Annotated in this window: 53 protein-coding genes (2 of these 53 only partly in view); 28 read left to right on the top strand and 25 right to left on the bottom strand. The window is 66.3% G+C overall.

What is annotated here, in order from left to right:
• The 5 genes from mreC to PQU96_RS04075 form a co-directional block, all read left to right on the top strand.
• Positions 1–677, top strand: partial view of a rod shape-determining protein MreC gene (gene mreC, locus PQU96_RS04095; protein ID WP_272770978.1) — the 3' portion only. Its footprint begins 217 nt before the window's first position; only the last 677 of its 894 coding nucleotides appear in the window; its start codon lies off the left edge, out of view; its stop codon occupies positions 675–677.
• A gap of 67 nt (positions 678–744) precedes the next feature.
• The gene (mreD, locus tag PQU96_RS04090; protein ID WP_272770977.1) at positions 745–1,248 is read left to right on the top strand and encodes a rod shape-determining protein MreD; all 504 of its coding nucleotides are present in this window, start codon (positions 745–747) and stop codon (positions 1,246–1,248) included.
• A gap of 5 nt (positions 1,249–1,253) precedes the next feature.
• Complete coding sequence (gene mrdA, locus PQU96_RS04085) at positions 1,254–3,206, top strand: penicillin-binding protein 2 (RefSeq protein ID WP_272770976.1); 1,953 nt, start codon at positions 1,254–1,256, stop codon at positions 3,204–3,206.
• The gene (gene rodA / locus PQU96_RS04080) at positions 3,187–4,284 is read left to right on the top strand and encodes a rod shape-determining protein RodA (protein WP_272770975.1); all 1,098 of its coding nucleotides are present in this window, start codon (positions 3,187–3,189) and stop codon (positions 4,282–4,284) included. The genes mrdA and rodA overlap by 20 nt, the downstream gene beginning before the upstream one ends.
• Before the next feature lie 88 nt (positions 4,285–4,372).
• Complete coding sequence (locus PQU96_RS04075) at positions 4,373–4,819, top strand: putative zinc-binding protein (RefSeq protein WP_272770974.1); 447 nt, start codon at positions 4,373–4,375, stop codon at positions 4,817–4,819.
• On the opposite strand, the gene PQU96_RS04070 is transcribed toward PQU96_RS04075, so the two are convergent.
• From PQU96_RS04070 to PQU96_RS04055, 4 genes are all read right to left on the bottom strand, one after another.
• A complete protein-coding gene (locus PQU96_RS04070; protein ID WP_272770973.1) occupies positions 4,776–5,096 on the bottom strand; it encodes an AzlD domain-containing protein in 321 nt (106 codons plus the stop codon). The genes PQU96_RS04075 and PQU96_RS04070 overlap by 44 nt on opposite strands.
• On the bottom strand, positions 5,093–5,815 hold the full coding sequence (locus PQU96_RS04065; RefSeq protein ID WP_272770972.1) for an AzlC family ABC transporter permease: 723 nt from the start codon (positions 5,813–5,815) through the stop codon (positions 5,093–5,095). Before PQU96_RS04065 ends, PQU96_RS04070 begins: the two co-directional genes overlap by 4 nt.
• A gap of 74 nt (positions 5,816–5,889) precedes the next feature.
• Positions 5,890–6,714 (bottom strand): AraC family transcriptional regulator, encoded by an 825-nt coding sequence (locus PQU96_RS04060; protein ID WP_272770971.1) that lies wholly within the window; start codon positions 6,712–6,714, stop codon positions 5,890–5,892.
• Between the two features lie 91 nt (positions 6,715–6,805).
• Complete coding sequence (locus PQU96_RS04055; RefSeq protein WP_272770970.1) at positions 6,806–7,450, bottom strand: MarC family NAAT transporter; 645 nt, start codon at positions 7,448–7,450, stop codon at positions 6,806–6,808.
• A gap of 219 nt (positions 7,451–7,669) precedes the next feature.
• Between PQU96_RS04055 and PQU96_RS04050 the strand changes: the two genes are divergently transcribed.
• Positions 7,670–8,140, top strand: a complete 471-nt coding sequence (locus PQU96_RS04050) for a copper chaperone PCu(A)C (RefSeq protein ID WP_272770969.1) — start codon at positions 7,670–7,672, stop codon at positions 8,138–8,140.
• Positions 8,141–8,332: 192 nt separating this feature from the next.
• Positions 8,333–9,943 carry a methyl-accepting chemotaxis protein gene (locus PQU96_RS04045; protein ID WP_272770968.1) on the top strand — a complete coding sequence of 537 codons (1,611 nt, stop codon included), beginning with the start codon at positions 8,333–8,335 and terminating at the stop codon, positions 9,941–9,943.
• 64 nt (positions 9,944–10,007) lie between these two features.
• On the opposite strand, the gene PQU96_RS04040 is transcribed toward PQU96_RS04045, so the two are convergent.
• Positions 10,008–11,162, bottom strand: coding sequence for a glycerophosphodiester phosphodiesterase (locus PQU96_RS04040; protein ID WP_272770967.1), 1,155 nt, complete (start codon positions 11,160–11,162; stop codon positions 10,008–10,010).
• Between the two features lie 140 nt (positions 11,163–11,302).
• Here PQU96_RS04040 and PQU96_RS04035 point away from each other — a divergent pair, with 140 nt between their 5' ends.
• From PQU96_RS04035 to dinB, 3 genes are all read left to right on the top strand, one after another.
• Positions 11,303–14,038 carry an EAL domain-containing protein gene (locus tag PQU96_RS04035; protein WP_272770966.1) on the top strand — a complete coding sequence of 912 codons (2,736 nt, stop codon included), beginning with the start codon at positions 11,303–11,305 and terminating at the stop codon, positions 14,036–14,038.
• Between the two features lie 325 nt (positions 14,039–14,363).
• Complete coding sequence (locus tag PQU96_RS04030) at positions 14,364–14,663, top strand: Rdx family protein (RefSeq protein ID WP_272770965.1); 300 nt, start codon at positions 14,364–14,366, stop codon at positions 14,661–14,663.
• A gap of 18 nt (positions 14,664–14,681) precedes the next feature.
• Positions 14,682–15,752: a DNA polymerase IV gene (dinB, locus tag PQU96_RS04025; protein ID WP_272770964.1), complete on the top strand. Its 1,071-nt coding sequence runs from the start codon at positions 14,682–14,684 to the stop codon at positions 15,750–15,752.
• 57 nt (positions 15,753–15,809) lie between these two features.
• Here dinB and PQU96_RS04020 read toward each other — a convergent pair whose 3' ends face one another.
• From PQU96_RS04020 to bioB, 7 genes are all read right to left on the bottom strand, one after another.
• Positions 15,810–16,457 carry a glutathione S-transferase family protein gene (locus tag PQU96_RS04020; protein WP_272770963.1) on the bottom strand — a complete coding sequence of 216 codons (648 nt, stop codon included), beginning with the start codon at positions 16,455–16,457 and terminating at the stop codon, positions 15,810–15,812.
• Positions 16,458–16,499: 42 nt separating this feature from the next.
• Positions 16,500–17,390 carry a patatin-like phospholipase family protein gene (locus PQU96_RS04015; protein WP_272770962.1) on the bottom strand — a complete coding sequence of 297 codons (891 nt, stop codon included), beginning with the start codon at positions 17,388–17,390 and terminating at the stop codon, positions 16,500–16,502.
• Between the two features lie 11 nt (positions 17,391–17,401).
• Positions 17,402–18,307, bottom strand: a complete 906-nt coding sequence (gene bioC / locus PQU96_RS04010) for a malonyl-ACP O-methyltransferase BioC (protein ID WP_272770961.1) — start codon at positions 18,305–18,307, stop codon at positions 17,402–17,404.
• The gene (gene bioH, locus PQU96_RS04005) at positions 18,304–19,068 is read right to left on the bottom strand and encodes a pimeloyl-ACP methyl ester esterase BioH (protein ID WP_272770960.1); all 765 of its coding nucleotides are present in this window, start codon (positions 19,066–19,068) and stop codon (positions 18,304–18,306) included. The genes bioC and bioH overlap by 4 nt, the downstream gene beginning before the upstream one ends.
• A gap of 67 nt (positions 19,069–19,135) precedes the next feature.
• The gene (locus PQU96_RS04000; protein WP_272770959.1) at positions 19,136–22,012 is read right to left on the bottom strand and encodes a bifunctional diguanylate cyclase/phosphodiesterase; all 2,877 of its coding nucleotides are present in this window, start codon (positions 22,010–22,012) and stop codon (positions 19,136–19,138) included.
• Positions 22,013–22,104: 92 nt separating this feature from the next.
• Positions 22,105–23,256, bottom strand: a complete 1,152-nt coding sequence (bioF, locus tag PQU96_RS03995; protein ID WP_272770958.1) for an 8-amino-7-oxononanoate synthase — start codon at positions 23,254–23,256, stop codon at positions 22,105–22,107.
• Between the two features lie 114 nt (positions 23,257–23,370).
• Entirely contained in the window at positions 23,371–24,339 is a 969-nt protein-coding gene (gene bioB / locus PQU96_RS03990) for a biotin synthase BioB (RefSeq protein ID WP_373316269.1), read from the bottom strand.
• A gap of 75 nt (positions 24,340–24,414) precedes the next feature.
• Here bioB and PQU96_RS03985 point away from each other — a divergent pair, with 75 nt between their 5' ends.
• The 3 genes from PQU96_RS03985 to PQU96_RS03975 are packed head-to-tail and all read left to right on the top strand — an operon-like array spanning position 24,415 to position 26,529.
• Positions 24,415–25,134, top strand: a complete 720-nt coding sequence (locus PQU96_RS03985) for a ComF family protein (RefSeq protein ID WP_272770956.1) — start codon at positions 24,415–24,417, stop codon at positions 25,132–25,134.
• Positions 25,135–25,172: 38 nt separating this feature from the next.
• On the top strand, positions 25,173–25,637 hold the full coding sequence (gene trmL / locus PQU96_RS03980; protein ID WP_047965962.1) for a tRNA (uridine(34)/cytosine(34)/5-carboxymethylaminomethyluridine(34)-2'-O)-methyltransferase TrmL: 465 nt from the start codon (positions 25,173–25,175) through the stop codon (positions 25,635–25,637).
• Between the two features lie 40 nt (positions 25,638–25,677).
• The gene (locus PQU96_RS03975; RefSeq protein WP_272770955.1) at positions 25,678–26,529 is read left to right on the top strand and encodes a septal ring lytic transglycosylase RlpA family protein; all 852 of its coding nucleotides are present in this window, start codon (positions 25,678–25,680) and stop codon (positions 26,527–26,529) included.
• Positions 26,530–26,582: 53 nt separating this feature from the next.
• Here the strand turns inward: PQU96_RS03975 and pdxR are convergent, their stop codons facing one another.
• Entirely contained in the window at positions 26,583–28,106 is a 1,524-nt protein-coding gene (pdxR, locus tag PQU96_RS03970) for a MocR-like pyridoxine biosynthesis transcription factor PdxR (RefSeq protein WP_272770954.1), read from the bottom strand.
• Positions 28,107–28,306: 200 nt separating this feature from the next.
• Here pdxR and gabP point away from each other — a divergent pair, with 200 nt between their 5' ends.
• Positions 28,307–29,710, top strand: a complete 1,404-nt coding sequence (gene gabP / locus PQU96_RS03965; protein ID WP_272770953.1) for a GABA permease — start codon at positions 28,307–28,309, stop codon at positions 29,708–29,710.
• Between the two features lie 174 nt (positions 29,711–29,884).
• Here gabP and yihA read toward each other — a convergent pair whose 3' ends face one another.
• A complete protein-coding gene (gene yihA, locus PQU96_RS03960) occupies positions 29,885–30,532 on the bottom strand; it encodes a ribosome biogenesis GTP-binding protein YihA/YsxC (protein ID WP_272770952.1) in 648 nt (215 codons plus the stop codon).
• Between the two features lie 91 nt (positions 30,533–30,623).
• On the opposite strand from yihA, the gene PQU96_RS03955 reads away from it, so the two are divergent.
• The 3 genes from PQU96_RS03955 to ccsB all read left to right on the top strand — a co-directional run bounded on the left by PQU96_RS03955 (position 30,624) and on the right by ccsB (position 34,468).
• Positions 30,624–31,241 (top strand): c-type cytochrome, encoded by a 618-nt coding sequence (locus PQU96_RS03955; protein ID WP_272770951.1) that lies wholly within the window; start codon positions 30,624–30,626, stop codon positions 31,239–31,241.
• A 72-nt stretch (positions 31,242–31,313) separates the two neighbouring features.
• Positions 31,314–33,335, top strand: a complete 2,022-nt coding sequence (locus tag PQU96_RS03950) for a cytochrome c biogenesis protein ResB (protein WP_272770950.1) — start codon at positions 31,314–31,316, stop codon at positions 33,333–33,335.
• The gene (gene ccsB, locus PQU96_RS03945) at positions 33,332–34,468 is read left to right on the top strand and encodes a c-type cytochrome biogenesis protein CcsB (protein ID WP_373316264.1); all 1,137 of its coding nucleotides are present in this window, start codon (positions 33,332–33,334) and stop codon (positions 34,466–34,468) included. The genes PQU96_RS03950 and ccsB overlap by 4 nt, the downstream gene beginning before the upstream one ends.
• A 77-nt stretch (positions 34,469–34,545) precedes the next feature.
• Here ccsB and PQU96_RS03940 read toward each other — a convergent pair whose 3' ends face one another.
• A complete protein-coding gene (locus PQU96_RS03940; RefSeq protein ID WP_272770949.1) occupies positions 34,546–34,926 on the bottom strand; it encodes a VOC family protein in 381 nt (126 codons plus the stop codon).
• 158 nt (positions 34,927–35,084) lie between these two features.
• On the opposite strand from PQU96_RS03940, the gene PQU96_RS03935 reads away from it, so the two are divergent.
• From PQU96_RS03935 to dsdA, 3 genes are all read left to right on the top strand, one after another.
• Entirely contained in the window at positions 35,085–36,266 is a 1,182-nt protein-coding gene (locus PQU96_RS03935; RefSeq protein ID WP_272770948.1) for an aminotransferase class I/II-fold pyridoxal phosphate-dependent enzyme, read from the top strand.
• Between the two features lie 52 nt (positions 36,267–36,318).
• Positions 36,319–36,606, top strand: coding sequence for a GIY-YIG nuclease family protein (locus PQU96_RS03930; protein ID WP_272770947.1), 288 nt, complete (start codon positions 36,319–36,321; stop codon positions 36,604–36,606).
• Between the two features lie 64 nt (positions 36,607–36,670).
• A complete protein-coding gene (gene dsdA / locus PQU96_RS03925; protein WP_272770946.1) occupies positions 36,671–37,897 on the top strand; it encodes a D-serine ammonia-lyase in 1,227 nt (408 codons plus the stop codon).
• A 111-nt stretch (positions 37,898–38,008) separates the two neighbouring features.
• Here the strand turns inward: dsdA and PQU96_RS03920 are convergent, their stop codons facing one another.
• The 7 genes from PQU96_RS03920 to PQU96_RS03890 all read right to left on the bottom strand — a co-directional run bounded on the left by PQU96_RS03920 (position 38,009) and on the right by PQU96_RS03890 (position 44,108).
• On the bottom strand, positions 38,009–38,515 hold the full coding sequence (locus PQU96_RS03920) for a hypothetical protein (RefSeq protein ID WP_272770945.1): 507 nt from the start codon (positions 38,513–38,515) through the stop codon (positions 38,009–38,011).
• Between the two features lie 246 nt (positions 38,516–38,761).
• The gene (locus tag PQU96_RS03915) at positions 38,762–39,646 is read right to left on the bottom strand and encodes a LysR family transcriptional regulator (protein ID WP_272770944.1); all 885 of its coding nucleotides are present in this window, start codon (positions 39,644–39,646) and stop codon (positions 38,762–38,764) included.
• Positions 39,647–39,669: 23 nt separating this feature from the next.
• Positions 39,670–40,491 (bottom strand): class I SAM-dependent methyltransferase, encoded by an 822-nt coding sequence (locus PQU96_RS03910; protein ID WP_272770943.1) that lies wholly within the window; start codon positions 40,489–40,491, stop codon positions 39,670–39,672.
• 73 nt (positions 40,492–40,564) lie between these two features.
• Entirely contained in the window at positions 40,565–41,191 is a 627-nt protein-coding gene (locus tag PQU96_RS03905) for a lytic transglycosylase domain-containing protein (protein WP_272770942.1), read from the bottom strand.
• 8 nt (positions 41,192–41,199) lie between these two features.
• Positions 41,200–42,906: a proline--tRNA ligase gene (locus tag PQU96_RS03900; RefSeq protein WP_272770941.1), complete on the bottom strand. Its 1,707-nt coding sequence runs from the start codon at positions 42,904–42,906 to the stop codon at positions 41,200–41,202.
• Positions 42,907–43,032: 126 nt separating this feature from the next.
• Entirely contained in the window at positions 43,033–43,557 is a 525-nt protein-coding gene (locus tag PQU96_RS03895) for a chromate transporter (protein ID WP_272770940.1), read from the bottom strand.
• The gene (locus tag PQU96_RS03890; protein WP_272770939.1) at positions 43,554–44,108 is read right to left on the bottom strand and encodes a chromate transporter; all 555 of its coding nucleotides are present in this window, start codon (positions 44,106–44,108) and stop codon (positions 43,554–43,556) included. Before PQU96_RS03890 ends, PQU96_RS03895 begins: the two co-directional genes overlap by 4 nt.
• Positions 44,109–44,186: 78 nt before the next feature.
• Here PQU96_RS03890 and gcvA point away from each other — a divergent pair, with 78 nt between their 5' ends.
• The 4 genes from gcvA to PQU96_RS03870 all read left to right on the top strand — a co-directional run bounded on the left by gcvA (position 44,187) and on the right by PQU96_RS03870 (position 49,613).
• Entirely contained in the window at positions 44,187–45,068 is an 882-nt protein-coding gene (gcvA, locus tag PQU96_RS03885) for a transcriptional regulator GcvA (RefSeq protein WP_272770938.1), read from the top strand.
• Between the two features lie 178 nt (positions 45,069–45,246).
• Positions 45,247–47,112, top strand: a complete 1,866-nt coding sequence (gene kup, locus PQU96_RS03880; protein WP_272770937.1) for a low affinity potassium transporter Kup — start codon at positions 45,247–45,249, stop codon at positions 47,110–47,112.
• Between the two features lie 203 nt (positions 47,113–47,315).
• Positions 47,316–48,524, top strand: a complete 1,209-nt coding sequence (locus PQU96_RS03875) for a hypothetical protein (protein ID WP_272770936.1) — start codon at positions 47,316–47,318, stop codon at positions 48,522–48,524.
• A 174-nt stretch (positions 48,525–48,698) separates the two neighbouring features.
• The gene (locus tag PQU96_RS03870; protein WP_272770935.1) at positions 48,699–49,613 is read left to right on the top strand and encodes a GGDEF domain-containing protein; all 915 of its coding nucleotides are present in this window, start codon (positions 48,699–48,701) and stop codon (positions 49,611–49,613) included.
• A gap of 22 nt (positions 49,614–49,635) precedes the next feature.
• Here PQU96_RS03870 and ampD read toward each other — a convergent pair whose 3' ends face one another.
• Positions 49,636–50,187 (bottom strand): 1,6-anhydro-N-acetylmuramyl-L-alanine amidase AmpD, encoded by a 552-nt coding sequence (ampD, locus tag PQU96_RS03865; protein WP_272771113.1) that lies wholly within the window; start codon positions 50,185–50,187, stop codon positions 49,636–49,638.
• Positions 50,188–50,800: 613 nt separating this feature from the next.
• Here ampD and PQU96_RS03860 point away from each other — a divergent pair.
• From PQU96_RS03860 to PQU96_RS03850, 3 genes are all read left to right on the top strand, one after another.
• The gene (locus PQU96_RS03860) at positions 50,801–51,334 is read left to right on the top strand and encodes a hemerythrin domain-containing protein (RefSeq protein ID WP_272770934.1); all 534 of its coding nucleotides are present in this window, start codon (positions 50,801–50,803) and stop codon (positions 51,332–51,334) included.
• 108 nt (positions 51,335–51,442) lie between these two features.
• Positions 51,443–52,825 (top strand): argininosuccinate lyase, encoded by a 1,383-nt coding sequence (gene argH, locus PQU96_RS03855; protein WP_272770933.1) that lies wholly within the window; start codon positions 51,443–51,445, stop codon positions 52,823–52,825.
• 261 nt (positions 52,826–53,086) lie between these two features.
• The gene (locus PQU96_RS03850) at positions 53,087–53,917 is read left to right on the top strand and encodes an AraC family transcriptional regulator (protein ID WP_272770932.1); all 831 of its coding nucleotides are present in this window, start codon (positions 53,087–53,089) and stop codon (positions 53,915–53,917) included.
• Here the strand turns inward: PQU96_RS03850 and PQU96_RS03845 are convergent, their stop codons facing one another.
• A complete protein-coding gene (locus tag PQU96_RS03845; RefSeq protein ID WP_272770931.1) occupies positions 53,918–54,496 on the bottom strand; it encodes a LysE family translocator in 579 nt (192 codons plus the stop codon).
• Positions 54,497–54,761: 265 nt separating this feature from the next.
• Entirely contained in the window at positions 54,762–55,544 is a 783-nt protein-coding gene (locus PQU96_RS03840) for a substrate-binding periplasmic protein (RefSeq protein ID WP_272770930.1), read from the bottom strand.
• Positions 55,545–55,708: 164 nt separating this feature from the next.
• Between PQU96_RS03840 and PQU96_RS03835 the strand changes: the two genes are divergently transcribed.
• Positions 55,709–55,766 carry the 5' portion of a hypothetical protein gene (locus PQU96_RS03835; RefSeq protein WP_272770929.1) on the top strand. The gene runs 200 nt beyond the window's last position, so the window shows 58 of its 258 coding nt (coding positions 1–58); its start codon is at positions 55,709–55,711; the stop codon falls past the right edge of the window.

The raw sequence follows: 55,766 nt of genomic DNA, 5'->3' as shown, positions 1-55,766 counted from the left end.
CCGCGCAAGCGGCGCTGAAGCACGAGAACGACGCGCTGCGCGAACGCGACCTGGTCCAGTCCTCGCACCTGATGCGCATGTCGGCGCTGGAGAAGGAGCTGCAGCAGCTGCGCCGGGTCAATGCGCTGGCGGCCCAGCCCTCGTATGCCGGCGTGGTGGCCGAGGTGCTGTACACCGGCCGCGATCCGTTTTCCTATCGCCTGATCATCGACAAGGGCAGCGACAGCGGTATCGCCAGCGGTCAGGCGGTGATCGACGAGAACGGCCTCATCGGCCAGGTGACCCGCGTGCAGCCGCTGAGCGCCGAGGTCACCCAGGTGATCAACCGCAACTTCACCGTACCGGTGATGATCGAGCGCACCGGCCATCGCGCACTGCTGTACGGTTTTGGCGGCGGCGTGGAAGTGCGCTACCTGCCGATCAGCACCGACATCCGCGAGAATGACCTGCTGGTCACCTCCGGCATCGACGGCGTCTACCTACAGGGCATTCCGGTGGCACGGGTCAAACAGATCGACCGTCTTGGCGGTGCCGCCTTTGCCCGCGTGCGCAGCGAGGCGATCGCCGGCGTGCAGTCCAGCCGCTTCGTGGTGATCATGCCCAACCGGCACCCGCCGCTGGCCGCCATCCCGGCCCCACCGGCCGCCGCCAGCAAGTCCGACAAGAAATCGCCATGATGCGTGATGCCCCCCACCCCGGCAGCGGCCGTGCCCAGCTGCGCCATTGCCGTCAGTCCCGACCGTCATGAACTACGACCGCCCGCAAGAATTGCTCAAGCCGGTCAAGCGCCGCTTCATCACGCTGACCTTTGTTATCGCCCTGATGCTGGAGCTACTGCCCTTGCCGCAAGGCTCCAACCGCTGGCTGCCCGACTTCGTCGCGCTGCTGATCCTGTACTGGAGCCTGAACCAGCCGCGGCGCATCGGCATCGGCATGGCCTTCGGCATCGGCCTCCTGGCCGACGTGGTGTCGACCAGCATGTTCGGCCAGCATGCGCTGGCCTACTCCGTCGGCGCCTACCTGATCCTGTTGCGCCAGCAGCAGCTGGTGATGTTCAACCTCGGCCAGCAGGCGCTGGTGATCCTGGTGCTGATGCTGCTGATGCAGCTGCTGATGGCCATCGCGCGCTGGAGCCTAGGCGCCACCCTGCCAGGTCTCGGCTACTTCCTGCCGGCGCTGATCGGTGCGCTGCTGTGGCCGCTGCTGACCAAACTGATGCTGCTGCCCTACCGTAGAGAGCGGCACTGAGCGCCATGAAGCAAGCCGCACGCCTGAAAGACCCGCACACCGAAGAGCGCCAACTGTACTGGCGGCTGCTGGCCGCCTACCTGTTCATGGTGCTGATGCTGTTGCTGCTGGTGGCCCGCTTTGTCTGGCTGCAGGTGTTCCAGTACGAGCACTTCACCACCCTCGCCCAGAACAACAGCATCTCGCTGGTGCCTGTGCAGCCCAACCGCGGCCTGATCGTCGACCGCAATGGCATCGAGCTGGCGCGCAACTACGCGTCCTACACCCTGGAACTGACACCGGACAAGATCGACAACCTCGACGCCACCATCAAGGCGCTGGGCGAGGTGGTGCCGATCACGCCGCGCGACCTGAAACGCTTCCAGAAATTCCTGTCGGAATCGAAGGACTTCGAACCGGTGCCGCTGCGGCTGAAGATGGACGATACCGAGGCCGCCAAGGTTGCGGCCAACCTGTGGCGCTTCCCCGGCGTCGAGGTCAAGGCGCGGTTGTACCGCGACTACCCGTACAAGGAGCTGACCAGCCACGTGCTCGGCTACATCGGCCGCATCGGCCCGCGCGACAAGGACCGCCTCGTCGCCGAGGAAAAAGCCGCCAACTACCGCGGCGCCACCCATATCGGCAAGCTGGGGCTGGAAGCGGTGTACGAGAACGAGCTGCACGGCCAGAACGGCTTTGAGGAGATCGAGACCGACTCCGCCGGCCGCGCGGTGCGTTCGCTGCGCCGTACCGCCCCGGTACACGGCAACACGCTGCAGCTGGCGCTGGACATCCACCTGCAGGATGTCGCCGACAAGCTGTTCGGCAATCGCCGCGGCGCGCTGGTCGCCATCGACCCGCGCAGCGGCGGCGTGCTGGCGCTGCTGTCCAAACCCAGCTTCGACCCCAACCTGTTCATCGACGGCATCGACAGCCAGAGCTGGCAGAGCCTGAACGACGACTGGCAACGGCCGCTGATCAACCGCGCCATCCGCGGCATGTACCCGCCCGGCTCCACCTTCAAACCCTTCATGGGCATGGCGGCGCTGGAATCCGGCGCCATCGGCCCGAACGAGGTCCGCCCTGCCCCGGGCTACTTCACCCTGCCCGGCTCCAGCCACCAGTTCCGCGATTCCAACCCGCGCGGCAACGGCTCCGCCAACCTGGCCCGCGCCATCGCGGTCTCCAGCGACACCTTCTTCTACAAGCTGGCCTGGGACATGGGCATCGACCGCATCCACCCGCTGCTGGCGCAGTTCGGCCTCGGCAGCAAGACCGGCATCGACCTCGACGGCGAGGCGATCGGCGTGCTGCCGACCAAGGAGTGGAAGGCACGCCGCTTTGCCGGCAAGCGCTTCCGCGACGAACACCGCCGCTGGCTGCCGGCCGACGTAGTCAGCATCGGCATCGGCCAGGGCTTCAACACCTACACTCCGCTGCAGATGGCCAATGCCACCGCGATCCTGGCCAATGACGGCCGTGCCTTCCATCCGCACTTGGTGCAGAAGGTCACCGACGCGCTCAACGGCAAGACGCGCCTGATCGAGGCGGCGCCGTACAAGCAGCTTCCGTTCAAGCAGCAGCACTACGACTACATCAAGAAGGGCATGCAGGCGGTGATGCAGCCGGGCGGCACCGGCTGGCGGCTGGGCCAGGGCCTGCAGTACTCGATGGCCGGCAAGACCGGCACCGCGCAGGTGGTGCAGATCAAGCAGGGCGCCAAGTACAACGCCGGCGCGCTGGCCGAACAGCACCGCGACCACTCCTGGTTCATCGCCTTCGCCCCGGTGGAGCAGCCGAAGATCGCGGTGGCCGTGATCGTGGAAAACGCCGGCTTCGGCGCCACCGCCGCCGCGCCGATCGCGCGCGCGCTGTTCGACTACTACCTGACCGGCAAGCTGTCCGACGACATCCGCGGTCAGCTGGAAACCTTCCCGCCTTCGGCAACAGGAAAGCAAGATGCAAGTGTCGCTCGCTAAGCGCATCGCCCACGCCATCATGGACCCGCTGGACGGCTGGCTGCTGGCGCTGCTCGCCGGCGTGTTCGTGCTGAGCATGATCGCGCTGTTTTCCGCCTCCAACCAGAGCTGGGCCAAGATCGACAACAAGCTGGTCTACACCGCGCTGTCGCTGCTCGTCATGTGGCTGCTGGCACGGCTGAGCCCGCAGACGGTGATGCACATGGCGCTGCCGCTGTATGTCGCCGGCGTGTTGCTGCTGGTCGGCGTCGAAGTGGCCGGCATCACCGTCAACGGCTCTACCCGCTGGCTGAACGTCGGCATCGGCCGCATCCAGCCATCGGAAATCATGAAGATCGCGGTGCCGATGATGCTGGCGTGGTACTTCCAGAAATACGAAACCACCCTCAACTGGCGCCACTACGTGGTGGCGGCGATCCTGATCGTGATTCCCGGCCTGCTGATCCTGAAACAGCCCGACCTCGGTACCGCCACGCTGGTGATGGGAGCCGGTTTCTTTGCGCTGTTCTTTGCCGGGCTGCCGTGGAAGATCATCATCGGTGGCGCCGTCGCCTTTCTTGCCAGCCTGCCGGTGGTGTGGAACCTGATGCACGACTACCAGCGCAAGCGCGTGCTGACCCTGATCGACCCGATGCAGGACCCGCTGGGCGATGGCTACCACATCATCCAGTCGATGATCGCCATCGGCTCCGGCGGGGTGTGGGGCAAGGGCTGGCTGGCGGGTAGCCAGACCCACCTCGACTACATCCCGGAGCGCACCACCGACTTCATCTTCGCGGTGTACTCCGAGGAGTTCGGTCTCGTCGGCAACCTGCTGCTGCTGGCGCTATACCTCGGCATCATCAGCCGCTGCCTGCTGATCACCGCGCGCGCGCCGACGCTGTACGGCCGCCTGCTGGCCGGCGCCATCACGCTGTCGTTCTTCGTCTACGTGTTCGTCAACATGGGCATGGTCGCCGGCATCCTGCCGGTGGTCGGCGTGCCGCTGCCCTTCATGTCCTACGGCGGCACCGCCACCGTGTCGCTGGCCATCGGTCTGGGCATGCTGATGGGTATCGGCAAGCTGCAGCGCCGCTAAGCGGCACAAGGTTGGCCGCAAGCCGGCCAAGCGGCCTAGACCATGCGGCCGATGGCGCGCGCGTCGCCGGCGCGCTAGGCTGGACGCCATGAAACCCGATCCCACGCTGCCCCTGGTCTACGCCTGTTCCGGCTGCTCCAGCGCCGCACAACTGGCCAACCACTTCGCGCTGCGCCTTACCCGCGCCGGCCATGCCGAGATGTCCTGCATCGCCGGCGTCGGCGGTCAGGTGCCGACGCTGCTGCGGCTGGCGCGCAGCGGCCGCCGCATCCTGGCGCTGGACGGCTGTCCGCTGCGCTGCGTGCAGGGCTGCCTGAAGCAGGCCGGGGTGCAGGCCGATCTGAGCATCGAGCTGTCCGACCACGGCGTGATCAAACGCAAGCACGCCGACTTTAACAACGCCGACGCCGAGCGGCTGTGGCCGCAGCTGGTGGCGGCGGCGCAGTCGCTGCAACCGCCGTGCGAGCCTCACGACCCGCAGGCCGCCCCCCTCACAGCAGCCAGCGCCACAGACCGTACACCACGAAACCGCTGACGATCGCCGCCAGCGTGTGGCGGCTGAAAAACGCCACCGCCGCCGCGGCGAGGGTGCCGGGCAGGTAGGCATTGCCCGGCGACAGGTCAATGGCGCCCTGCGGCGCCAGCGCCATCGGCACGATCAGCGCGGTCAGCACCGCCGCCGGCACGTAGTGCAGTGCGCGCGACAGCCAGGCAGGGAAGCTCAGCCGGTGGCCGAACACCAGAAAACTCAGCCGGATGCCGTAGGTGACCACAACCATGCCGGCAATGGTCAGCAGCAGGTGCAGGTTCATGTTGTCTCCTTCATTTCAGGCTTGCCGCTCGTCGCCAGCCGCTCGGCCAGCACGCCGCCGGCCACCCCGGCCAACGCTGCCAGCATCAGCCCCAGCTTGAACGGCAGGTCACGCGCCAGCAGCGCCACCACGCCGGCCAGCAGTGCCGCCACCAGCACCGGCCGCTTTTTCAGCTGCGGCGCGACGATGGCGGCGAAGGTGGCCACCATCGCAAAATCCAGCCCCAGATCGGCCAGGCCCGGCACGCTCTGCCCCAGCAGCACGCCGATAACAGTCCACAGCTGCCAGTTGCCGTACATCGCCAGCGACGAGCCCAGCCAGTACCAGGCGCCGTCGGACTCGTCGTGCTGCTGTCGCAGCCGGTGCTCGACCACGGCGAAGGTCTCGTCGGTGAGCCAGAACGCCAGCGACCAGCGCCAGCGCGCCGGCAGGTGGCGGGCGTAGGGCAGCAGGGTGGCGCTGTACAGCGCGTGGCGCAGGTTGACGACAAAGGTGGTCAGCCAGATCACCGGCAGCGCCGCGCCGCTGCCGATCAGGCTGACGGCGACGAACTGCGACGAACCGGCGAACACCAGCGCCGACAGCGCCAGCGTCGCCCATGCCGGAATACCGGTGGCGATCGCCAGCGTGCCGAAGATGACGCCGAACGGCGCGGCGCCGACCAGCATCGGCAGCGAATCGCGGGCACCGGCCCAAAGCGGGGTAAATCGTGGTGACATGCTTGCTCCACAGTAAAAGGTTGGCCGCAGCATAGATTGCCGCCGGCCTCGGGTCTTGAACGATCTTGCGCCGGCTAGCGGCGTACCGCGCGCTGGTAGGCCGCCGGCGTCACCCCCAGCGCGGCGCGGAAGGCCCGCGTCAGGTGCGGCTGGTCGGCAAAGCCCAGCTGCGCCGCCACCTGGCCGGGCACCACGCCCTGCGCCAGCAGCTGGCGCGCACGCGCCACGCGCAGCTGGTTACGCCACGCCACCGGTGGCAGGCCGAATTCGGCGCGGAAGCTGCGGTTGAGATGCCACGGCGACAGCCCGACGCTGTCAGCCAGCGGCTGCAGCGACAGGTTGTCGGCGAGGCGGTCGGCCAGCAGCGCGCGCACCTGCTGCAGCCGCGACTGGTCGCGCGCCGCCAGCTGTTCGCGCACCCCCATGTGCCGCTGTAGCACGTCGGCAAACACCGCGTACAGCGCGCTCTCGCGCTGCAGCCGGTCGTGGCACTGCGCCAGCAAAGGCTGCAGCAGCGCCAGCCGCCGCGCCAGATCGACATCGTAGATCACCGTCTGGCGGAAGAACGGCTCCACCGGACGTCCGGCCAGCTGGCTGGCGAGGCCGCGGATCAGCGTCGCCGACGGATAGAAGCCACGATAGCCCCAGCCGGCGGCGTCGGCCGATTCGCCGGTATGCACCTCGCCGGGATTGATCAGCACCAGCGCGCCGACGCCGGCGACGTGCGAGCTGCCGTGGTAGCGATAGGACTGCGCGCCCTGCGTCAGCGCGTTGACCACGTACTCCTCGTGGAAGTGCGGGGTGAACACCTTCCGGGTATAGAACGCGTCCAGACACTCCAGCGGCGCGATGTCGTCGGCGCGGAAGTAGCGGGCGTATTCGGCAGGAACGGCGGACATGGTGGCGACTCGGCAGGGGACGGCTCCATTCTGGCACAGTCGCCACGGCGGGGGCTTGAACGATCTTGCGGCCAACCTTGCCGCCGGCCGCTTACGAGCCGGCCATGAAGGTGCGGATGCCGGAGCCGATGAACTGCACCCCGACGCAGATCAGCAGAAAGCCCATCAGCCGGCCCAGCACCTCGGTGCCGGCACGGCCCATGCGTGCCGCGATCAGCGTCGACGAGCGCAGCACCAGCCAGACCACCAGCGCGGTGCCGACGATGGCGAGCATGGTCATGCCGAAGGCGAGCAGCTTCTCGGTGCGGCTGTGCAGTTCGGCAATCTCGGTGGCGATGCCGATCACCACCGCGATGGTACCGGGGCCACTGATGCCCGGCATCGCCAGCGGGAAGAAGGAATAGTCCTCGCGGCGGTTGGTCTTCGGCGCCATGCCCGGATCCTGTGACAGGAACAGCATGCGGTAGCCCAGCACCGCCACCACGAAGCCGCCGGCGATACGCAGCGCGCCGAAGGAAATGCCGAACGCGGCCAGGATCAGGTTGCCGGCCAGCAGGCACACCAGCATGATCGCAGCGGCGTAGACGCAGGCCATGCGCGCCTGGTGCGCGCGACGCAACTCGCTCATGCCCTGGGTCAGCGACACGAACAGCGGAATCTTGGACAGGGGGTTGGTGATCACCAGCAGGCTCACCAGCCCGCCAAACAGGAACTGCAAATACAGGGTCTTGAACATCGCTCTTCTATCTGGTATCTGGAAATAAGGCCACATGCCGCTGCCGCCACGACGGGCGATAGCACGGACAGGCATTGTAGCCAGCCACCGGGACGGGTGAAACCGCAGCATGACATTGGCCAGGCCACCGCAGGCCCTCGCGGCTGCGACATTATGCCGCAGTGGCCGGCCAGGGCGGCATGCTATGCTCGTCGTCACTGAAAACTTACCGCGAAAATCATGAAAAAACTTGCCATTGCCGCCATTGCCGCCTTTGCCGCCTTGTTGAGCCTGCCTGCCTTTGCCCACGACTACAGCGTCGGCGCGTTGAAGATCGGCCATCCCTACAGCCGCGCGATGCCGGCGGCCAGCCCGACCGCGGCGGTGTTCATGAGCATCAGCAACAGCGGCGGCGCCGACCGCCTGCTGGCAGCCAGCACGCCTCAGGCGGCGCGCGCCGAGCTGCACCAGCACCTCAACGACAATGGCGTGATGCGCATGCGCGAAGTCGTCGGCGGCATCGCGCTGCCGGCCGGCGGCACCGTCACGCTGGCGCCCGGCGGCCTGCATATCATGCTGCTGGAAGTACCGAAACAGGCCGCCAGCGGCGAACATTTCCCGCTGCAGCTGCAGTTTGAAAAGGCCGGCAAGGTCACCGTGGAGGTGAAGGTGGAAAGCGGCATGGCCCCCGTTCATCCCGCCGGCCACTGAGCCGCCCGTTTCTCCGCCCGGTGCCACGCCGGGCAGCCTGCCCCTGCTCCCCCGCTGCGGCCAACCCTGGCCGCACACCTGCTCCCTTGCCGGTCCCGCAGTTCTGGCATGTAGTTTGCCGATGACATAATTTTTTTTGATATTATCTTTCCGTTAGACTTGAGCAATAACTCTACCCTGCGGAAATAATTCATGAAAATATCGCAACGACTCCTCATGCTGATCGGCCTGGCTATCGGCGGTCTGCTGATCCTGGTGCTGACCACCTTTCTGCAGCTCAACCGCGTCTATGGCGAGCTGGAAAACATCAGCGACAATGTCCTCCCCAGCATCAAGACGCTGGCCACCTTCGACAGCGCACTGCTGGAGCAGCGCAACGCCCTGCTGGCGCACATCCTCAGCAATGACGATGGCAAGATGAGCGAGATCGAACGCTCCTTCGTCGAACACAGCCAGCACGCCGCCGCCGCGCTGGAAAAGTACGCGCCGATGATCGTCAACGAGCAGGACCGCGACTACCACAGCAAGCTGAAGGAGGGTCTGGCCGAGCTGGACCGCGTCTACGCGCCGATCCTGGCCGCCTCGCGCGAGAACCGCAAAGAAGAAGCGCAACAGATGGCCAATAGCGCGCGGGTGATCTTCATGCGCATCAACGGCATCTCCAAGCAACACACCCAGTTCAACCAGCAGCTGTCCGACAGCGCCGAGCAACAGGCCATCGAAGTCAACCAGCAAGCCAGGCTGATCACCGCCACGGTGGCCGCAGTCGCCATCCTGCTGCTCTGTCTCAGCGGCTGGCGCACCTACCGCCAGGTAGTAGGCAGTGTCAGCCGTGCACAGCAAAGCATCCAGCATCTGGCCGAAACGCTGGATTTCAGCACCCGCTGCGAGGTGCAGGGCAAGGACGAGATCGCTCAGATGCTGGGCGCCTTCAACCAGCTGATCGCCAAGCTGCAGAGCAGCCTGCGCACCATGATCACCGCCGCGCGCGACGTTTCGCAATCGGCCACCGAGCTGGCCGGCTCCGCCAAACAGGTCGCCGCCGGCTCCACCGCGCAGAGCGAATCCGCCGCCACCATGGCCGCGGCACTGGAGCAAATCACCGTCAGCATCAACCATGTCGCCGACCGTGCGCACGAGGCCAATAGCCTGGCGCAGGATACCGGCGAGCGTGCACAGCAGGGCGAACAGGTGATCGGCGATACCACGCAGTCGATCGAGAGCATCGCCGGCGCCGTCGGCAGTGCCTCGACCGAGATGGAGCAGCTGGTTGACCGCACCCGTGAAATCGCCACCGTGGTCAGCGTGATCAAGGATGTCGCCGACCAGACCAACCTGCTGGCGCTGAACGCGGCGATCGAGGCTGCCCGTGCCGGCGAGATGGGTCGCGGCTTTGCCGTGGTTGCCGACGAGGTGCGCAAGCTGGCCGAACGTACCTCGCTGTCGACACAGGAAATCGCACAGATCATCAACGCAATCCAGACCGTGTCCGGCAGCGCCGCCGAGCGCATGCAGGGCGCGGTGCACAATGTGGAGAACGGCGTCGACGAGGCGGCCAAGGCGCGCACCACCATGCAGTCGATTTCCGATGTCGCCGGCCAGAGCCGGCATCTGGTCGGCGAGATCAGCAGCGCCATCCGCGAACAGGGCAGCGCCGCCAACAGTATCTCGCAGCAGGTGGAAACCGTGGCCCAGATGGCGGAGGAGAACTCCGCCGCCGCCGGCCACGTCACCGAGCTGGCCAACCGCCTGCAACAGCTGTCGCTGGGCATGGAAAAGGAAGTGTCGGTGTACCGCGTCTGAAGCGGCACCCCGGAATGAAAAGGGCCGCCCCTTCGGGCGGCCCTTTTTGTTGCCGGTGCGGTACTTACTGGCCTTGCTGCATCAGGCGGCGGGTAGCCAGCGCGGTGTCGGTGTAGTCGGTGAACACACCGTCGACGCCGGCGGCAAAGAACAGGCGGTACTCTTCCGACGGATTGTCCGTGAAGTTGGCCGCAAGGTGCTTGGCCTCGTTGCGGAAGGTGTAGGGATGCACCAGCAGCCCCAGCTTGTGCGCGTCGCGGATCACGCTGTTCGGCTCCAGCAGCGTCATGTCGCGCTGGTCGATCACCTTGTCGCCGTTGACGTCCATCGCCTTGCCGGCCTTGTCGGTCATCGCCTGCCAGCTGATCAGGTACGGCTTCCACGGGCCGATGCCGTCGGCGAAGGTGCGGACTTCCTTCAGCCCGGCCGGGGTCAGCATGTCGGCGTAGGTGCGCGCGTCGCCGGTCACCACGTGGTCATAGGGGCGGATCGTGTCGATGCTGCCGTCCGGGCGCACGTCGTTGGCGTCCAGCAGGTACACCAGCTTGTTCGGGGTCAGCTTGCGCAAGGTCTTGAGGTTGGCCGCCTCGAACGACTGGATGAACACCGGCGCCGCCTTGCGGTTCAGACGGTACTTGGTCAGCAACGCCACCAGCGGTTTTTCCAGCGCCAGGCCCTGCTGCTGGTGCCAGGTCGGGTGCTTGGTTTCCGGATAGACGCCGATCTCGCGGCCGGTCTCCTGCGATTTCTGTGCGCGCAACGCCAGCACCTCGTCGAAGGTCGGGATCGAGAACTGGCCGTCAAACGCCTTGCTGCGGTCGGCACGCGGCTGCACCGCGCGCAGGGTCTTGATCTCGGCGAGGGTGAAATCGCTGGCAAACCAGCCCTCTTCCTCCGCGCCGTCCACCTTCAGCGTGCGCTTGCGTTCGGCAAATTCCGGATGGCGGGCGACGTCGGTGGTGTCCTTCAGGTTAGGCTCGTGACGCGCGATCAGCACGCCGTCCTTGGTGCTGACCAGATCCGGTTCGATATAATCGGCGCCCAGCTCGATCGCCTTCGCGTATCCTTCCAGGGTATGGTCCGGCAGGTAGCCGGACGCGCCGCGGTGCGCCACCACCAGCGGCGGCTTGCCGTCCAGAGTCGGAAACGGGGATGGGCCGGCGGCGAAGACCGGCCCCGCCAGCAGGATGGCCAGCAGGGGCAAAGGCATGCTTTTCATTGGATACACTCCCTGAACAACGTCAATGTGAAATCGCTGTCCAGCGTGACAGAACAACATGACACTTTATTGACCGCAACATGAAGCGGCGATGACACGGCACCCCGCCCTGCCCGCGCCGCGACCGATACCACCGAGACATGCGTCCATTTCCGATGACATTCCGCCTGCGCCCCGGCCTGCTGCTGGGCGTGATCCTGCTGGTTGGCCTGGCCGGGCTGTGGCAGCTGGCCAATAACGCCGCCGACAAGGTCGACGAGGAAGTTGCCGCCCTCACCCGCAAGTCCCTGGAACAGGAGCTGCTGCGCCAGCGCAAGACGCTGGGCAAGGCGCTCAACGACTACGCGGTGTGGGACGAGATGTACCGCCAGAGCCAGGCACCGCAAATGGACGGCACCTGGCTTGCGACCAACCTGACCGGCTCGCTGTACCAGAACCAGGACGTCGACATCGCCCTGCTGATCGACCCCGCCGCCGGCGTGCTGTATGCGCTGGATCGCGGCATGATCAGCCCGCAGCCGCAACGGCTGCTGCAGCTGGAACCACGGCAGTGGCAAAACCTGCTGCGCCAGGCCGACCGCTACGACCCGCAACAGGCCAGTACCGGCCCCAGCCTGCTGCTGCGCCAGCAGCACGGCAACAGCCTGACCGGCCAGCCGCAGACCACCATCTATCTGGTGGCGATCCAGCGCATCGCGCTGGAGTCCGGCAGCTCGACCGACGGCCGGGCGCGCTACCTGCTGTTCGCGCGCGCGCTGGACCAGCGCCTGCTGCAGGAGATGGCAGCCAGCAACTCGCTGCGCCGGCTGTCGCTGAACTTCTCCGCCACCCCGCAACACAGCGCGGCCTTGCCGCTGGAAAACAGCCTGGGCCAGACCCTGGCCCTGCTGGAATGGGACAACGAGCGCCCCGGCGACGCGGTGCTACAACGGCTGCTGCCGCAGAGCCTGCTGCTGCTGGCCTGCCTGCTGCTACTGTCCGGGCTGATCGTGCGCGCCGGCTACCAGCAACAGCAGGCCAACGTGCGCCGCTCGCTGCGACTGGAGCAGCAGGGACGCGCGCTGCAGCAGCTGGTGGCGGCACGACAAAGCGAAACCCAGGTGCTGCAGGAGTACATCGACGAGATCCTGCCGCTGCTGGCGCAGACCCTCGGCGTCAGCCGCATCAGCGTGTGGCAGTTCAGCGCCGACCAGCAAAGCCTGCACTGCCTCGCCGGCGTCGATACCGGCGACAGCCTGCGCTTCAGCGGCGACGTGCTGCAGCTGGATCAGCACCCCGACTATTTCGGCGCGCTGCACGAACAGCGCTTCCTCAATACCGTGCAGCCCTTGCAGGACGCGCGCCTGCTGACACTGCGCCCCTATCTGGCAGAGCGCGACATCAAGGCCATGCTCGACGCCAGCATCATGGTCGGCGGCCTGCAACACGGCATCATCTGCGCCGAGAGCCGCTCCCCGCGCCGCGTCTGGCGTCAGGAGGACGTCAACTTCATCTGCTCCGCCGCCGACATCATCGCGCTGGTGATGGAGTCTTCCGCCCGCCTGCAGGCCGAGGGCGAGCTGTACCGCCAGTTCTACTACGACCGCTTCACCGGCCTGCCCAACCGTTCGCGGCTGCAGATGCAGCTGGGCGAGCTGATCCAGCAGCGCGAAAACAGCCAAGCGCGCGACAAGCGTCCGATCGGCTGCATGATGCTGTCGCTGGAAGGCCTCGCCAACATCAACGAGCTGTACGGCCGCGACAGCGGCGACCAGCTGATACGCCTGCTCGGCGAACGGCTGGAAAAACTGGCGCGCAACGGCGAGATGGTGGCGCGCCACGCCGACAACCGCTTTGCCATGCTGCTGCTGGACGAGGACGAGCTCGGTGTCAGCCGCCGCACCGACGAGCTGTGCGACCAGCTGCGACAGCCGCTGCTGCTGCAGGAGCAGCAGCTTTTCCTGCGCCTGAGCACCGGTCTCAGCATCTACCCTCACGACACCATCCATGCCGACGCGCTGCTGGAGCACGCCGAGCTCGCGCTGCAGCTCTCGCGCAACGACCCGGCCGGCAACTGGGTTCGCTTCCGCCCGGAAATGAACGACAACTGGCGCCGCCGTCACCATATCCAGAACGACCTGCGCCAGGCGGTGGCGCGCGGCGAGCTGTGCCTGCACTACCAGCCCTACGTGTCGCTGAAGAACGGCCGCGTCGCCGGCGCCGAGGCGCTGGTGCGCTGGGAACACCCCAGCCTCGGCCGCGTCCCGCCGACCGACTTCATCCCGCTGGCGGAAGAAACCGGGCTGATCAAGCCCATCGGCGAGTGGGTGCTGGGCGAAGCCATCCGGCAGGCGGTGCAGTGGCGCGCGCGCTACCTCAGCCAGTTCGTGATCTCGGTCAACGTGTCGCTGGTACAGCTGGAAGACGCGCGCTTTGCCGCGGTGGTCGCCAGCCTGCTGGCCACCCACCATCTGCCCGGCGACGCGCTGGAGCTGGAAGTGACCGAGGGCCTGGCGCTGCGCAACACGCCGACCATAGACAGCAACCTGCACAAGCTGCGCGCACTGGGCATCGCCATCGCCATCGACGACTTCGGTACCGGCTACGCCTCGTTCAGCTACCTGCGCCGCTTCCCCGCCGAGAAGCTGAAGATCGACAAGCAGTTCCTCGACCAGGTGCCGGACAGCACCGGCGGCAGCAATCTGGTGCGCATGATCGTGGCAATGGGACACACCCTTGGTGCCTCGGTCACCGGCGAGGGCATCGAGAACATCCGCCAGGCGCGCTTCCTGGCCGAGCATGGCGGCGATTACGCGCAGGGCTACCTGATCAGCAGACCGCTGCCGGCGGGCGACATGGAGCGTTTCCTGATCGACAATCCGACGCTGGCGCTGTAACTACAGGCGGCACTATCGATAAATGTAAGCAAACGTTGCAAAGATGTAACATGGTGCAAAGCAACATTGTCAGACAATCGTGCCGCGCGCTTCCCCAATGCACCGGCTTGATGCACACTGGCTCTGCGTTTGCACCGCTGCCTCCACGCACAGCGCCAGGTTTACACAGATAGCCGGGTGATGGAGGAGAAAATACAGCTCTTCAAAGAGCCACGACACAACAACACAGAGATTTGCGAAGCAAGGCAGCGGTGCAGCGCCCTCCCCCGGTTTCCCCCTCCCGTATTCGGCATTACCATGGCCTTTTTCCTTGCGGCCAACCTTCATGAACCCTGACACTTCCCCGCTGTTGCCCGTTGTCGCCATCCGCTATTGCACCGGCTGCCGCTGGCTGTTGCGTGCCGCCTGGATGGCGCAAGAACTGCTGACCACCTTCGAAAAGGAACTCGGCGAAGTCGCGCTGCAACCCGGCAGCGGCGGCGTGTTCCAGATCCGCATCGACGGCGAACTGCTGTGGGACCGCGCACGCGACGGCGGCTTTCCCGACATCAAGCAGCTGAAGCAGCTGCTGCGCGACCGCATCGCGCCGGACAAGGGTCTCGGCCACAGCGAGCGCGGCGGCTGACGCAAGGTTGGCCGCAAGGTGAGCATCCAGCGCAAGATCATCCACATCGATTGCGACTGCTTCTTCGCGGCGGTGGAGATGCGCGACAACCCGGCGTGGCGCGACATTCCGCTCGCCGTCGGCGGCCAGCCGGGGCAACGCGGCGTGATCGCCACCTGCAACTACGAGGCGCGCCGCTACGGCGTGCATTCGGCGATGCCGTCGTCGCTGGCGCTGCGCCGCTGCCCGGCGCTCTTGATCGTGCCGCCGGACTTTACCCGCTACAAGCAGGCCAGCCTCGCGGTGCAGGCCATCTACCATCGATACAGCGAGCTGATCGAGCCGCTGTCGCTGGACGAGGCCTATCTCGACGTCAGCGGCCAGCCGCACTGTCACGGCAGCGCCAGCCTGATGGCAGAAGAGATCCGCGCCGCCATCCGCGACGAGGTCGGCATCACCGCCTCCGCCGGCATCGCCCCCAACAAGTTTCTCGCCAAGATCGCCAGTGACTGGAACAAGCCGGACGGGCAATGGCTGGTGCGGCCGCAGGATGTCGCCGCCTTTGTCGAAACCCTGCCAGTGGAAAAGATCTGGGGCGTCGGCGCCGTCACAGCCGCCAGACTGAAGGCTCAGGGCCTGCACAGCTGCGGCGACCTGCAGCGGCTGCCGCTGCTGGACATGCTGCAGCGCTTCGGCAAGTTCGGCAAAACCCTGTACGACCTGTCGCGCGGCATCGACCACCGCGCGGTAGAGCCTGCCCGCGAGCGCAAATCGGTGAGCGTGGAGGAGACCTATCCCCGCGACCTGCCCGACCTCACCAGCTGCGAGGCCGAGTTGGAACCGCTGCTGACGCGGCTGGCGCAGCGGCTGCAGCGCATCGGCACGCCGGCGTTTCGCGGCCTCAACGTCAAGATCAAGTTTGCCGACTTCAGCCAGACCACGGTCGAGCTGGCAGGGAAAACGTTGGCCGCAGCGGTCTTCCGCCAGCTGCTGCACACCGGCTTCGCCCGCGGCAACAAGCCGGTGCGCCTGCTCGGCGTCGGCGTGCGCCTGCGTGAGGACAGCCCGACGGCACAGCAGCTGCCGCTGTTCGAAGAAGGGCTGCCGTAGACGGCAAAACAGCCATCCGCCGCGAGGCTGGATGGCTGCCGGGGACACCGCGGTCGCTCAGTGCGGCAGGAACTTGCGCAGCGCCTGTTCGCGGTCGTGCCACATGCGCGCCACGCTGGCGCGCTGTGCCAGCCGCTCGCGGTACTGCGGCGGCAGCGGCAGGCTGGCCAGCGGATCGTGGCCCAGCAGCGTGCTGCCGAGGTAGCCCAGATGCGGCAGCGCCACCGCCAGCGCAATGTCGGCAACGCTGAAATCGTCGCCACACAGCCAGCTGCCTTCCGCCATCATGCGCCGCGCCAGCGCCGCGGCACCGCGCGCCAGGCTGGCCGCCACCTCGGCCTTGTCCTGCTCCGTCAGCGGGGCGCCGAACAGCACATGACGCACCAGCGGCGCGCTGGGGGCAATCAGGTACTGCTCGATCAGCAGCGCCAGTTCACGCGCGCGCGCGCGGCCGTTGGTCGACGGCGGCAGCAGCGACAGCGTCGGGTAGGCATCCTCCAGCCACTCCACGATGGCGCCGGATTCGGCCAGTTTGAAGCCGTTGATGTCGACGTAGGGAATCTTGCCCATCGGGCTGGCCGCCAGCACCGCCTCATCCTGCGACGGGCGCTGCAGCCGTTCCTCGAAATTGACGCCCTTTTCGAGCAAGGCCACCTTGACCTTGTTGTACCAGGGCGACAGCGTGGAACCGTACAGGATGATCATGCGGAAACTCCTAGGGGTGCGTGCGGATGGCGCATTATGGCATCACTTGGCCGCGCTGCGCGCCGCCGACCAGCGCTCGATGGCCTGGCGGATCACCGGCAGTCCTTCGCGCGCCACCTTCTCGCCTTCCAGCATCGCCGCGCCGCGCTCGTCAAAATCGGCGGAACCGATGTGCAATACCCGCGGCCGCAGCGTGACGTTGGCCTGCTTCAGCTCCTGCGCCAGCGCCGCCTGGCTCATGATGTTGAGGCTCTGGTCGAGCAGGCTGAGGAAGCCGAGCGCGCTCTTGCCGGTGGGCTTGGCCGAGATGTCGACCGCGATCACGATGTCGGCACCCATCTCGCGGGCGGCGATCACCGGCACCGGGCTGGTCAGCCCGCCGTCGACATAGCGGCGGCCGTTGATGGTCACCGGCTGGAACACGTTGGGGATCGCCGCCGAGGCACGCACCGCGGTGCCGGTGTCGCCGCTCTTGAGCACCACCCGCGCGCCGCTGTCCAGATCGGTGACCACCGCGCCGAAGCGGCGCGACAGCTGCTCGATCTTCTTGCCGTCCACCTGCTGGTTGACCAGCGCCGCCAGCTTCTCGCCCTTCAGGAAGCCGGAAGTGGAGAAGGTGAAGTCGCGCAGGTCGCTCTCGTTGATGCGCAGCGCGCGGTAGCGCAGCGCCTCGCCGTCGACGCCGGAGGCATAGATGGCGCCGACGATGCTGCCGGCACTGGTGCCGGTGACGATGTCGGGCACGATGCCGTTCTGCTCCAGCACGCGGATCACGCCGACGTGGGCGAAGCCCTTGGCCGCGCCGCCGCCCAGCGCCAGCGCGATTTTCGGTTTCAGTACCGGTTTCGGTGCCACCACTGGCGGGGTCGGCGTGGTGCACGCCGCCAATAAAAAAATTGCAGCACTGGCTGCAATTCTGGATACAGACCACATGGGCAAGGCTCTCACTGCTTGGGTGGGGAACGGGTGAACTCGATCACCTGGCTACCATCCGCCAGGATGGTCGGTTTTTTCTTCGGCTGTGCCTTCCAGGCGTGGCCGTACAGCACTTCGTAGGTCGCCGGCAGCTGGCCGTCACGACGCCGCGTTTCGTAGGCGTCGCAGATCCGCTGCCAAGTGTGCTTGCCCATCAGACCACGATTGCGGCCGGCAGTTGCATTGTGGGCACCGATTGCCTTCAGGTCGTGCATCACCTCGCGCACGCTGTCGTAGGTCATCACGATCTTTTCCATGTCCATCACCGGCTCGGAGAAGCCGCAGTGCATCAAGGCATCACCCAGGTCGTGCATGTCGATAAACTGGTTGACGTGGGTGGCGCCGTCCACCGCACCGAAGGCGGCGCGCAGCTCGGTCAGCGTGTCCGGGCCCAGCGTCGAGAACATCACCATGCCCTCCGGTTTCAGCACGCGCTGGAATTCGGCGAACACGCTGTCCGGCACGTTGACCCACTGGATCGCCAGATTGGACCAGATCATGTCGACGCTGTTGTCGGCCAGCGGCAGGCGCTCGACGTCGGCGCACAGCTGCCACGGTGCCTGCCGGCGGAACAGGCGGCCGAGCATGCCCTGGCTGTCGCGCTGCTTCTCGCGCGACGCGCACAGCATGCCGTGCGCCAGGTCCAGCTCCAGCACCCGCGCCTGCGGATAACGCTGGCGCAGCATCGCCGCGCCATAGCCGGTGCCGCTGCCGGCGTCGAGGATCACCGCCGGTTGCAGCTTGATGTAGTCTAGGCGCTCGGCCATGCGGTCGGACACCTCGCGCTGCAGTACCGCGGCGGAATCGTAACTGGTGGCCGCCCGCTCGAACGAGGCGCGAACGCGGTCTTTGTCGGTGTAAAACGCTTCGCTCATGCGTGCTGTTCCAGGTGTAGTCGCAGGGCTTCGACAAAGTCCGTTTCATGCGACAGAAACGGTGCGTGCGAAGCCTGGGGAAAGTCGTAAAAAGTGGCGTCGGCAAGCTGCTCGGCCAGCCAGCGCCCGGCGCCGATCGGAGTGATCGCGTCGCGCGCGCCGTAGAACAGGCCAACCGGGCAGGCGATGGCCGGTGCCAGTGCGCGCGCGTCGGCGTGCAGCAGGCAGTGCAGCGCCGGCAGCAGGCCCTGCGGCCGGCCGTGGGCAAACAGCTGCGCCTTCAGCGCCTTCAGCGTGTCGCGTGCCGCCGGCGCGCCCATCATCTGCAGCGCGAGGAAGCGCTCCAGCGTCAGCTCGAACGCGGTGTCGAGATTGGCGCCGACGCCCTCGATTGCCGCGCGCGCCTGCGCGTGCGGCCACGCTTCGTCGCGCACGAAGCGCGGACTGGTGGCCACCAGCGCCAGGCTGCGTACCTGCTGCGGATGCTGCGCCGCCCAGTGCTGCGCGATCAGGCCGCCGAGCGACCAGCCGAGCAGGTGCACCGGCAGCGGAAAGTGGCCGGCGAGCGCGTCGGCAATCGCCGCCGCATCAAAGTGCGCGGCTGCGGCGCTGGCGCCGTGACCGGGCAGATCGACCAGGTGCAGGCAGAAGTCGGCTTCAAGGTTGGCCGCAACGCGCTCGAACACGCCGCCGTGCAGCCCCCAGCCGTGCAGCAGCACCAGGTCCGGGCCACGGCCGCGGGATTCTATAAACAGGGTCATCGACTAGTGCAAATGGGGCAAAACCCGATTTTCGCAATAGCGCGCCGAGAAAGAAAGCCCGCTGCGCTCATGCCAGCGAGGGCAGCAAACCGTTGCCGGCGCGCCCCAGTTCCTGCTGCATGCCGGCCAGCCGCGGCCAGTCCAGCTCTGCCGCCGGCGCCGGCCGCGCAAAGTAGTAGCCCTGCAGCCGCGGGCAGCCGAGCTGGCGCAGGGTCTGCACCTGCAGCATGGTTTCCACACCTTCCGCCACCACCTCCAGCCCCAGCGCCGCCGCCAGCGCCAGGATGGCGCGCACGATGGCGGAGGACTCCTCGTGGCAGTGGATGTCGCGCACGAAGGCCTGGTCGATCTTGAGCACGTCGAAGTGGTAGCGGTGCAGATAGGACAGCGCCGAGTAGCCGGTGCCGAAATCGTCCAGCGCGAGGCAGATGCCGCGCTCCTTCAGCTGCCGCATCACCTCGATCGCCACGTCCGGCACGTCGATCAGCGCGCTTTCGGTGATTTCCAGGTGCAGGGTGCCGACCGGCAGCGCGTGCTGCTGCATCAGCTCCTGCAGCCAGCCGACCAGTCCCGGATCGTGGAAGTGTGCCGAGGACAGGTTGATGTGCAGGCACACCGCGTGGTCGATACGGCCGCTGCCGTACCACTGCGCCAGCTGCGCGCAGGCGTGCTCGATCATGTAGCGGTCCAGCTTCAGGATCAGCCCGCTCTCCTCCGCCATCGGCAGGAACACGCTCGGCGCGATCAGGCCGCGTTGCGGGTGGTGCCAGCGCACCAGCGTCTCGAAGCCGGCCAGCTTGCCGCTGTGGCTGTCCACGATCGCCTGGTAGTAGGGCACCAGCTCGTGGCGGTTTTCCAGCGCGTGGCGCAGCTCGGCCTCCAGCGCCAGCTGGTCGGCCTGGTTGCGGCGCAGCTCGTGGTTGAACAGGGTATAGCCGTGACGGCCGCGCTGCTTGGTGCAGTACATCGCGTGATCGGCGTCGCGCAGCAGGTCTTCGGCGCGCGAGTAGTGTTCCTTGTCAGCCAGCACCAGGCCGATGCTGACGGTGATGAACAGTTCGCGGCCGGACAGCATGATCGGGCGCTCGAACTCGCCGACCAGCTTGTGCGCCAGCCGCTCGCACTCTTCCAGCGAATCGACGCTGCCAAGCAGCACCGCGAACTCGTCGCCGCCCAGACGGGCGAGGAAGTCGGTATAGGCGAGGCAGCTGCGGATGCGCTGGCCGGCTTCGGCGAGCAGGTGGTCGCCGGCGAGATGGCCGAGGGTGTCGTTGACCAGCTTGAAACGGTCGAGGTCGATGAACACCACCGCGAAACGCTGCGTCGGGTCGAGCTGGAACTGGTCCCAGTTGCGCTTCAGCACGCGCGAGAAGTAGCTGCGGTTGGGCAGCTTGGTCAGCGGATCGTGCAGGCTGTCGTGCTGCAGCTGGGCGTTGACGGCGTCCAGCTCGTTGGTGCGCTCCAGCACGCGCTGTTCCAGATCGGCATAGGCGCGCTGCAGCTCGTCCAGCGCCTGTACCCGCGCCAGTGCGCTGCCGATATGGTTGGCGACGAATTCCAGCAGCTCCTGATCGCGGTAGGAGTAGCTCACACCGGGCTCGTAGCTCTGCACCGCCAGCACGCCGCGCAGTTCGTTGCCGCTGTACAGCGGCACGCCCAGCCAGCTGCGCGGCTGCATCAGGTCGGGGTCGTCGCCCGCAGGCGGCTCCTGGCTGCCGGCGTCGGCCAGCAGCAGCGGCCGGCCGCTGTGCAGCACCTGCTCCAGCAGTGCGCGCCCCGGGCGCGGCCAGAGCGGATCGGTCAGGTACAGGTCGGAACAATAGGGAAAACTCAGCTCGTTGCGCTCGCTGTCGTGCAGGCACACCACGCAGTTACTGGCGTCGATGAACTCGGACAGCAACCGGTGCAGGCCGACGAAGAAAGCCTCCATCGACAGGCTGGTATTGGAGATGTCGCCGATGCGGAACAGCACGCTCTGCAGCTGCTCGGTGCGCTTTCGCTCGGCCACCTCGGCGTGCAGGCGGATATTGATGCCTTCCAGCTCGGCGGTACGCAGCCACACCTTCTGCTCCAGCTCGGCACGGTGCGCCAGCCGCTCCAGCGCGCTGGCGATGTGGTGGGCGATGAACAGGAAGGCATTCTGCGCCGCGTCGTCGAAGCGCGGCTGCGCATCGTAGCTCTGCACCACCACCGCGCCGATCACCTTGCCGGCGACGTCCAGCAGCGGCACGCCCATCCACCACGACGGCATCGGCCCCGGCATCGCCACGTCGTGCTGACGGCACAGCTGCTCGATCTCCGCTCCGGACAACAGCATGAAGGCTTGCTGGCGGCACAGCCAGGCGGTCAGCGACCGCGTCGACCCATCGCGGGGGAACGCCTCGTCCGACCGCGGCGGATGCGGCGCCATCGCGTCGGAAAAATAGGGGAAGCGCAGCGTATCGCCATCCTCGTCCAGCAGCGCGATATAGAAGTTGTCGGCCGGCATCAGGCGGCTGACCGCGCGGTGCAAACGCTGCAGGAAATGCCCGACGGTCTGCGACTCGTTGGCGAGGCGGTTGATGTCGAGCAGGGTATGGTGAGTGACGCGTGCCGCGCTCAGGTCATTGCTGAGGCAGGCACTGGTCAGGTGGCCGGTCAGCAGCAGCGCCAGCTGCGCGGTGCGCTCGCTGGCGGGGCAGCCATGCCAGAACAGGAAGCCGAGCGGCTGCTCGTGGCTGCCCAGTACCTGGCAGCAGACGGCAGCATCCAGTGGCGGCAGCGGAGCCTCCGCGACCGGCGCCGGCAGGGCGGACACATCCCCCCGCTGCGCCAGACAACGCCATGTGGCACCCAGCCGGCCCCAGACACTCGCTCCGCGTGGCGTCTGCCAGCAGAACAGGAAATCCAGGGCGGCTTCGGCGGCTTCTTCGGGCGAAAACAGAATATCAGCCGTGCTATTCATACGATTTTGGTTGAGCCCACTTCGCGGCCACGCAGCGGCACCGCGATTTTTTGTTATAGGGCAAACCTGGCAGGGCAACGGCAGCGGCCGGGTCAGCGCAACAGCCTGACCAGCGCCTGTGCCAGTTGTGAAATATCCTGCCCGGAATGCGCCGCCGACAGCGACACGCGCAAGCGCGCGGTCCCGGCCGGCACCGTGGGAGGCCTGATGGCGGGAACCCAGATCCCCGAATCCTGTAAGTCTCCTGCCATCTGCACGGCAGCCTCGTTGGCGCCAATAATAATCGCTTGAATTGGCATACGGGAAGGGCATAACCGGAAAGATGTATCGCGCAGTGCAGCACGCAATGCCAATATATGCTCTTGCAATAACGAGCGACGCCACGATTCCCGCTCGATCAGCTGCAAACTGGCCAGCACCGCCGCCGCCTGCGCCGGCGGATGCGCAGTGGTGAAAATATAGGTGCGCGCGCGATTGAGCAGCCAGGTCACCAGCTGGCGGCTGCCGGCGACAAAGGCGCCGGCCACCCCGGCAGCCTTGCCCAGCGTGGCCATGTACACCACGCGCGGGTGCTGCAGCGCGTGCTCGACCAGTGCACCACGGCCGTCACCAAGAATGCCAAAGCCATGCGCGTCATCAATATAAAGCCATGCGTCATAGCGTTCCGCCAGCTGCAGCAGTTCCGCCAACGGTGCTTCGTCCCCCTCCATGCTGTACACCGCGTCCACCACGATCAGTCGCGAAGCGGCTGACGTGTTTTGCAACAACTGCGCCAGATGCGCCAGATCGTTGTGGCGAAAACGCTTGAATTCGGCGCGCGACAGCTGGCAGGCGTCGTTGAGCGAGGCGTGGTTGAGCTTGTCGGCGAAGATGGCGTCGCCGCGGCCGACCAGGCTGCCGACCACGCCAAGGTTGGCCGCATAGCCGGAACCGAACAGCAGCGCCGCCTCGCAGCCGACAAACTCGGCCAGTGCCCGCTCCGCCCGCTCCTGGATGGCGAAGTGGCCGGCCACCAGCGCCGAGGCGCCGCCACCGACACCCCACTCCTCGATCGCCTCGCGCATCGCCTCCTTCAGCGCCGGGTGATTGGCAAGACCCAGGTAGTCGTTGCTGGCGAAGGCCAGGTAGTCGCGGCCGCCAATGCTGACGCGCGGGCCCTGCGGGCTGTCCAGTACCGCGCGCTGGCGCAGGCGGTGCTCGGCTTGCAATTGCGACAGGGCACCGGCGAGTTGATCGGGACGCATGCGGCCAACCTTTCCTTGTTTGATTCATGAAAAAAAAGCACCCGCCAGCGGCAAGGTGCTTTTCGATGATGCCACGGCCGTCTCGCAGAGGCACAGCCGATCGGGAACAGGCGCTTACAGCGGCTGCAGGCCCAGCTTCTCCATCAGCGCGCGGTCGGCGTCGACGTCCGGGTTGCCGGTGGTCAGCAGCTTGTCGCCGTAGAAGATGGAGTTGGCGCCGGCGAGGAAGCACAGCGCCTGCATCGCTTCCGGCATCTCGCGACGGCCGGCCGACAGGCGGATATAGCTCTTCGGCAGCGTCAGGCGCGCCACGGCGATGGTGCGCACGAACTCGGTCCAGTCCAGCGACTCGGCGCCGTCCAGCGGCGTACCGGTCACCTTGACCAGGTTGTTGACCGGCACCGATTCCGGCTGCGGGTCGAGGTTGGCCAGCTGCAGGATCAGCCCGGCACGCTGCTCACGGGTCTCGTTGAGGCCGACGATGCCACCGCAGCACACCGACAACCCAGCGCCGCGCACCTTGCCCAGCGTGGCGAGGCGGTCTTCGTACTCGCGGGTCTGGATGATGTCGGCGTACTTGTCCGGCGCGGTGTCTAGGTTGTGGTTGTAGAAGTCGAGGCCGGCATCCTTCAGCTTCTCGGCCTGGCCGTCCTTCAGCAGGCCGAAGGTGGCACAGGTCTGCAGGCCCAGCGCCTTCACCTGCTGCACCATGTCCAGCGTCTTTCCCAGGTCGGCATCCTTGGGGCCGCGCCAGGCGGCGCCCATGCAGAAGCGGCCGGCGCCGTTGGCCTTGGCGTGGCGCGCGGCCTCCACCACCTCGTCCACCGTCATCATCGGCTGGTTTTCCACCGCCGTTTCATGGTGTACCGACTGCGGGCAGTAGCCGCAGTCCTCCGGACAGCCGCCGGTCTTGATCGACACCAGCGTCGACAGCTGCACGCGGCTAGGGTCGAAGTGCTGGCGATGGACCTCGGCGGCACGGAACACCAGTTCCATGAACGGCAAGTCGTACAGCGCCTCGATCTCCTGCTGGCTCCACAGCGCGGATTCGGGGTGCGGGGTGGCGGGACGCTGGAATTGCATGGTGGCCTGGGTCATGGTGGGCTATCGTCACTGTCTGAGAGTCAAAACTGGGCGAATCTTGCGCGAGGGGCGACCATGCTGTCAAACGTGATTAGCAGCCCTCTTAACAATTGCCTTATTTTTGAGCAACACTGCCAGCTATGCGGCCAACGTCCGTGTGCCGGCGGCGTCTGTCCGGCCTGTGCCGCCGCGCTGGCAGGCCCCGCCGCGACGCGCTGCCCGGTGTGCGCCGCGGCGGCAGCCAGCCACCTGGTGCCCTGCGGCCATTGCCTGCGCAGACCGCCGGCGTTTGCGCGCCTGCACGCCGCCTACGGCTACGACTACCCGCTGGACGGCCTGATCGGCGCCTGCAAGTACGGCCGCCAGCCGGCGCTGCAGGGCGCGCTCGCCAGCCTGTTGCGGCAGCAGTTGCAGAAGGTGGCCGAACGGCCGGAAATCGATCTGGTAGTCGCCGTGCCGCTGGCGCCGGCGCGGCTGGCGGAACGCGGTTTCAACCTGCCGGATGCCCTGGCACGGGCAGTCGCTGCTACAATCGGCGGCCGCCTTGTCCACGACTTGTGCGTGCGCAAACGCAACACTGCGCCGCAGGCCGCGCTCGACCGCCGCCAGCGGCTGCGCAATGTACGTGATGCTTTTTGCGTAAAGCGCCGCTGTGACGGGCTTTCCATCGCCATCGTCGATGACGTCGCCACCACCGGCGCCACCCTCGATGCGCTGGCCAAAGCACTGCAAAAAGCGGGCGCAAAACGGGTCGAAGCCTGGGTGCTTGCCAGGGCTTCCGACCACAAAATTTGACCAACCTGTTGATTTACCGGATTATTCACCCCGCAACGATGTTTACTGTTGTTCTCTACCAGCCGGAAATACCGCCCAATACGGGCAATATTATTCGACTCTGTGCCAACACCGGCTGTGAACTGCACTTGGTCAAACCGCTTGGTTTTCCGCTCGAAGACGCCAAACTGAAACGCGCCGGACTCGACTATCACGAGTACGCCCGCATGGTGGTCCACGAGAACTGGGAAGCCTGTCTGGCCCACCTTGGGCCGCGCCGCATCTTCGCGGCCACCACCAAGGGCGCCACGCGGCACGACCGCATCGCCTTCCAACCCGGCGATGTCTTGCTGTTCGGACCTGAATCACGCGGCTTGCCCCAGGAAGTCCTGGACAGTCTCCCGACTGACCAGCGGGTGCGGTTGCCGATGCGGGCCGAATCACGCAGTCTCAATCTCTCTAACGCTGTCGCTGTCCTCGTGTTCGAGGCCTGGCGTCAACACGGTTTTGCCGGAGGGATCTGAGCCAGTTCACTGAGTTGGCGCAACAGCATAGGAGAGGTTCATGCGACCTTTTTACCGATGGCTGTGGCTTGCGTTCATCAGTGCTGTACTGGTGGCCTGTACCACCGTCAGACCGGCAACTGCCACCCAGACAGCCAAGGTCACGACCAAAAAATCGCCTGCCAAAACAGGTGCCTACTTTCAGAATGACGGCCCGGGCAGCAATATCCCGGTTAACCTGGACCTGGTTCCGGACGCCGTTCCCCAGTCAGAACCGCTGATCGCCGCGGCCAACCTGCCCTACACCGCGCTGGGCATGAGCTTCCGCCCGGACAAGAGCGCCAAGCCTTACCGCAAGACCGGGCGCGCCTCCTGGTACGGCAAACAGTTCCACGGTCGCAAGACCAGCTCCGGCGAACGCTACGACATGTTCGCGATGACCGCGGCGCACCCGACGCTGCCAATCCCGAGCTATGCCCGCGTCACCAATGTCAGCAATGGCGAATCGGTGATCGTGCGCATCAACGACCGCGGCCCGTTCCACAGGAGCCGGCTGATGGACCTCAGCTATGCCGCCGCCTATCGCCTGGGCTACGTCAACAACGGCTCGGCCGAGGTGCTGGTCGAACGCGTGTTCCCGGTTGCCGGCAGCGAGCGCATCGCCACCAAGCCACCGGCGATGCAGGCTGCCGCCAGCGATCCGCTGTACCTGCAGCTGGGCAAGTTCTCGCGTCTGGCCAAGGCCGAGGCCGAGCTGAAGAAGCTGCTGGCCGACGACAGCCTGCACGACGACAAGCTGGCCATCGTCAATCATGACGGCATCTACAGCATCCGCATGGGCCCGTTCCAGGGCGACCACGAAGCGCTGACCGTCGCCAATGCGCTCAACGTGGCACCGGTGATTACCCGTTAAGCCCGCCTAGCCAAGCCTCACCGCCTGCCTACCCCGCGTAGCCAGGCGGTTTTTCATGGCAACGGCGCGAGGCCGATACCGGCCGCCTTGATCACCGCGGCCAGGGTGGCGAAGTGGCCGGCGATATCCTGCTCGTGCACGTGGGCGTAGCCCAGCAGCAGGCCCTGCTGGGCCGGTGCCTCGCCGCGGTAGTAGGCACTCAGCGGCCGGGTGAGGATGCCCTGCTGCAACGCGGCCTCGGCAATGGCGTGATCGTCGCAACCGTCGGGCAGCCCCAGCACCAGATGCAGGCCGGCGGCGCCGTCATGAATCGGCAGCCGCTCGCCAAAGTGCGCGGTGATCGCCGCCAGCAGCGTCTCGCGCCGTAGCGCATAGAGATGGCGCATGCGGCGGATATGCGACACGAAGTGGCCCTCGGCGATGAAATCCGCCAGCACCGCCTGCGTCAGGTACTGCCCGCCACGGAACATCTCCGACAGCCCGGTCTGGAAGCTGGCGACCAGCGACTCCGGCACCACCATGTAGGCCAGCCGCAGCCCCGGGTAGATCACCTTGGAAAAGGTGGCGAGGTAGATCACCCGCCCGTGGCTATCCAGCCCCTGCAGCGACGGTAGCGGCGGACGGCCGTAGCGGAACTCGCTGTCGTAGTCGTCTTCCACGATCCAGCTGTTATGGCGCCGCGCATAGGCGAGCAAGCGCCGCCGCCGCGCCAGGCTCATCACCGCGCCCAGCGGGTACTGGTGCGACGGCGACACGTAGATCAGCTTCGGCACCCCCAGCCGCGCACCCTCCTCCACCTGCAGTCCGTCGCCGTCGACCGCCACCGGCTGCGTGTCGAGCCCGCTGCTGCGCCACACGCTGTGCACGCCCCAGTAGCCCGGATTCTCCACCCAGGCCGTGTCACCGACATCGCCCAGCAGCAGCGCGATCAGCTGCAGCGCCGCGTGCGAGCCGTTGGTGACGATGATCTGCTCCGGGGTGCAGATCACGCCGCGCGAACTGCGCAGGTAGTCGGCCAGCGCGCTGCGCAGCGCCGGCAGGCCGGGACCGACGGAGTAGGTCAGCAAATCCGGCTGCGGCTTGCGCCACTGGCGGTTGTGCAGCCGCATCCAGGTGCGCGACGGAAAGGTACGCACCTCCGGCACCCCCGGCATGAAGGCGCCCCACTGCTTCGCGCCGGCGCCGGCCTGCGCCACCAACTGCGTGCCGCGCTGCGAGATCTCGGCCTGGCTGTCGGCACCATGCCGGACGGGCGCCGGCTCGCGCCCGGGCAGGCGTTCCGGCCCGGTATCCAGCACGAAGGTGCCGCGGCCAACCCCGGCCGCCAGATAACCCTCCACCACCAGCCGTTCGTAGACGTGGATCACGGTATTGCGCGCGATGCCCAGCTCCTGCGCCAGCTGCCGCGACGACGGCAGGCGCAGCCCCGGCGGCAGCACCTCCTGCAGGATGCTGTCACGCAGCAGGCGATACAGCTGCAGGGTGTTGGATTCGGCACTGTCGCGGCGGAAGTGTTGCAGCAAGAGATCCGCCAGCATTTGCTGCAGCGCGATCTGGGACGAGGATGGGGAGGCCATGGCAGGAAACCCGCGCTGATTGGTTCTATTAAAAAAACACGATTGGGTCTAATTTTATCACCAATCAGCCCGTACACTGCCGCCGGCTTTTGCTTGCAATCACAATCGCTGCTGCCCTGCACACCCCAGCAACCCAATAACGGTCTCGGCGCGTCCGCGCACGAGCACCAGGCAGCCGCGTTAACGGAGAATCGACCCCAATGAGTACTTCCTCCCCAGGACTGAGCCACGGGCTCAAGGAACGGCACGTCACCATGCTGTCCATCGCCGGCGTGATCGGCGCCGGCCTGTTCGTCGGCTCCGGCCACGCCATCGCCGAAGCCGGCCCGGCCGTGCTGATCGCCTACGCCATCGCCGGCATGCTGGTGGTGCTGGTTATGCGCATGCTCGGCGAAATGGCCGTCGCCTCGCCGGACACCGGTTCGTTTTCCACCTACGCCGACCGCGCCATCGGTCACTGGGCCGGCTACCTGATCGGCTGGCTGTACTGGTGGTTCTGGGTGCTGGTAATCCCGCTGGAGGCCACCGCCGCCGCCACCATCCTGCACACCTGGTTTGCCGGCGTGCCGCTGTGGGCGTTTGCGCTGGGCATCACCGTGCTGCTGACCATCACCAATATGTTCAGCGTGAAGAACTACGGCGAATTCGAATTCTGGTTTGCACTGGTGAAAGTGGTGGCCATCGTCGCCTTCCTCGCCATTGCCGCCGCCGCCATGATGGGCCTGATTCCGGGCAGCCAGGTCAGCGGCGTGTCCAAGCTGTTCGACCACGGCGGCTTCATGCCCAACGGCTTCGGTGCCGTGCTGGGTGCGATGCTGACCACCATGTTCACCTTCCTCGGCACCGAGATCGTCACCATCGCCGCCGCCGAATCCGACAATCCGCAGCAGCAGATCACCAAGGCCACCAACTCGGTGGTATGGCGTATCAGCCTGTTCTACCTCGGCTCCATCTTCGTGGTGACCTCGCTGGTGGCGTGGAACGATCCGCAGTTGGCCGCACTGGGCTCCTACCAGCGCACGCTGGAGCTGATCGGCATCCCCAACGCCAAGGCCATCGTCGACGTGGTGGTGCTGATCTCGGTCGCCAGCTGCCTGAACTCGGCGCTGTACACCGCCTCGCGCATGCTGTACTCGCTGTCCACCCGTCGCGACGCAATGCAGGTCTTCAACAAGACCGCCAGCAACGGCACGCCGCAGAACGCGGTACTGGGTTCGATGGTGGTGGGCTTCATGATGGTGATCGCCAACTATCTGGTGCCGGAAGCCGTCTTCAACGTGCTGCTGGCCACCTCCGGCGCCATCGCGCTGCTGGTCTACATGGCGATCGCCATCTCCCAGCTGCGCATGCGCCAGCGCATGATTGCCCGCGGCGAGACCCCGGCGTTCAAGATGTGGCTGTTCCCGTGGCTGACCTGGGCGGTGATCCTGTTCATCGCCGCGGTGCTGCTGATCATGGCCTTCCGCCCCGACCACCAGATCGAGGTGCTGAGTACCGGCGTGCTGACCATCCTGCTGCTGCTGGTCGGTTGGGTCCGCTCGCGCCTGCTGGGCACCAACTGGCGCCACAGCAGCACCACGCTGGCGACGGCCAGCGCCGGCTGAACGCCCCCGAATACCCTAGCTGTCTGCTTGCCCGCCTCTGGCGGGCTTTTTTTCATGCTGCGGCCAACGTACGGGCAAGAAAAAACCCCGGCATGGGCCGGGGTCAACACCTTTGCAGGCTCCTGCTCAGGGAGGTGAAGCAGGAAGGTGTGAACACCTGCTTACTTTGACGGCTTACTCGGGCAAAGTTCCGGCGGCACCGGGATTTTCTTCGCCGGCGACATCGTTCTCGGCCACCGCGGCGAACCAGTCCTGCACCTGCTGCTCGACCTCGGCGGTGCCGGTCTTCTTCGAGCTGGAAAACAGCTGGATGCTGATTTGCGGGTAGTCGTGCAGTTCTTTTTTGACCGAGGCCAAGACTTTCTGCTGCTCCTGACGCGATAATTTGTCGGCTTTGGACAGCAGGATGTGCACCGGACGGTTGGTCTCGCTGAAGAACTCGATCATCTTCCAGTCCAGATCGCGCAGCGGCCGACGCGAATCCATGATCAGCAGCAGGCCGATCAGGCTGGTACGCGACTGCAGGTACTGCCCCAGCAGCTCCACCCAGTGCGCGCGCACCGCCTCCGGCACCTCGGCGTAGCCGTAGCCGGGCAGGTCGACCAGGTAGCGCTCCTGGCCGAGGTCGAAGAAGTTGATATGCTGCGTGCGCCCCGGCGTCTTGGACACGAAGGCCAGGCGGGTGCGGTTGCACAGGGTATTGATGGCGCTGGACTTGCCGGCGTTCGAGCGGCCGACAAAGGCGATCTCGGCGCGGGTCGGCGGCAAATCCTTAAGATGATTTACGGTGGTAAAGAAGCGGGCGTTCTGAAAGATCGTCATAGTAGTAAGTGTAAAGTCAGTTGGTATAGAATAGCAGGTTTGAAATTGCCACCTTTACAGATATTTACGCAATCTCTCTCTAGGAGTGACCATGAAACGTAAGATGCTGTTGGCGATCGCTGCCGCTACCCTCGCCGGTAGCGCACTGGCCGCCTCCCCAGCTGTGACCCATGGCGATGTCGCCAAAGGCAAAGTGATTGCCGAGCAAGTGTGTGCCGCCTGTCACGGTGCGGACGGCAACAGCGTGGCCTCCGCCAACCCGTCGCTGGCTGGCCAGCACGCCAAATACCTGGAAAGCCAGCTCAAGGCTTTCAAGAGTGGCGAGCGCAAGAACCCGATCATGCTGGGCATGGCGTCCAGCCTGTCCGATGCCGACATGAAGAACGTGGCCGAGTACTTCAGTGAGCAGAAGCTGAAGCCGCGCCAGGCCAACGACAAGGCTCTGCTGCCAGCCGGCCAGAAGCTGTACAAGGCCGGCAACCCGGTGACCCGCGTTCCGGCCTGTATGGCCTGCCACGGTGCCGCCGGCAAGGGTTACCCTGCCCAGTACCCGGCACTGGGTAGCCAGCACGCCGCCTACATCGTCAAGCAGCTGAACGACTTCAAGGCCGGCACGGACCGCAAGAATCCGATCATGGCCGACGTGGCCATGCGCATGTCTGATGCCGACATGAAAGCGGTAGCAGAATACATTTCCGGCCTGCGTTAAGCGCAACTTTTTGCTGCTGACACGTTCCAAAGGGGGGCCTTCACGCCCCCCTTTGTCGTGCTTAGAAAATAAATGAAACCCAATAAGCCTTCTGCATCGAATGTTCACCACGCGTACGAGCTGTTCAGCTCGATGCGTTTCGCCATCGGTTTGCTGACCATCCTGGCCATCGCCTCGATCATCGGCACCGTGCTCAAGCAGAACGAACCCTATCCCAACTACGCCTTCGAATTCGGCCCGTTCTGGTTCGCCGCCTTCGAGAAGCTGGGTCTGTACGACGTCTACCACTCGTCGTGGTTCCTGCTGATCCTCGCCTTCCTGGTGCTGTCCACCACGCTGTGCATCATCCGCAACGGCCCCGCCTTCCTGCGCGACATGAAGAGCTTCCGCGAGCGCGCCACCGACAACTCGCTGCGCGCGATGCGCCACAGCCAGCAGCTGGACCGGCCGCTGGACGAGGCACAGGCGATGCGTCTGCTGCAGGGCCACGGCCTGCGCGTGAAGCGCGCGGCGCGCGACGACGGCAGCGTGCTCCTGGCGGCCAAGAAGGGCAGCGCCAACAAGCTGGGCTATTTCTTCGCCCACATCGCGATGGTGGTGATCTGCATCGGCGGCCTGATGGACGGCAACCTGCCGCTCAAAATCGGCGAGCTGACCGGCAGCATCAAGCCGGAAACGCGCGACCTGCCGCAGGCGCAGATTCCGGAGCAGAGCCGGCTCGGCACCGGCAACCTGTCGTTCCGCGGCAGCGTGACGGTGCCGGAAGGCAAGAGCGCCGACGTGATCTTCATGAACAGCGGCAACGGCTACCTGGTGCAGGAGCTGCCGTTCATCGTCACGCTGAAGAAATTCCACGTCGACTACTACAGCAACGGCATGCCCAAGCTGTTCGCCAGTGACATCGTGGTTACCGACAAGGACAGCGGCAAGACCTCCGAACACACCATCAAGGTCAACCACCCGCTGGTGGTCGACGGCGTAGCCATCTACCAGGCCAGCTTCGGCGACGGCGGCTCGCCGCTGCAGCTGAAGGCGTGGAACCTGCAGACGCCGCAGGCGGCACCAACCGAGATCAAGGGCAACTCGCTGGGCGCGCAACCGCTGAAGGTCAACGGCCGCGACTACAAGCTGGAATTCGGCGAACTGCGCGTGTTCAACGTGGAAAACACCGGTGCGCCGGGCAGCGACGACAAGTCGCTGGAACAGCGCCTCAAGGACGCACGCTCGGTACGGCAGGACACCAAGGCGCTGAAGAACATCGGCCCGTCGATCAGCTTCAAGCTGCGCGACCAGCACGGCCAGGCGCGCGAATACCAGCACTACATGGCGCCGATGCAGCAGGACGGCGAGTGGTACCAGGTGGCCGGCGTGCGCAGTGACGTGGGGCAGCCGTTCCAGTACCTGCGCCTGCCGCTGGACAAGGACATGAGCATCGCCAGCTTCATGCGCCTGTACGCGGCGCTGAAAGACCCGACGCTGTACGACGAGATCCGCAAGCGCACCACCGCCAAGGCGATGCAGGGCCAGGCGATCAGCCCGGCGATGCAGCAGCAGTTCTCCGACAGCGTGCGCTGGGTGCTGTCGCGCTTCGCCGAGGGCGGCTTCAAGGCGCTGGAACAGTTCCTCGACGACAAGGTGCCGGCCGACAAGCGTCAGGCCATCGCGCAGACCTACATCAAGATCCTGCAGGGCGCAGTGGTCGACGTGATGGACGTGGCGCAAGCCAAGGCGGGCCTGGCGCCGTGGCCGCAGGACGCCAAGCACTACCGCTTCCTGCTCGACGGTCTGGTCGGTGCCAGCGCGCTGCAGGACTACGCGGCACCGGTGTACCTGGAAATGAGCGGCTTCGACCAGGTGCAGGCCTCCGGCCTGCAGATGACGCGCTCGCCGGGCAAGAACGTGGTGTATCTTGGCTCGTTGCTGCTGGTGATCGGCATCATCCTGATGTTCTACGTCCGCGAAGTGCGCGTCTGGCTGCTGCTGCAGCGTGACGGCACCCGTCTGGCGATGACGTCCAACCGCCATAACCGCGATCTGGACCAGGACTTCGAACGCATGGTCGGCTATCTGAACAAACAGGCTGGAGAAGCATGATGGAGATGGTGTTGCAACAACCGCTGTACAAGCGTCTGGCCGCCGGTGACTGGCTGTACGCGCTGCTGATCGTCGTCGCGGCCGGTTACAGCTTCAGCCTGTACGGCAGCGCGATGGACTACTACGAACAGCTGATCCTGGTCGGCAGCAGCATCGGGCTGGTGGCGCTGGGCTGGTTCTGGCCGAGCTGGCGCTGGTTCTTCCCGCTGGCCGGCAGCGTGTCGCTGCTGGCAATCCAGCTGTACGACCACAATCTGGCGCGCGCGGCGGAAAGCTTCGGCCTGAAGTACCTGCTGTCCAGCCAGTCGTCGTTCATGTGGATGTGCACGCTGTTCTTCCTCGCCACCGTGCTGTACTGGGCCGGTACCCTCTCCCGCGCCGGCCTGCTGATGCGCATGGGCAGCGGCCTGACCTGGGCGGCGGCGGTATTCGCGCTGGCCGGCCTGTTCACCCGCTGGTACGAGAGCTACCTGATCGCCGCCGACGTTGGCCGCATCCCGGTCTCCAACCTGTACGAAGTGTTCATCCTGTTCTGCCTGATCACCGCGCTGATGTACCTGTACTACGAGGCCAAGTTCGCGGTGCGCCAGGTCGGCGCCTTCGTGCTGCTGGTGATCAGCGCCGCGGTCGGCTTCATCCTGTGGTACACCTTCGATCGCCAAGCGCACGAAATCCAGCCGCTGATCCCGGCGCTGCAATCGTGGTGGATGAAGATCCACGTGCCGGCCAACTTCGTCGGCTATGGCGCGTTCGCGATGTCGGCGATGATCGGCGTGGCGCAGCTGCTGATCCGCCGCGGCATCCTCGCCAGCCGCCTGCCCTCGGCCGAGGTGCTGGACGAGGTGATGTACAAGGCCATCGCCGTCGGCTTCCTGTTCTTCACCATCGCCACCATCCTCGGCGCGATGTGGGCGGCGGACGCCTGGGGCGGCTACTGGAGCTGGGACCCGAAAGAAACCTGGGCGCTGATCGTGTGGCTGAACTACGCCGCCTGGCTGCACATGCGCCTGGTCAAGGGCTGGCGCGGCGAGCCGCTGGCGTGGTGGGCGGTGGTCGGCCTGCTGGTGACCTCCTTCGCCTTCATCGGCGTCAACATGTTCCTGTCCGGCCTGCACTCCTACGGCGCGCTGTAACACCCAAGGTTGGCCGCATGCGGCCAACCTTGTCACCCCCGCGACCCGGCCCTGCGCCGGGTCGTGGCGTTTTCCGCTCAGGCGTACACCGACAGCTCCAGCAGGTTGCCGTCCGGATCGCGCAGATACAGCGAGCGGATCGGCCCCAGCGCACCGGTGCGCGCCACCGGCCCCAGCTCGATGGCCACACCCTTGGCGGCCAGCTCTGCCGCCACCTCATCCAGCCCGCCACTCACGATCAGACAGAGATCGGCACTGCCCGCCTGCGGCACCCGCGCGTGCGGCAGCAAGGGCGCCGACGCCGGATGCAGGTTGATCTTGTGCCGGCCGAATTCCAGCGCCACCCGGCCCTCGCCGAAAGTCACCGGCACCATGCCCAGCACATCACGATAAAACGCCACCGTGCGCGGAATATCCGCCACCGTCAGCACCAGATGATCCAGCCGTTCGATTTGCATCCTGTCTCCTTCGCGGGCACACCCTGCCGCGCCATGCCGCAGCAGCCCCATCGTCATACTTTACCGCGCCCGGCGATCGCGGCACACTGCCGCCATTGCCGCGCCCCCTGCCGGCGCGGGGCAGCCCGTACGCTGCCAGACCACTAGCCGGAGCCGCCATGACTACCCCGACCCTGCACCCCGCCACGCTGGCCGTCCGCGCCGGTGAAGACGACTACCGCCCGCACGCTGCGCTGGCCGTGCCGATCGAATTCGGCATCGCCCACGGCTACCCGGACATGGACAGCTGGGAACAGGTGGCGCGCGGCGAGGCGGCCGGGCCGCTGTATGCGCGCAATACCGCCCACCCCACCAGCCTGGCGCTGGAAGCCAAGCTGGCCGCGCTGGAAGGCGCGGCGGCGGCGGTGAGCTTCGGCAGCGGCATGGCGGCGATCAGCAGCACGCTGCTGGCGCTGCTCAAGCCCGGCGCGCGCGTGGTGGCCGGCAAGGACACCTACGGCGGCAGCCACTACCTGTTCCAGCACACCCTGCCGCAATGGGGGGTGCAGGTGACGCTGTGCGATACCACCGACGCTGCCGCCTTCGATGCCGCGCTGGCCGGCGGCTGCGAGCTGCTGTACCTGGAATCACCGACCAACCCCATGCTCAAGGTGCAGGACATCCGCCGTCTGGCTGCCGCCGGGCATGCCGCCGGCGCGGTGGTGGTGATCGACAACACCTTTGCCACCCCGGTGAACCAGAACCCGCTGGCGCTGGGCGCCGACCTGGTGCTGCACAGCGCCACCAAGTTCCTCGGCGGCCACGCCGACGCCATGGGCGGCATCGTCTGCGGCAGCCAGGCGCTGACCGAGCGCATCCGCCACTACCGCGAGATCCACGGCGCCTGCCTCGACCCGATGAGCGCCTTCCTGATCCTGCGCGGCATCAAGACCCTGGCGCTGCGCATGCGCCAGCACAACGACAATGCGCTGGCGCTGGCGCAATGGCTGCAGCAGCAACCGGCAGTGCGGCAGGTGAACTACCCCGGCCTGCCGCAGCATCCGCAGCACGCCATCGCCCGCGCGCAGATGCACGGCTTTGGCGGCGTGCTCAGCTTCGAGCTGGCCGGCGGTGATGCTGCAGTGCGCCGGTTGCTGTCGCGCTGCCAGCTGCTGCTGCGTGCCGCCACCCTGGGCACGGTGGACACGCTGCTGGGCGTGCCCAGCACCACCAGCCACGTGGAATGCAGCGCGGAAGAGCGTGTGGCGCTGGGCATTCCCGCCGGGCTGGTGCGCTGCTCGGTGGGTATCGAGGATATCCGCGACATCATCGCCGACCTGCAACAGGCGCTGGCCGAGTGATCCCGACACTGAAACACGTTGGCCGCATACCTTGCGGCCAACCTTTCACACCATGAGCTGGTACCTGTACCTGCTGGAATGCCGCGGCGGCAGCCTGTACACCGGCATCAGCAACAACGTGGAAAAGCGCTACGCCGCCCATGTCGCCGGCAAGGGCGCGCGCTACACCCGCAGCTTTCCGCCCGAGCGCATCGCGCTGGTGCTGGAATTTGCCGACAAGGGCGAAGCGCTGCGCGCCGAGCTGGCGGTAAAAGCGATGAGCGCCACGCAAAAACGGGCGTGGCTGGCGGCCCACAGCAGCGACATCACTATTAGCCCAGCTAATCAGCCCGCGCAGTAATGCTGGCTTGTCGCCGCCAGCGCGCGCGCTCACACTGCCAGCCATGTTCTGACCGGAAAGCGCCATGTTCCCTCTCGATACCCTCCCTGCCGCCCTGCGCCAGGCGCAGCCACTGCTGTGGCACAACCCCTCCCTGCAACCTGCCGCCGCTGCGCTGGCCGCAAGCCGCTACGGCCGCGCCGACATCGAGGCCGCCATTGCCCGCTGGCAGCGCTTTGCCCCGCTGCTGGCGCGGCTGTTTCCGGACAGCGTGGCTGCCGATGGCCGCATCGATTCGCCATTGCTGCCGCAAACCGACACCGACGGCCACGCCTTGTGGGTGAAGGCCGACCACGCGCTACCGATCACCGCCTGCATCAAGGCGCGCGGCGGCGTGTACGAGGTGCTGTGCCATGCCGAAGAGCTGGCGCAGGCCGCCGGCCTGCTGCCGGCTGGCAGCAGCTACACCGTGCTGGCCGAGCCGCCGGCACGCGCGCTGTTCGCGCAGCACCGCATCCTGGTGGGCAGTACCGGCAACCTGGGCTACAGCGTCGGCGTGATGGCACGCGCGCTGGGCCTGCAGGTGGAAGTGCACATGTCGCACGACGCCAAGGAATGGAAAAAACAGCGGCTGCGCGCGCTGGGCGCCAGCGTGGTGGAGCACCAGGGCGACTACGCACTGGCCGTGGCCGCCGCGCGCGACATTGCCGCCGCCGACCCGCAAGCCTATTTCATCGATGACGAAAGCTCACTGCTGCTGTTCTTCGGCTATGCCGCCGCAGCGTGGGACCTGGCGCCGCAGCTGGCCGCTGCCGGCCTGCGGCCAACCCCGGCACAGCCGCTGCGCGTCTACCTGCCCTGCGGCGTGGGCGGCGCGCCCGGTGGCGTGGCCTTCGGCCTGAAGTGCCTGTTCGGCGACGCGGTGCAGTGCGTGCTGGTGGAGCCGGTGGCCTCGCCCTGCTTCCTGCTGCGCCTGGCCAGTGGCGACGATGCGTTGTCGGTGTACGACATCGGCCTCGACAACCACACGGTGGCCGACGGCCTGGCGGTGGCGCGCGCCTCGGCCACCGTGGCCGGCATCGTCGGCCCGCTGATCGACGCGGTGATCACCGTGAGCGACGCCAGCCTGCTGGCCGAAGTGCGCCGCCAGTGGCAGCAGCACGGCCTGCGGCTGGAGCCTTCTGCCGCTGCCGGCTTTGTGGCGCACGCGCAGTTCAGCGGGCAATGGCCCGGGGCGACGATCCCCGTGGTGTGGACCACCGGCGGCAACGGCCTGCCGGACGAGGTATTCCTGCCGCTGCTGGCGGGGTAGACGGCATAAAAAGGTTGGCCGCAAACCGCCAAGGGCTTGCGGCCAACCTTTGTCATGTAATCGCGGTAAACGTTGGGCTTCGCAAGTGCGGCGCCGGTCTGCCAGCCCGACTTACTTCTGTGTCAATGCCCTGACCATGCTTTCTACATTGGCGCGATTCTTGCCCCAATCAATCAGCGTCAGCGGGAACCGCGGCTGGCTGCAAAGATGTACTTGGGTTGCCGCCCCACCCGCTTCCGCCAGATCGACACTGAGAGACTCGCCCCAGCTCTTAAAAGAACAGGCGGTGCGTACTTCGAAATGGCCCTCGCCTTGTACGCGCGCACGGCGACCATAACGCGCTTGCAGCTCCTGCCACACCCTCTCACGCACCAAGGGCAATGCCATAGGCAGTGTCAGTGTTTGCTGCACCCGCTCAACCGCGTTCCGATCGAAGATATCGGCAAAAAAAACTTGAATGACAAAAGCGTAGATCAGACTGAATAGCAACATGTCCATGAGCACAGGCCAGCTGAAAACCGTCCACAACCATGTGGACTGCTGGAACAGCAGTGAGCAAAGCAACTGCAGGACAAAGAAGCCGCGCTTGCGGCGACTATCGAACAAGGAGCGAATCATGGGTGCCTCCAAATAGAAGCTGCCATGCTATCAAAATGACAAATAAATTTACAGCCAAGCACGGCTGCTGGTGCAGATAACCGACGCCTCATGTCCCGTTCCCGGTAATGCCGCCGAACCTATCCACGCCACAACCCACACCGGAATAACAACAGGGCAAGCCACCAGGCTTGCCCTTTTTCGCGATGCGCGGCCAACCTTGGCCCTTGCTCACACTTCATCGCGCAACGATTCGGCGCGCCAGCTTCACTGCTGCTGCATCTCGCCGCACAACCAATCCACCAGCGTCTGCGCCGCCGCACTACCGCTTACCGGGTACAGCGCGTAATAGCCCAAGAGCAGCGGCGGCTGTTCGTCCAGCCGGCACAGGCTGCCATCCTGCAGATAGCGTGCCACCAGCAATTGCCGGCCCAGCGCCACGCCATCGCCGGCTTGTGCACTGCGGTAGGCGAGCTGCGCCTGGTTGAAGTGGCGCTCGCCGGCAGCGCTGCCGCGCGGGCGGCCATATGCGGCCAGCCACAGCGCCCACTCGCTGCCGGCCGGCGACGGGCTGCTCCATGGCGCGTCGTCGTGCAGCAAGGCGCCATCGGCGCCGCTGGCGAGCAGGCCGGGGGAGGCCACCGGGAAACCATGTTCCGGCAACACGAAAGCGGCATCCAGCGGTGCCTGCGGCAAATAGCGCAGCGCCAGATCGATGCCGGCCTGACGCAGGGAGGTCTGGCTGTAGGGCTGGTTATCGGCCAGCAGATCGACGCTGATGTCCGGCTGCAAGCGGGCGAAGCGCCCCAGTCGCGGCAGCAACCATTCCAGCGCCAGCGAGGGCGGCGCCGACAGCCGCACACTGGCAGGGGCCACCTCGGCCTGCAGTGCGGCCAACGCGGCGGCCACGGTGTCGAAGCCGTTGGCGCAGGCCGCGTACAGGCGTTGTCCGGCGGGGGTGAGCTGCAGGCTGCGGCCACCGCGCTGCAACAGGCTCAGCTGCAGGCGGGATTCCAGGCGCTGCACGCGCTGGCTCACCGCCCCCTGGGTGACCGCCAGCTGTTCGGCGGCACGGCGAAAGCCGCCGCAGTCCGCCACGGCGTGGAAGAACCACAGGTCGGCCAGCAGGCTGGCGTCGAGGCGGCGGGTCATAGGCGGCTCATAGCGGGCGGGACTTAGTAGGCGAAGCGCTCGCGCAGCTCTTCGATATTCAGCTCGCGCAGGATGCTTTCCTGGCGTTCGCGCGCGCTCTTTTTGGCGCCGCCAACTTTCTTGGCGATGATCAGCTCGTTCTTCATCGAGTGCTCCCAGCCCACCAGCTCGGTCACCGTCACCTGGTAGCCGCGCGCCTCCAGCAGCAGGCAGCGCAGCACGTTGGTGAGCTGGCTGCCGAACTCGCGGGTGTGGATCGGGTGGCGCCACAGCTCGGACAGCGCGGTCTTGCCGAAGGTCTCGTTCTTCTTCTGCCGCAGCACGGCGGCGACCTCGGCCTGGCAGCACGGCACCAGCACGATGTACTTGGCGTCCTTGGCCAGCGCGAAGCGGATGGCGTCGTCGGTGGCGGTGTTGCAGGCGTGCAGCGCGGTGATGATGTCCACCTGCGCCGGCAGCGCGTCGGAGGTGATCGACTGCTCGACGGTGAGGTTGAGGAAGCTCATGCCCTCGAAACCCAGCCGCGCCGCCAGCTCGACGGATTTATCCACCAGGTCCTGCCGCGTTTCCACGCCGTAGACGTGGGCGGACGGTTTGTCCTTCAGGAACAGGTCGTAAAGGATGAAGCCGAGATAGGACTTGCCGGCGCCGTGGTCGGCCAGCGTCAGGCTGCCCTTTTCCGCCAGCACGTCGGCCATCAGCGGCTCGATGAACTGGTACAGGTGGTACACCTGCTTCAGCTTGCGGCGGGTGTCCTGGTTGATCTTGCCGTCGCGGGTGAGGATGTGCAGTTCTTTCAGCAGTTCGATCGACTGCTGCGGTTTGATTTCGGGGATCAGGCTCATCGCGGTGTCCGTATAAAAAGGTTGGCCGCAAGCACGGGCTTGCGGCCGGAAGCATGGCGCCAGTACGACAGGCTCAGTGGCCGGCGGTCTGCTGCAGGCCGGCCGGCGGCGTCCACTGCCAGTGGCTGCGCCAGGCGCCAACCACCAGATTGGGGTATTCGGCGCGGCCGAGGCTGCCGTTGTAGCGCCCCAGCGCGCGGAACAGGTTGCCGCGCTCGATATCCAGATAATGACGCAGGATGGTGCAGCCGTAGCGCAGGTTCAGCGTGAGGTCGAACAGGTTGTGCTCGCTGGCGCCGATGCTGCGCACCCAGAACGGCATCACCTGCATCAGGCCGCGCGCGCCGACCGGCGAGATCGCGTACTTCCTGAAGCCGCTCTCGACCTGGATCAGCCCCAGCACCAGCTGCGGGTCCAGTCCGGCGCGGGTGGCCTCGTACTGCACCGCGGTCAGCAGCCGCTCGCGCAGCCACTGATCCGGGATGCGCTTCTGCAGCCGCCGCGACATCTCCGCCAGCCACGCCGCACCCTCGTGCGGGTTGTCGAACACCAGCCGCGGCGCGTTGACGTCGGCGATGCTGCGCGACATGGCGCTGGCCACGTTGGCCGCCAGCGCCTCTTCGCGCTGCGCACCGGCCCATGCCGGCGCCGCCACCAGGGCAGCCACCAGCAGCAGGCCGGCAAGGCGCGGCGCGCTCATGGCCATAATCAGGCCAGCTTGCCCAGCACGAACTCCAGCACCGCGTCCGGCGCCACCGCGGTGGATTCGGCATCGCGGCGGTGCTGGTACTCGACCTTGCCTTCCTTCAGGCCGCGATCGCCGATGGTGATGCGGTGCGGCGCACCGATCAGCTCCCAGTCGGCGAACATCGCGCCCGGGCGCTCGCCACGGTCGTCGATGATCACGTCCACGCCCTTGTCCTGCAGGCCGGCGTACAGTGCATCGGCGGCGGCCTTCACGCCTTCGGAGCGGTCGTAGCCGACCGGGCAGATCACCACGGTGAACGGTGCGATCGCATCCGGCCAGATCATGCCTTTGTCGTCGTAGTTCTGCTCGATGGCGGCGCCGAGGATACGGCTGACGCCGATGCCGTAGCAGCCCATCTCGAAGTGCTTCGGCTTGCCGTCTTCGTCGAGGAAGGTGGCGTTCATCGCCTTGGAGTACTTGGTGCCGAGGTAGAACACGTGACCGACTTCGATACCGCGCTGGATGTCGAGCACGCCGTTACCGCACGGCGACACATCGCCGACCACCACGTTGCGCAGGTCGGCCACTTCCGGCTCGGCGCAGTCGCGACCGAAGTTGGCACCGGTGTAGTGCTGGTCGTCCTCGTTGGCGCCGATCACGAAATCGGCCATCTTGGCCACGGTACGGTCGGCAATCACGCGGCCGTTGAAGCCCACCGGGCCCAGCGAGCCGGGATTGGCGCCGAAGGCGTCCTTGATCACGGCCGGTGCGGCGAAGGTCAGCGGCTTCTTGATGCCGGCGATCTTCTCTGCCTTCACTTCATTCAGCTCGTGGTCGCCGCGCACCAGCATCAGCACCGCCTCGCCCTTTTCGCCTTCCACCACCACCGCTTTCACGGTCGCGGTGATGTCGATCTTCAGGAAATCCACCAGCTCGGCGATGGTCTTCACCTTCGGGGTGTGCACCTTAACAAGGTTGGCCGCAGCGGCCGGGCGCTCGCCGGCCGGCGCCACCGCTTCCGCCAGTTCGATGTTGGCGGCGTAGTCGGAGGTCGGGCAGTACACGATGGCGTCTTCGCCGGTTTCGGCGATCACCTGGAATTCGTGCGAACGGTCGCCGCCGATGGCGCCGGTATCGGCCGCCACCGCGCGGTAGGTCAGGCCGAGGCGGTCGAAGATGCGGCAGTAGGCGGCGAACATATTGTCGTAGCTCTTGCCTGCGTCTTCGGCGCTGCGGTCGAAGGAGTAGGCGTCCTTCATGGTGAACTCGCGGCCACGCATCACACCGAAGCGCGGACGGCGCTCGTCGCGGAACTTGGTCTGGATCTGGTAGAAGTTCTTCGGCAGCGCGCGGTAGCTGCGCAGCTCGGCGCGGGCGATGTCGGTGACCACTTCTTCCGAGGTCGGCTGGATCACGAAATCACGGTCGTGGCGGTCCTTGAAGCGCAACAGCTCGGCACCCATGGTGTCGAAGCGGTCGGTTTCCTGCCACAGGCCGGCCGGCTGCACCACCGGCATCACCATCTCGATGGCACCGGCGCGGTTCATTTCCTCGCGCACGATGTTCTCGACCTTCTTCAGCGAACGCAGGCCCATCGGCATCCACGAGTAGACACCAGCGGCGACCTTGCGGATGAAGCCGGCACGCAGCATCAGCTTCTGGCTCACGATATCCGCGTCGGCGGGGGCTTCTTTCTGGGTGGAGATGAAAAACTGCGAGGCGCGCATGGTGTTGGTTATCCTTGAGATTTCTGCGAAATAGCGCTGATTGTAGCCGTTTAGGGCAGACGGCGGAAAGGTTGGCCGCAGCGGCGGCCAACCTTGCAATCACGCTGCCGGCGATGCGCCGGGCGGCTACACCCAGCCCAGCAGCCCGGCCACGGCGCCGGCGCCCAGCAGCCACAGCGGGTGCAGGCTGGTGCGCCAGGCGATCAGCGCGCTGACGGCGCACAGCAGCCATGCGCTCCAGCCGGTGTTGGCGATGCCGGCCAGCAGCCAGGCGCCGCCCAGCACCAGCCCGATCGACAGCGGCGCGAAGCCGCGCTGGATGGCGTGGCACAGCCGGTAGTCGCGGAAACGCTGCCACAGCCTGGCGACGTAGAAGCTGAGGATAGAGGATGGGCCGCAGATGCCGAGCAGGCTGATGGCGGCGCCGGGCAGGCTGGCCATCTGCCAGCCGACCAGGCTGGCGACCAGCACGTTCGGCCCCGGTGCCGACTGCGCGATGGCGAACAGCGCGGTGAACTCCGAAGCCGTCATCCAGCCGTGCTCGTTGACCACCATGCGCAGCATCTCCGGCACCACCGCGTTGGCGCCGCCGACCGCCATCAGCGACAGCTGGCCGAACACCAGAAACAGGGCAAGCAGCATCGCGCTCATGTCGGCTCCTTCTGCTGCAGGTGCCAGGCCAGCGTCACCGCCAGCGGCACCATCACCAGCAACAGCGGCAGCAGCGGCCAGTGCAGCAGGCCGATGGCGACAAAGGTGACCACCGCCAGCGCGATGCACCAGCTGCTGCGCTCCAGCTTGGCGGCCAGGCGCAGCCCCATGCCGAAGATCAGGCCGGTGGCCGCCGGCGCCAGCCCGGCCAGCACCTGCTGCAGCGCCGGTAGGCCGCGGTACTGCTGGTACAGCGACACCAGCAGCATGGCGATGCAGAACGGCGCCAGCAGCAGGCCGCTGAATGCCAGCAGCGCGCCGCTGGCGCCGTGGAAGCGGCCGCCGACGGCGACGCTGAGGTTGACGACGTTGGGGCCGGGCAGGATCTGACCGAGGCCGAGCAGCTCGGTGAATTCGGCGTCGGTCAGCCAGCCCTTGCGCAACACCAGCATGTGGTGCACCAGCGGCAGCACGCCGCCGAAGCCGACGATGCCGATGCCGAAAAAGCCGGTGAACAGCTCGCGGCGGGTGGGGATGTTGTGGGTTTCCATGACCGGTAGCGTAGTGCGGAAGCGGAGGTGGCGACAAACGAGTTTTTCCGACTTCGCTTGTGCGCTATGCTCACAAGCATGAACCGGCGACTTCCCCCTCTCAATGCCCTGCGCGCCTTTGAGGCCGCGGCACGCTGCGGCAGTTTCAGTGCCGCGGCGGAACAGCTGCATGTGACCCACGGCGCCATCAGCCGCCAGATCAAGCAGCTGGAGGACTGGCTGGGGCTGGCGCTGTTCGACCGCGTCGGCAAGCGCGTGCTGCTGACCGACAACGGCCGCCAGTACCTGCCGGTATTGCAGACCGCGTTCGACAGCATCGCCACCGCCACCGAGCGCCTGACCCAGGACCGCACGCGGCAGCTGCGCATCAACGCCACGCCGACGCTGGCGATGCACTGGCTGCTGCCGCGGCTGACGCGCTTCCAGTTGCGCCATCCCGGCGTCGAGCTGCGGCTGGCGACCTCGGACACCATCATCCACGACCAGCACGCCGATTTCGATATCGCCCTGCGCCGCGGCCATGACCACTGGCACGGCTTCGTGTCGCACCTGTTCCTGACCGAGCACGAACAGCCGCTGCTGAGCCCGGCGCTGCTGGCGAGCAAACCGCTGGCGACGGTGGCCGATCTGGCGCAGCACACGCTGCTGCACTCGGAAACGCGGCCGGTGTCGTGGGAGCGCTGGCTGGCGGCGGCCGGCAGCCCGGCGCTGCAGGCGGCGGCGCACCAGCACTTCGACCACTACTATCTGGCGCTGCAGGCGGCGGTCGACGGTCTGGGGGTGGCGCTCAGCGCACAACCGGTGACCGACGCGCTGATCGCCAGCGGCAAGCTGGTGGCGCCGCTGGACGGGCCAAGGGTGAAGGCGCGCGGCTATTCCTGGGTGCTGCCGCTGACGCTGGCGGAAGACCCGCTGTGCGCCGATTTTTGCGCCTGGCTGGAGGAAGAAGGCGGCATCTAGCCGCACCGGCGCGGCACCTGTCGCATCGGCTCTACACTGCGCCCGCAATTGCGCTACAAAAGAAGACGTCGCATGGCACATTGCAGGGCACAAGAGTAAGCTTCGCGCTCACCCGAGATTCGCAATACTGCGCTGCAACATCCGTGGCGGTGCCACCCACCAAAAAATACACAAAATCATGCAGGCTCAAAACAAACAGGCGCTCGCCGGTATCACGCTGGCGGCGCTGGGGGTCGTGTACGGGGACATCGGTACCAGTCCCCTCTACACCCTGAAAGAGTGTTTCAGTTCCCATCTCGGCCTGGCGGTGACGCCGGCCAACGTGCTGGGCATCCTGTCGCTGATCGTCTGGGGCCTGATCCTGGTCGTATCGCTGAAATACCTCAGCTTCGTGCTGCGCGCCGACAACCGCGGCGAAGGCGGCATCCTGACGCTGATGGCGCTGGCACGGCGCCATGTCGGCCCGCGCGGCTGGATGTTGGCCGCCATCGGCCTGATGGGCGGCGGCTTCTTCTACGGCGAGGTGGTGATCACCCCGGCCATTTCGGTGCTGTCGGCGGTGGAAGGGCTGGAGGTGATCACCCCCGCGTTCAAGCCCTACGTGCTGCCGCTGGCGCTGACGGTGCTGATCGGCCTGTTCCTGATCCAGAAACACGGCACCGCCAGCGTCGGCAAGCTGTTCGGCCCGGTGATGATGCTGTGGTTCGGTGCACTGGCCGCGCTCGGCGTGCACGGTATTGCCGGCAACCCGGCGGTGCTGGCGGCGCTGAATCCGCTGTGGGGCATCGACTTCCTGTTCAGCCACGGTGCCATCGGCTTCCTGGCGCTGGGTTCGGTGGTACTGGCGCTGACCGGCGCCGAGGCGCTGTACGCCGACATGGGCCACTTCGGCGCCAAGCCGATCCGGCTGGCGTGGTTCTTCTACGTGCTGCCGGCGCTGCTGCTGAACTACTTCGGCCAGGGCGCCGAGATCCTCGCCAGCCCGGAGGCGCGCGCCAACCCGTTCTTCCACCTGGCACCGGACTGGGCGCTGCTGCCGCTGGTGATCCTGTCCACCTGCGCCACGGTGATCGCATCGCAGGCGGTGATCTCCGGCGTGTTCTCGCTGACGCGCCAGGCGGTGCAGCTGGGCTACCTGCCGCGCATGGAAATCACCCACACCTCCGACAACGAGATCGGCCAGATCTACATCCCGCTGATCAACTGGGGCCTGCTGGCGGCGGTGATCATGGTGGTGATCATGTTCCAGAACTCCAGCGCGCTGGCCGGCGCCTACGGCATCGCCGTCACCGGCACCATGGTGATCACCTCCATCCTGGTGTGCACCGTGGCGCTCAAGGGCTGGAACTGGCCGCAGGCGCTGGTCGCGCCGCTGCTGGTCGCGCTGCTGGTGGTGGACATCCCGCTGTTCCTCGCCAACGTGGTGAAGATCTTCGCCGGCGGCTGGCTGCCACTGCTGATCGGCATCGGCGCCTTCATCCTGATGACCACCTGGAAAGAGGGCCGCAAGCTGCTGATGCAGCGCCTGAACGAGATGGCGATCCCGCTGGACGGTTTTGTCGAGAACATGGAAGCCTATCCGCCGGAGCGGGTGCAGGGCACCGCGGTGTTCCTCACCAACTCCACCCACGGCGTGCCGCACGCGCTGCTGCACAACCTGAAGCACAACAAGGTGCTGCACGAACGCGTGGTGCTGATGACCATCCGCGGCGAGGACATTCCCTACGTCGACGAAGACGAGCGGGTGGAGATCCTGCAGCTGTCCGACAGCTTCTGGCGGGTGATGGCCTACTACGGCTTCAAGGAAACGCCGGACGTGCAGCAGATTCTCGACCTGTGCGCGGCGCAGGGCATGGCGTTCGAGCTGATGGACACCTCGTTCTTCCTGTCGCGCGAGACGCTGATCCAGACCGAGCGCGAGGGCATGTCGCCGTGGCGCGAGACGCTGTTCGTGTGGATGAGCCGCAACGCGCTGCGCGCCACCGACTTCTTCCAGATCCCGACCAACCGCGTGGTGGAGATGGGCGCGCAGGTCGAGCTATAAACCGCGCTGCGGCCAACGTTGGCCGTAGCCAGTCACGACAAGGGCAAGCCGGACGGCTTGCCCTTTTGCATTGGTAATATTGCCACTTCATTGGCATTTATATACGATGCATTTTTATGCCGTTCGCACGAAAGTTATCCGCAAACGTCCGCCATCCCGAAGGCTACCCGTTACATAGCCTTCACCTCGCCCCCAACGCCACCATGCCCGCTAACTCCAGCACGGATACCACCTTCCTCTACATGCCGATTATTCAGCGGCAGCAACAAGGCATGGTGACGCTGGCAATGACCTTGTTGGTGCTGTTTCTCAGCAGCCTGATGGTGTTCCAGAGCAGCAGCGGCCTGCTGTTTGAAATCAAGACCGGCAACAACCAGGTCAGCCAGTCCAAGGCGATGGAGGCCGCGCGTGGCGGGATCGAGCACGCGCTGGCCTGGCTCGCCTCCGGCGCGGTTAGCAACACGGCGCTAGCCAACGCTAGTAACTGGAACAACGACGGCCGCGGCCCCAGCGGCAACAACCAGCAGGCCAGCGGCAGCCTGTTCGGCAGCGCCGTCAGTGCGCAGAGCATCGGCAGCTACAGTGTGGCTATATCGCTGTGGCGCAACTCGTCCGCCCCCAACACCCTGGAAATCCGCGCAATCGCCAGCGGCGACGCCAGTGCCAGCATCCGCCAGAAGGTACAGCTCGGCACCCTCACCACCACCACCAGCACCCCGGTAACGCTGAACCTGGCCAGTTTTGCGCCGATCGTGGTCGAAGGCAGCCTCGGCGACTGCGGCAAGAAAAAAAGCTGCATCACCGGCAATCCGTCGGTAAGCGCCGGAGACAGCGGCGTGGCGATCATGACCTCGGCCTCCGCCGCAGCCAACCAGCCGGGTCACCTGTCGATCACCGGTCAGGTCAAGGGCAATGCCTTCAGCGGCAGCGCATGGGATTTCGTGTTTCCCAAAACCAGCAAGGAGCAGATCCGGCTGGAGTCGGAGGCGCAGGCGGCGGCGGAACTGGCGGCACAACAAGCGGGTACCAGCTATCAGCGCACCGTCTACTACTTTGACGCCAGCAATATCGGGAGCATCGGCGGCCAGAACTGGCACCAGAATATCGGCAGCCCGAGCCAGCCAGCAATCCTGGTATTCGACACCGGCGCTGGCTGCCCGAAGATGAACGGCGGCGTGGTGATATACGGCCTCGTCTACTACGCCGACAGTTGCGGCAAGAACGGCTGGGGCGGCGCCACCCTCACCGGCTCGCTGGTGACCGAGGACAACCTGTCCGACCTCACCGCCAATACCCGGTTCCAGGGCTGGTCCGCCAGTACAGGCTCCGGCAGCATCAGCCTTCCGCCCACAATCAGCACCGGCACCACCAGCAGCCTCAGCCGCAAGACCGCCTCTTGGCGCGACTTCTGACCGCCCGCCACTGCGAGCAAGCCTCTAGCGCCAACTGCCCTCCCCGCGCAATGTGTTCTCCCCGCTCCGCCTGACACGATACGACCGCCTCCCCGTGCCGGCAGTAGGTTGTCCACCGTACGTCATGCTACGCTAGCCGCTCCTGCCTTCATGGCCCTTGCCGGCGGAGCCTCAATGACCAGCCCCTGCTTTTCCAGCCAACAACTGTCCGCCATCCTGGCCGCCCTGCCCGATCCGGTGTTCATCCTGACCCGCAGCGGCCGCTATGCTGCGGTGTTTGGCGGCTCCGACCTGCGCTATTACCACGATGGCAGCGGCCTGGTCGGCCTCGCCATCGGCGATGTGCTGGAACCGGAGAAAACCGCCTTCTTCCTGGGCGAGATCGCCACCGCACTGCATGGCGGCGGGCTCCACATCGTGGAATACACCCTGTCCGGCAGCGATGTGAAAGGACTGAAAAAGGAAGGCCCCGACGAACCGATCTGGTTCGAGGGCCGGGTGCAGGCGCTGGCGTTCCAGGTGGACGGCGAGGATGCGGTGCTGTGGGTCGCCAGCAACATCACCCCGCGCCACGAGCTGGAGACCCGGCTGCGCGAACAAAGCGAGACCGATCCGCTGACCGGACTGGCCAACCGCCGCAAGCTGATGACCGCCTTGCAGCAGCACTTCGAGCTGTTCAGCCGCTACCGGACACCGGCAACCATCCTGACCTTTGATATCGACCACCTGAAGCACATCAACGACCGGCATGGCCACCTGACCGGCGACAGGGTCATCACCGCCCTGGCCGGCGTCTGCCGGGACGAACTGCGCTGCAACGATATCCCGGCACGTTTCGGCGGCGACGAATTCGTCGCCCTGCTGCCACAGACCGACCGGCAGAGTGCGGGCGCCATTGCCCAGCGGATCCGCCAGCAGGCGCAGCGGGTCTTTGCCCAGCTGGGTATTCCCGGCGTCGAGGCCACCATCAGCATCGGGCTCAGCGAATTCGAGCCGGCCGATACCGCTTTCGACAACGCGCTGGAACGTGCCGACAATGCGCTGTACCGCGCCAAGGAACAGGGCCGCAACCAGGTGGTGCTGTCGTAAGCACGGCCCTCACGCCGCCGGCTCAGTTCTCCGGCAACGCCCGCCCCACCGCTGCGGCTAACCTTGGCCAGTCGAAGTACGGCCCCGGATCGGTCTTGCGCCCCGGCGCGATGTGCTCGTGGCCGGTGATGGCGCGGACGCCGCACTCGCCCTGCAGCAGCCGCGCCAGCGCCGCCAGCGTGCGGTACTGCGCGTGGCAGAACGGCTCGAAGTCGCAGCCTTCCAGCTCGATACCGAGCGCGAAGTCATTGCAGCGCTCGCGGCCGCGCCACTGCGACACCCCGGCGTGCCACGCGCGCCGGCGGGTGGACACGAACTGCAGCAGGCTGCCGTCGCGGCGGATGAAAAAGTGCGCCGACACCCGCAGGTGGGCGATGGTCGCGTAGAAGGGATCGGCCGCCGGATCGAGGCGATTACCGAACAGCTGCGCCACGCCGTCGCCGCCGTAGCGGTACGGCGGCAGGCTGATATTGTGGATAACCAGCAGCGGCACCTCCGGCTGTGGATAACTGTCGCAGTTGGGCGACGGCAGCCGCTGCGCCTCGTTGACCCAGCCGTCGGCGTCCAGCGTCAGTGGCAATTCGCTATCGTCGCGCTGCCAGCGCAGCGTGGTCAGCGCCAGCCCGTCCGCAGCGGCGAAGTCGCGCACGCGCACGAAGCCGGCCTTATGGTAGCAGCGCAGCGCAGCGCGGTTGGCCTGCGCGCTGCTGACCGTGGCCGCCGTTTCGCCGACCAGCGCGGCGGTGAGCAGACGCCCGGCCCAGCCCTCGCCCAGCCGCGTTGGCGCCACCAGCGTGCGCACGATGTCGAGGCCGCCGTCGTCGGCCCGGCCGCAGACCAGCAGCGCGCACAGCTGGCCCTGCTCATCGTAGCCGGCCAGGATGTGCAGCGGGCTGGCGGCGATGTCGGCGCTGCTTTGCCACAGCCGCGGCAGCGGGTAACCCTCCAGCCACGCCACTTCCAGCGCGTGGGCGGCGTCGTGCAGCGCCAGCGCCGCGGCAAGGTTGGCCGCATCGCCGCGGCACAGTTCACGGATCAGGAACGGGACAGTCATCACTCGTCTGCAACAGAAAAGACCAGCCGAGACTGTAATGCAAATCCCCGCCCGTCGCTTGAGGCGGATCATGGGCAGTGGCGCCGCCATGCACCATACTGAAACCATCCCACCATTAATTCCGGAGCACGCCATGCTGAGCCTGGACGCCCTGACCCGCGCGATCCCCGCACCTTCCTTCGACGAACCGCTGGACATGCTGTACGCCTGTCACGACAAGGTGCGCCACTTCTGCGAGCAGCTGGACGCGCTGCCCGGCTACATCGCCGAGCACGGCCACAGCCACGCCGTGCTGAACACCATCGCCGGTATCGTGCGCTATTTCGAGATGGCCGGCCCGGCGCACCACCAGGACGAGGAACAGGAGCTGTTCCCGCTGATCGTGGCGCGGCAGCCGGACGCCGCCGCCAAGATCGAGCAGCTGCTGGCCGAGCACGGCTACCTGAACGCACGCTGGCGCGCCCTCCACGACCAGCTGCAGGCCTTCGGCCGTGGCGAATTGGTCGAGCTTGACGCCGCCGCCATCGCCGACTTCACCCGCCTGTACCGCGAGCACGCGCAGCGCGAGGAAGACTGGCTGTTCCCGGTCGCCGGTCAGCTGATCGGCGAGGACGAGCTGCGCGACGCCGGCCAGCGCATGGCGGCGCGGCGCACCACGCCACGCTGAGCGCGCAATCGAACGCTTGAAACCAGCCCGCCCTCGCCCTGATGGCGGGCTTTCCTTATAATCGTCGGCCAGACACGCCCTCCATTACAAACCCGGGACATCATCACCATGCAAGACACGCACGCCTGGTCTGGCCGCTTCTCCGAGCCGGTCTCCGAGCTGGTCAAGAAATACACCGCTTCGGTCACCTTTGATAACCGCCTGGCCGAATTCGACATCGAAGGCTCGCTGGCCCACGCCGCGATGCTCAACAAGTGCGGCGTGCTGTCCGATGCCGACCTCGCCGCCATCCGCGACGGCATGGGCGAGATCATCGCCGACATCCGCGCCGGCAACTTCGAGTGGAGCGTGGACCTGGAAGACGTGCACATGAACGTCGAGCGCCGCCTCACCGACAAGATCGGCGACGCCGGCAAGCGCCTGCACACCGGCCGCTCGCGTAACGACCAGGTCGCCACCGACATCCGCCTGTGGCTGCGTGCGCAGATCGACACCATCGTCGGTTTCATCGCCGAGCTGCAGACCAGCCTGCTGGATCTGGCCGAGGCCAATGCCGACACCGTGATGCCGGGCTTCACCCATTTGCAAGTCGCCCAGCCGGTGACCTTCGGCCACCACATGCTGGCCTACGTGGAAATGCTCTCCCGCGACGCCGAGCGCATGACCGACTGCCGCAAGCGCGTCAACCGCCTGCCGCTGGGCGCCGCCGCGCTGGCCGGCACCACCTTCCCGATCGACCGCTTCTACACCGCGCAGCTCTTGGGCTTCGACGACGTGTGCCACAACTCGCTGGACGCGGTGTCCGACCGTGACTTCGCCATCGAATTCACCGCCGCCGCCAGTCTGGTGATGGTGCATTTGAGCCGCCTGTCGGAAGAGCTGATCCTGTGGATGAGCCCGCGCGTCGGCTTCATCGACATCGCCGACCGCTTCTGCACCGGCAGCTCCATCATGCCGCAGAAGAAAAACCCGGACGTGCCAGAGCTGGTACGCGGCAAATCCGGCCGCGTGGTCGGCCACCTGATCGCGCTGGTAACCCTGATGAAGGCCCAGCCGCTGGCCTACAATAAGGACAACCAGGAAGACAAGGAGCCGCTGTTCGACACCGCCGACACCCTGATCGACACCCTGCGCATCTACGCCGACATGATGCGCGGCATCACCGTGAAGCCGGAGGCGATGCGCGCCGCCGTGCTGCAGGGCTTTGCCACTGCCACCGACCTCGCCGACTATCTGGTGAAGAAGGGCATGCCGTTCCGCGACAGCCACGAAGTGGTGGCACTGACCGTGCGCCATGCCGAGCTGCAGGGCGTGGATATCGCCGACCTCAGCCTGGAAAAACTGCGCGAATTCAGCACGCTGATCGAAGCCGACGTGTTCACCGTGCTGACGCCGGAAGGTTCGCTGGCACAGCGCGACCACGTCGGCGGCACCGCGCCAAACCAGGTGCGCGCGCAGATCGCCCGCCACCGCGCCCGTCTGGCGGGCTAAACGGCTTGCGGCCAACCTTGTGCCGCCAGCATGAACAACAAGGCCGGGATCATCCCGGCCTTGTTGTTTTCCACCCCGCTTGCGAAACCGCCTTACCAGCCAATGCGCAGGGATAGCAGCCCGGGCTGAGCCGGGGTCGGCCCAAGACCCGCGCCGCAAAGCCCGGCATGAGGAAGCGGCCGCCCTGTGGCGCTACTTTTGTTTTTGCGCCGGGGCAAGCTATGCTGTTCGTGTTCAATGCCCAACAGAAGTGACGCAACGATGGCGCAAGCCCGCTCCGCCCCACAGCAAGCATCCCGCTTCTGGCGTGATGACGCGCTGCCCTTCATCGAGTCCCGCACCGTCGCGGACGGCCGCAAGGTCTGCTATGAAAAACACTCGCACGAGACGTTCTCGCTGGGCGTGATTGATGGCGGCCACAGCCACTACCTGAACGGCAACCAGCGGCACGAGATCGCCACCGGCAGCGTGCTGATGATGAATCCGGGCGAGGTGCATGCCTGCGCGCCCGTTCGCGGCGCCGGCTGGGCGTATCGCATGCTGTACGTGGACAAGGACTGGCTGGGTACACGGCAGGCGGAGCTGGGGCTGTCGCCGCATGGCGACTTCCAGCCACTGGCCTCTCAGCTCAGTCACGACCCACGCCTGTACGCCGCGTTTACCCGTTTTCACGCCGTGCTGACCGCCGCCGATAGCGAACGGCTGCTGAAGGAAAGCGTCGCCGTCCAGTTTTTCAGCCAAGCCTTGGCCGCCTTGTCGCCTGGCAAGCTGCCAATGCCTAGCGCCCCGGACAAACTGGCACGGGCCGCCGACTTCATCCACAGCCACGCGACCGAGTCCCTGAGTCTGCAGCAGATCTGCGCGGCAGCCTCGCTGTCGCCGTCCTACCTGATCCGTGCCTTCAGCCAGCACTACCACATGACCCCGCACGCCTATCTGCTCAACTGTCGCATCCAGCATGCCAGACGCCTGCTACGTGGCCGGCAACCCCTGGCGGAGGTCGCGCACGCCAGCGGCTTTGCCGACCAGGCGCATTTCCAGCGGGTGTTCAAGCGCCTTACCGCCGTCACGCCCGGCCATTACCGGCGCTGATCAGAACAGCAAGACCGTACTCAGCAACAGCAAGACCGCCAGCAAGCGGTTCAGCACGCGGATACGGGCGGCAGAGTGCAGGTATTGCCCCAGCGCCGCGCCTGCATAAGCCCAGCAGGCCAGCGAGAGATAGCAGATCACCCAGTAAAGCGCGCTGAATTGCCAGACCAGCAGGCTGTCGCTGCCGGCAAAGGCCCCCATGCCGGCCACCGCGGCCAGCCAGGCCTTCGGGTTCAACCATTGCATCAGGGCCCCTTGCCAGTACGACGGCGCCTGCCCGGCACGCTTGTCCCCCAGTGCGCCATCCGCGCGGAACAGCTTCCAGGCCATGTACAGCAGGAAGGCGGCACCGGCCCACTTGATGGCGACGGTCACGACCGGCCAGCGTGCCAGCACCTCGTGCAGCCCGAGACCGATCAACAGCAGTAACAGGGTAAATCCCATGGTCGCGCCGGTGACGTGCCGCAAGCTGGCACGAAAACCATACTGCACACCGTGGGCCAGGCCCAGCAGATTCACCGGCCCCGGAGAAATGGAGGCCGCCAGCGCAAACAAGGACATCGACAGATACAGGCTCATGGGTTGCTCCCCGCAGATGAAAGAACCTGCAGCGTAAAAAATCCGGTTCGACCGGTATTGAAGGAAATTACCCTGTTGCCTTGTCTCGTAAACAGCCCTGCCGGTGATCGAGGGAGAGGCGTGAAGCGTGCCGGAGCCGAAGCCCTGCAAGGGGTGGCCACGCCCGACCACCGTCCCTCGACCGGAGCGTCAGGGCAAGAAGAGAACGGCACGACAAAAAGCCGACGCCTGCGCGTCGGCTTTTTTGCGGCCAACGTTGGCCGCGTCAGTGGTGGAGGTAGATTGCCATGCGCCGCTTCAGCAGCGCGTCGCGCTGACGCGCCACCTGTTGCCACATGCACTGCACCAGCTGCGGCTGGCGCGCGGCGAACTGGCGGCTGAACGGCATGAAGTAGTCCTTGCTCACCAGCGGCTGCGGCAGTGCGCGCACCTCGAGTTTCGGATGCGTGGACAGGTAGCCGGCGGCCAGCAAGTCCTGGATCGCGTAGGCGTCGATCCGCCCGGCCTGCAGCTTGTTGAAGTTGCTGTCGACATTAAGCGCGGTCTCGACCCGGATCTGCAGGCGTTCCAGATCCTTGATCACCGACCAGCCGATATTGCTGCCCACCACCGCCTGCGGCGGGCTCAGCCGCTCGCCGTCCCACGCAAGCGTGCTGTCGTTGCGCACGAACAACACGTAGCGCAGCGTGCTCATGCGCTGGCGGCCGTCGGGTTGGCCGTCGCGCAGCGGATAGACGGCGAACTGCGCGCGTTCCTCGTTGTAGGACAGCAGCAGCGCAGCGTCGGCACTGCCGCTTTTCAGGCTCTGCAGCATGCGCAGCCCCGGCTGGCGCAACAGGTGCAGCTCGACACCGCAGGCGTTTGCCGCCTGCTGCGCCAGCTCGACGGCAAGGCCCGGCTGCGGCGCGAAACCGTCCCCCTCGCCGATGACGTAGGGCGGCGACGCCTGGTCCATGGCGACGATATTCAGCGGGGGCCGCGCCGCCGCCGCCGTCAGCGGCAGACAAGCAAGCAGCCAGAATGCCGCCCTGCAGCACCAGGTATTCATCCCGCCCCACATTCGCCCGCCCTTTCGCGCTATCACTACGTCACACCATTGAAACCAACAATATGACACAAACGATAGCGGTCGCAGGTTTCATTTTTTTGTGGCTGCAGTCATAGTGAAACGGTCATGCCCGATTACCGCCACCGCTCCCGAAAGGACACACCATGCGTCAACTGATCCTGCTGCTTACCCTTGCCCTGTTCTCCGGCCCGCTGCTGGCCG

Origin of the sequence: Vogesella margarita (assembly GCF_028548475.1) — a bacterium.
In the GTDB taxonomy this organism is placed as follows: Bacteria; Pseudomonadota; Gammaproteobacteria; order Burkholderiales; family Chromobacteriaceae; genus Vogesella; species Vogesella margarita.
Note: the sequence above shows the minus strand (reverse complement) of the source record. Positions and strands in the feature narration are given on the sequence as shown.

Bases quoted from the DNA above. Each gene is read 5' to 3' on its own strand.
- mreD (WP_272770977.1), top strand. From the start codon at position 745: ATGAACTACGACCGCCCGCAAGAATTGCTCAAGCCGGTCAAGCGCCGC.
- mrdA (WP_272770976.1), top strand. From the start codon at position 1,254: ATGAAGCAAGCCGCACGCCTGAAAGACCCGCACACCGAAGAGCGCCAA.
- rodA (WP_272770975.1), top strand. From the start codon at position 3,187: ATGCAAGTGTCGCTCGCTAAGCGCATCGCCCACGCCATCATGGACCCG.
- PQU96_RS04075 (WP_272770974.1), top strand. From the start codon at position 4,373: ATGAAACCCGATCCCACGCTGCCCCTGGTCTACGCCTGTTCCGGCTGC.
- PQU96_RS04070 (WP_272770973.1), bottom strand. From the start codon at position 5,096: ATGAACCTGCACCTGCTGCTGACCATTGCCGGCATGGTTGTGGTCACC.
- PQU96_RS04065 (WP_272770972.1), bottom strand. From the start codon at position 5,815: ATGTCACCACGATTTACCCCGCTTTGGGCCGGTGCCCGCGATTCGCTG.
- PQU96_RS04060 (WP_272770971.1), bottom strand. From the start codon at position 6,714: ATGTCCGCCGTTCCTGCCGAATACGCCCGCTACTTCCGCGCCGACGAC.
- PQU96_RS04055 (WP_272770970.1), bottom strand. From the start codon at position 7,450: ATGTTCAAGACCCTGTATTTGCAGTTCCTGTTTGGCGGGCTGGTGAGC.
- PQU96_RS04050 (WP_272770969.1), top strand. From the start codon at position 7,670: ATGAAAAAACTTGCCATTGCCGCCATTGCCGCCTTTGCCGCCTTGTTG.
- PQU96_RS04045 (WP_272770968.1), top strand. From the start codon at position 8,333: ATGAAAATATCGCAACGACTCCTCATGCTGATCGGCCTGGCTATCGGC.
- PQU96_RS04040 (WP_272770967.1), bottom strand. From the start codon at position 11,162: ATGAAAAGCATGCCTTTGCCCCTGCTGGCCATCCTGCTGGCGGGGCCG.
- PQU96_RS04035 (WP_272770966.1), top strand. From the start codon at position 11,303: ATGCGTCCATTTCCGATGACATTCCGCCTGCGCCCCGGCCTGCTGCTG.
- PQU96_RS04030 (WP_272770965.1), top strand. From the start codon at position 14,364: ATGAACCCTGACACTTCCCCGCTGTTGCCCGTTGTCGCCATCCGCTAT.
- PQU96_RS04020 (WP_272770963.1), bottom strand. From the start codon at position 16,457: ATGATCATCCTGTACGGTTCCACGCTGTCGCCCTGGTACAACAAGGTC.
- PQU96_RS04015 (WP_272770962.1), bottom strand. From the start codon at position 17,390: ATGTGGTCTGTATCCAGAATTGCAGCCAGTGCTGCAATTTTTTTATTG.
- bioC (WP_272770961.1), bottom strand. From the start codon at position 18,307: ATGAGCGAAGCGTTTTACACCGACAAAGACCGCGTTCGCGCCTCGTTC.
- bioH (WP_272770960.1), bottom strand. From the start codon at position 19,068: ATGACCCTGTTTATAGAATCCCGCGGCCGTGGCCCGGACCTGGTGCTG.
- PQU96_RS04000 (WP_272770959.1), bottom strand. From the start codon at position 22,012: ATGAATAGCACGGCTGATATTCTGTTTTCGCCCGAAGAAGCCGCCGAA.
- bioF (WP_272770958.1), bottom strand. From the start codon at position 23,256: ATGCGTCCCGATCAACTCGCCGGTGCCCTGTCGCAATTGCAAGCCGAG.
- bioB (WP_373316269.1), bottom strand. From the start codon at position 24,339: ATGCAATTCCAGCGTCCCGCCACCCCGCACCCCGAATCCGCGCTGTGG.
- PQU96_RS03985 (WP_272770956.1), top strand. From the start codon at position 24,415: ATGCTGTCAAACGTGATTAGCAGCCCTCTTAACAATTGCCTTATTTTT.
- trmL (WP_047965962.1), top strand. From the start codon at position 25,173: ATGTTTACTGTTGTTCTCTACCAGCCGGAAATACCGCCCAATACGGGC.
- PQU96_RS03975 (WP_272770955.1), top strand. From the start codon at position 25,678: ATGCGACCTTTTTACCGATGGCTGTGGCTTGCGTTCATCAGTGCTGTA.
- pdxR (WP_272770954.1), bottom strand. From the start codon at position 28,106: ATGGCCTCCCCATCCTCGTCCCAGATCGCGCTGCAGCAAATGCTGGCG.
- gabP (WP_272770953.1), top strand. From the start codon at position 28,307: ATGAGTACTTCCTCCCCAGGACTGAGCCACGGGCTCAAGGAACGGCAC.
- yihA (WP_272770952.1), bottom strand. From the start codon at position 30,532: ATGACGATCTTTCAGAACGCCCGCTTCTTTACCACCGTAAATCATCTT.
- PQU96_RS03955 (WP_272770951.1), top strand. From the start codon at position 30,624: ATGAAACGTAAGATGCTGTTGGCGATCGCTGCCGCTACCCTCGCCGGT.
- PQU96_RS03950 (WP_272770950.1), top strand. From the start codon at position 31,314: ATGAAACCCAATAAGCCTTCTGCATCGAATGTTCACCACGCGTACGAG.
- ccsB (WP_373316264.1), top strand. From the start codon at position 33,332: ATGATGGAGATGGTGTTGCAACAACCGCTGTACAAGCGTCTGGCCGCC.
- PQU96_RS03940 (WP_272770949.1), bottom strand. From the start codon at position 34,926: ATGCAAATCGAACGGCTGGATCATCTGGTGCTGACGGTGGCGGATATT.
- PQU96_RS03935 (WP_272770948.1), top strand. From the start codon at position 35,085: ATGACTACCCCGACCCTGCACCCCGCCACGCTGGCCGTCCGCGCCGGT.
- PQU96_RS03930 (WP_272770947.1), top strand. From the start codon at position 36,319: ATGAGCTGGTACCTGTACCTGCTGGAATGCCGCGGCGGCAGCCTGTAC.
- dsdA (WP_272770946.1), top strand. From the start codon at position 36,671: ATGTTCCCTCTCGATACCCTCCCTGCCGCCCTGCGCCAGGCGCAGCCA.
- PQU96_RS03920 (WP_272770945.1), bottom strand. From the start codon at position 38,515: ATGATTCGCTCCTTGTTCGATAGTCGCCGCAAGCGCGGCTTCTTTGTC.
- PQU96_RS03915 (WP_272770944.1), bottom strand. From the start codon at position 39,646: ATGACCCGCCGCCTCGACGCCAGCCTGCTGGCCGACCTGTGGTTCTTC.
- PQU96_RS03910 (WP_272770943.1), bottom strand. From the start codon at position 40,491: ATGAGCCTGATCCCCGAAATCAAACCGCAGCAGTCGATCGAACTGCTG.
- PQU96_RS03905 (WP_272770942.1), bottom strand. From the start codon at position 41,191: ATGAGCGCGCCGCGCCTTGCCGGCCTGCTGCTGGTGGCTGCCCTGGTG.
- PQU96_RS03900 (WP_272770941.1), bottom strand. From the start codon at position 42,906: ATGCGCGCCTCGCAGTTTTTCATCTCCACCCAGAAAGAAGCCCCCGCC.
- PQU96_RS03895 (WP_272770940.1), bottom strand. From the start codon at position 43,557: ATGAGCGCGATGCTGCTTGCCCTGTTTCTGGTGTTCGGCCAGCTGTCG.
- PQU96_RS03890 (WP_272770939.1), bottom strand. From the start codon at position 44,108: ATGGAAACCCACAACATCCCCACCCGCCGCGAGCTGTTCACCGGCTTT.
- gcvA (WP_272770938.1), top strand. From the start codon at position 44,187: ATGAACCGGCGACTTCCCCCTCTCAATGCCCTGCGCGCCTTTGAGGCC.
- kup (WP_272770937.1), top strand. From the start codon at position 45,247: ATGCAGGCTCAAAACAAACAGGCGCTCGCCGGTATCACGCTGGCGGCG.
- PQU96_RS03875 (WP_272770936.1), top strand. From the start codon at position 47,316: ATGCCCGCTAACTCCAGCACGGATACCACCTTCCTCTACATGCCGATT.
- PQU96_RS03870 (WP_272770935.1), top strand. From the start codon at position 48,699: ATGACCAGCCCCTGCTTTTCCAGCCAACAACTGTCCGCCATCCTGGCC.
- PQU96_RS03860 (WP_272770934.1), top strand. From the start codon at position 50,801: ATGCTGAGCCTGGACGCCCTGACCCGCGCGATCCCCGCACCTTCCTTC.
- argH (WP_272770933.1), top strand. From the start codon at position 51,443: ATGCAAGACACGCACGCCTGGTCTGGCCGCTTCTCCGAGCCGGTCTCC.
- PQU96_RS03850 (WP_272770932.1), top strand. From the start codon at position 53,087: ATGGCGCAAGCCCGCTCCGCCCCACAGCAAGCATCCCGCTTCTGGCGT.
- PQU96_RS03845 (WP_272770931.1), bottom strand. From the start codon at position 54,496: ATGAGCCTGTATCTGTCGATGTCCTTGTTTGCGCTGGCGGCCTCCATT.
- PQU96_RS03840 (WP_272770930.1), bottom strand. From the start codon at position 55,544: ATGAATACCTGGTGCTGCAGGGCGGCATTCTGGCTGCTTGCTTGTCTG.